Origin of the sequence: Microcella alkalica (assembly GCF_014595885.1) — a bacterium.
GTDB lineage: Bacteria > Actinomycetota > Actinomycetes > Actinomycetales > Microbacteriaceae > Microcella > Microcella alkaliphila_B.
In genome coordinates this window covers 1-52896 of sequence record NZ_JABUKC010000004.1, presented here as the reverse complement: position 1 = coordinate 52896, position 52896 = coordinate 1, and the positions used below count along the sequence as shown (strand labels likewise).

Genomic DNA, 52896 nt, shown 5'->3' with positions numbered 1-52896 from the left:
GGGGGAGGGCAGCGGCGCCGCCGTCACGCGCCCGTCGTTCACCGCGGCCACCAGTCATGCTCGACGCTCACGAGCGGCGAGCCGTCGAGCGGCACGACGAGCACGGCGAGGGCGAGCAGGTTGATGGCGACGGTGCTCCAGAACATCAGCCGGAACTCCTGCTTCACCGTCTTGTGGTGCAGCGCGCGCTGCCCGACGATCGCGCCCGGCCAGCCGCCGGCGAGCGCGATGAGGTGCAGGGTCGACTCGGGGGTGCGCCAGCCGCCGGCCGCCGCGCTGCGCTTGTCGCTGAAGTAGAGCAGCAGCGAGGCCAGGCTCATGCCGCCGTAGAGCACGACGACCCAGGCCGGCATGCTCCACACCAGCAGCCCGAGCGCGAGCACGGTGACGAGGGTGCCGAGCGCGAGCACGTCGAGCGCGGTGCGGGCGTGGCCGAGCGGAGTGCGGCGCTGGTCGCGGGGCAGACCGTCGCTGCGCGGCATGACCGCGGCGCGGGCGACGCCGTCGATGCTCGCCTCGGTCGCCTGCTGCCGGCCGCTGCTGTCGGTCGTGACCGAGAAGCGCACGCGGTCGCCCGCGATCGGCCGGCGCTCGATCGGGCCGAACGCCGAGACGTGCACGAAGAGCTTGTCGCCGCTGCCATCGGGGCGGATGAACCCGAAGCCGCGATCGTCGTTCCAGCGCGCGAGCGTGCCCGTGCGTCGGTGCTGGGGCTGCGCGCTCACGCGCCCACTGTGCCACGATTGCGCGAGCGCCCGCTCGGCGAGCCCGCGGGGGGACAGAACGCTCGTGCCGCCCGCACACGATCACGATCCGCGCAAGCCTCTCGCACTGGTGACGATTCCTCTGTACATTGAGCCTGCGGTCATGTCTGAGTGATCGTCAATCACAGCCTGGGGGCGCCACATGGGCGGCACGATGCACGGCACGGCACGACCGAACACTCGAGGCGATCGGCGCGCCCTCTCGCAACGCACCCCGCATCCGGCCGCGCTCGTCGCCGTCGCGGCGACCGCTCTGGGCCTCCTCCTGGGCGGATGCACGACTGACGCCACGGCGCCCGCCCCCGTCTTCGCGACCGAGCCCGAGGGCACCTCCGACGCGGCGGTCACCGCCGCCTGCTGGCGCGTGGCCAACGCGCTCACGCTCGCCACCAATGCCCAGCGTGGGGCCGAGTCCGGGCGCTGGGCCGACGGCGAGGTTGAGGGCGCCTACCGGGCCGCGGCGCGCATCCTCGACTACATCCCCGTGCCGTCGGGATCGCCGGTCGCCCTGCCGCTCATCGCCCTGCAAGACCTCGTCGAGGCGCCGCCGGCCGACGCCGTCGGCCTCGACCCGGCCGACCCGGTCTGGGTCGCCACGATCGACCGCGTCATGACCACGTGCGCCGCCGAGGGCATCGAGGTCACCGTCGACGAGTGGGTGGCCTCGTGAGCACCGCGGTGCTGCTGCCCCGCAGCGGTCGACCGCCCGCCCTCGACGACGAGGGCCCGATCTGGCAGCTCGATCAGCGCGCTGTGCCCACCGCGTGGGTTGCTGTGTGGGATGCCCTACGCGCCGTGCCGGGCGTCATCGCCGGCCCCTCCTCGCTCGACGAGCCGGGCGCGCGCGCCGTGCTCGTGCCCTCCGTCTCCCACCCCGTGCCCGGCACCTCGTTCGGGCCCGACGGCGGCGCCGCCCTCGAACCGGCGCACCTGCACAGCCCGAACGACACGAGCGTGCACGTCGTGCTGCCGCCCGAGCGCGGCGCGCTCGTCATCGCGCAGGGCTGGGCGGTGCCCTGCCCGAACGCGGTGCACGGCACCGAGCTGATCCTGTTCGCTCCCCGCGACGCGGCCGAGCTTGACGTCGTCGTCGACCTGGCCCGCGAGAGCGTGCGGTGGGCGCTGTGGCGCAACGGCGTCACGACCTACCGCCGCGTCGCGCCCGCCGGGTTCGGCGCCGAGCTGGGTCAGCGCGCGAGCGCCTGATCCTCCGCGTCGTAGTCGAACCACGACGCGGCGCCGTAGCGGTTCGACAGGGCCGGGAATCGCTCGCGCCAGTCAGCGTCGCCGACGGCCTCGAGCATCCAGTCGATCGCCGCCCCGATCGTCGCGCGATGCGTGCCGACGGGCTCGTAGCCGAGCTCGCGCCTCGCCGCCGCCATCGACAGCACGACCGGGCGCGACACCGCCCACGGGTGGCCGCCGACGCCGTCGACGGGCGGCCCTTCCAGCAGCACGAACTCGCCCGCGTGCCCCAGGTGGGCGAAGACCGCCTGACCGATCTCGAGCGCGGTCGGCGCGGGGTCGTCGACGGCGTTGAGCACGCGGCGGCCAGGATGCTCGCCCGCGAGCCGCACGAGCTCGGCCACGTTGACGCTCGCGCTCGTGCCGAAGCGGCTCTGCCCGAGGTGGGCCAGGGGCACGCGCTCGCGGCCGTCGAGCGCGCGCTTGACGAAGAACCACTCGCGCAGCGCGGGGGAGTGCGGGCCGTGGATCGCCCCCGGCCGCAGGATCGTCACCGGCAGCCCCTCGACCGCGAGCAGCGCCCGCTCGAGCGCGGCCTTCTGCGGCGAGTAGCCCGGGTCGTCGACGGCGTCGACCGTGGGGTGCGACTCGTCGATCGGCACCGGCAGCACGGGGAAGGTCTCGTCGCTGTCGGCGATGTCGAGCCACGTGCCGTTCTCACCGCGATAGACGGATGCCGTGCTGATGACCACGACGGAGCCCACCTCGCCGACGAGCCGGCCGTGCACCGCGGCGTCGGCCGGCGCGAAGGCGAGGCAGTCGAGCACGAGGTCGGCGCCGCGGCAGAGCCGCTCGACGGCGTCGGCGTCGGAGCGGTCGAGCGACACCGACCGCGCCTCGGCGAGCTCGGCGGGCACGCCGCGCTCGCCCCGATGGGCGAGGTCCACCTGCCAGCCGTGCTCGAGCAGGGTGCGGGCGCTCGCCGCGCCGAGCTGACCGGTTCCGCCGAGGATCACCGCGCGTCGCGTCATGGGCGGAAGCCTACGGGCCGCGCCTCGGCGGCCCCGAGGGAGTGTCAACCCCCTTCTGACCCTTCCCGCCGGTGCCTAGCGTGGCTCGCGCATCACCAGAACCCGACCGGCGCGACCGCGCCACCCGGGTCAGTAGGGAGGTCATCATGACGAGCACCATCCATGCCGACGTCGTCGTCGACGTTCCCGTCGGCGTCGCGTACGACCAGTGGACGCAGTTCGAGTCCTTCCCGGACTTCCTCAGCGGCGTCGACGAGGTGCGCCAGCTCGACGACACCAAGCTGCACTGGGTCGTCAGCGTGGGCGGCGTGACGCGCGAGTTCGACGCGGAGATCACCGAGCAGCGCCCCGACGAGGTCATCGCCTGGCGCAGCGTCGACGGCGAGCTGCACTCCGGCCGCGTCGTGTTCGCGCCGGAGGGCGCCGAGTCGACGCGCGTCGACGTCGAGATGGCGTGGGAGCCGGAGGGCTTCGTCGAGAAGGTCGGCGCCGCCCTCAACATCGACCAGGCGCAGGTCAGCAGCGACCTGAAGGACTTCAAGCGCCTCATCGAGGAGCGCGGCACGCCCGAGGGCGCCTGGCGCGGCGAGGTGCACGGCGGCCAGGTCACCGATCGCGATCTGCCGGGCAGCACCGGCCCGAGCATGCTCTAGGCGTGCGCGAGCGCCGAGCATGACGAAGGGCCCCGTGAGCGATCACGGGGCCCTTCGGCCGTCAGCACCGGATGCCCGGTGCGACGATGCGCTCGTCAGTCGTCGAGCGGGCGATCCTTCCGCTTCACGCTCGAGTGCCGAGCGTGGTGCATGCCGGCGAGCCGCGAATCCTCCGTGAGGTCGAGGCCGTGGGTGCTCGCCGCGGCGATCGCCATCTGCTCGAGCCACTCGCGGTCGATCTCGGGGTGACGGCTGCCGCTGTAGCGGAAGTACATGGGGATCGACGGATCGATCCAGATCGCGCTGCGGCCATCGCCCACGGCGGGCGAATCGCGCCAGCTGAAGAAGAAGTTCTCGCCCCTGCGCAGCTTGGCGGACATGACGATCTGAACGTGCGCGAGCACGCGGTCGTCGAACTGGATCTCCATCGCGGGAGATCCGTAGATCAAAGCACCCATCGGGGGCCCCCTTACTGAATGCGCGGCCTGGTCGTGCGCAAGAAGTGAAAACCCGCAGCCGCTCGTTCGCAAGGGTAACGATCGGACGGCCCCTATAGGGGAGTAGAACCGCGTTCTGACACTCTTCGAGCAATATCGGAACGTTCCGTCAACCCTGTGCACGTGATCCCCGGCCGACCTGGCACAATGGAAGCACCATGAAGATCTTCGCCGTCATCGCTTCCCTGGCGCTGTTCCTCGCGTCGTTCCCGCTCTTCGCGTACGCGTTCTGGGTGCCGGAGGAGTGGGCGGCCCTGACCTTCTTCACCGGCATCATGTCGGTGACGCTCTCGCTCGCGATCCCGTTCAACCTGCTCGGGCGGCGCGACTAGATTCCACGAGCACCCCCGAAGGCCCCGTCGACGTCGACGGGGCCTTCGTCGTGGCGGGGGCGTGCGTCGCGCGAGCGACGCCATCCGCCTCAGACGGTCTCGAGGATGCGGGCCGTGAACGCCTCCACGCGCTGCGTGAGACCGGCGCTGCGTCGCGCGATGAGCTCGTCGCGCATGAGGCGCATCTCACTCATGCCGGGGAAGATGCGGATCATGATCGAGCAGGCCAGGTCAGCGCAGATGTAGGTGCCGATCGAGTTGCCCTCGCGGCCCGCGCGGCCCCCGCGACGGGCGCTGAACATGAGCACCTGCGTCGCCGGCTGCGGCGTGTGGCACAGCGAGCACATCGCGCCGATGCCGGGCTTGAGCGAGTTCGAGGCGGCGCGCAGCACGATGCCGACCGGCCGGTAATCGACCCAGTGCACGAGGTAGCCGCGCAGCGAGCCCTGCGGGTCGCGCCAGCCGAGGAACTCGCGATCCTCCCAGACGACCTCGTGCAGACCCGGCAGCTCCATGCGGTCGATCTCGGCCGGGTCGGCGTTGACGATCGAGGCGGTGATCTGATCGGCGGTGAGCGGCTTCATCCTCGCCAGGGTACGTCAGCGGCCTGTAGCCTGCTGGGCGGAAGGAACCCTCATGACTCGCACCGCGCTGCCGCGGGCGCTGCACCCCTTCGCCACCGGGCAGTACCGGCTGCTCGCCGGCGCGCTCTCGCTGTCGCTGTTCGGCACCGGCGTCTGGCTCGTCGCGGTCGTCTTCCAGGTCTTCGCCCTCGACGGCACGCCCGTCGACCTGTCGTTCGTCGCCACCGGCGGCGGCCTCGGCCTCGTGCTCGCCGTGCTCGTCGGCGGGGTCGTCGCCGACCGCGTGCCGCAGCGGCGCATCCTCGCCACGATCGAGACGGTCAAGGCGCTCGCGATGGCGGCGATCGCCGTGCTCTCGCTGACGGGCACCATCCAGCTGTGGCACCTCGCCGTGCTGTCGCTGCTGCTCGGCGCCGCCGACGGCTTCTTCTACCCCGCCTACAGCGCGTGGCTGCCCGCCCTGCTGCCGGCCGACGACCTCCTCGCCGCCAACGGCATCGAGGGCGTGCTGCGGCCCGCCGTCATGCAGGCGGCGGGGCCGGCGGCTGCGGCGGGCGCGATCTCCCTGCTCTCGCCGGGCCTCGCCTTCGCGATCGTCGCGGCCGCGCAGGCGCTCGCGACGGTGCTGCTCGTGGCCATGCGGCAGACGGCGGTGCGTCGCGAGGTCGACGAGGATGCCCCGGCGCAGCATCCGCTGCGGGCGCTCTGGGGTGACCTGCGCGAGGGCGTGCGCTACATGCTCGTCACGCGCTGGCTGCTCGTGACGCTGCTGTACTCGTGCCTGCTCGTGCTCGTCATCATGGGGCCGATCGAGGTGCTGCTGCCGTTCGCCGTGCGCGACCAGGCGGGCGGCGGCGAAGGGGCCTTCGCGCTCGCGCTCGCCGCGTTCGGCGTCGGCGGGGCGGTCGGCTCGATCGTGGTCGCCTCGCTGCCGCTGCCGCGCCGCTACCTGACGATCATGCTCGCCGCGTGGGGCTTCGGGTGCGGGCCGCTCGCCCTCATCGGCGTCACCGACCAGCTGTGGCTCATGGTCGCGGCGCTGTTCGTGTGCGGAGTGCTGTTCTCGGGCGCGGGCGTCGTCTGGGGCACGCTGCTGCAGCGTCGTGTGCCGCCCGCGATGCTCGGGCGCGTGTCGAGCCTCGACTTCTTCGTCTCGCTCGCGCTCATGCCGGTGTCGATGGCGATCGCGGGGCCGGTCGGCGAGCTCATCGGCATCCCGGTGGCCTTCATCGCCGCCGGGGTGATCCCGGTCGTGCTCGCGGCGATCACGCTGCTGACCGCGCGGCTCGGGGCCGACGAGCTGGCGCACCCGCTCGACCCGCAGCCCTCGGCCGACGACGACCTGCCGGCCGAGGTCACCGGGGTGGGCGTCAGCCTCGGGCTGCAGCCTCCGGTCGACGAGGCGCTGCCGGGAACGACGACGGGGCGGCCCGGCGAACCGGACCGCCCCGCGGAGGAGTGAGCGACTAAGCCTGCAGCGCGAACTGCGCGTCGATCGTGATCGTCACCTGGTCGCCGAGCAGGAAGCCCCCGGCCTCGAGCGGGGCGTTCCAGCTGACGCCGAAGTCGTGGCGGTTGATGACGGTCGAACCGCTCGCGGCCGCCTTGAGGTTGCCCCACGGGTCCTTCGCGATGCCGCCGAACTCGCCCGTGATGGTGACGGGCTTGGTGACGCCGCGCAGCGTGAGCTCGCCGTCGAGGAGGACGTTGTCGCCCTCGAGGCGGATGCCCGTCGAGCGGAACGTCATCGTCGGGAACTGCTCGGGCGCGAAGAAGTCGTTGGTGCGCAGGTGCGCGTCGCGGTCGGCGTTGCCGGTGTTGATCGAGGCCACGTCGACGCTCACCTCGACGCTCGACTCGAGCGGGTTCTCCGCGGCGTTCACCGTGGCGGTGAACGACTCGAAGGTGCCCTTGACCTTGCTGATGGCCAGGTGGCGCACCGAGAAGCCGATCTCGGTGTGCGCGGGGTCGATGGTCCAGGTGCCGGCCTGGTAGCCGGGAACGGTCTCTGCGGTGATCGTCATGAGTCTCTCCTCGTTCTGCATGTCTTCTGCATGGCGCGGCGGCGCCAGATCGATGCAACCGCATGGAGTTGTCGGGCTATTCCCGATCGCCGCGAATTCTCGCCCGGCATGTTCGCGTGCTCGAATAGGCGGGTGCAGGATGCCCACCCCGAGCCCCTCGTCGCCGCCCTCCGTGCCGACCTCACCGCCGCCGACTACACGGTCGACGCCGTGCGCAGGCTCTGGGGCGACGAGGCCGACGCCGCCCTGCGGCGCCACGACCGGGTGCCGGCGCGCCGGGCCCTGCGCTCGGCGGGGGAGTCGCCGCTCGCGACCCTCGCGCGCCTCTTCCTGCTCGCCGACGCGGTGCCGGCCGACTCGCTCGCGGCGGCGCTGCCCGCGCTCGGGGTCGAGGGGGCGCGCGAGCTCGGGCTCGTGGCGGTCGAGGGTGCCGCCGGCGCGGGCGGTGCAGGCGGCGCGGCTCGCGCCCTGCTCGACCTGCGGCCGTACTCCACGATCGACACCACGGGCGCGGTCTCGTGGTGGATCGTGAGCGACCTCGGCGAGCTCGCCACCGGGGGGCCGCTCGACGCCGGCCATGTGCTCGGCGTCGGCGGAGCATCCGTCACGCTGTCGTCGCTCATCCCGACGAGCGAGGTGGGGCGCGTGCTCGACCTCGGCACGGGCTGCGGCATCCAGTCGCTGCACGCAGCCAGGCACGCCCGCGGCATCGTCGCGACCGACCTCTCGGCGCGCGCCGCCGAGCTCGCCTCGCTCACCCTGCGCCTCAACGGCATCGAGCTCGGCCCCGGCGGCGTCGAGCTGCGCCTTGGCGACCTGTATGCGCCCGTGGCGGGCGAGCGCTTCGACCGCATCGTGTCGAACCCTCCCTTCGTCATCACGCCGCGGCGCGAGGGCGTGCCCGTCTTCGAGTACCGCGACGGCGGGCGCGTCGGCGACGGCATCGTCGAAGAGGTCGTGCGCGGCGCCGCCGACCACCTCGTGCCGGGCGGCACCGCCCACCTCCTCGGCAACTGGGAGTACCGCGACGGCTTCGGCGGCGACGGCCTCGCGCGCGTGCGGCGCTGGGTCGAGGAGGCCGGGCTCGAGGCGTGGGTCGTCGAGCGCGAGCGGCAGAGCCCCGCCGAGTACGCCGAGACGTGGATCCGCGACGGCGGCACCCCCGTCGGGTCGACGTCGTTCGAGGCGCTCGCCGACGAGTGGCTCGACGACTTCGCGGCGCGCGGCGTGACCGGCGTCGGCTTCGGCTACGTCGTGCTGCGCAGGCCGCTCGACCCCGCAGCGCCCCCGCTGCGCCGCTTCGAGCGCCTGCTCGACCCGCTCGGCTCGGCCCCGACCGGCATCGGCGACCACCTCATGGCCGGCTTCGCCGCGCACGACGCGATCGCCGCGCTCGACGACGCCGCGCTCGCCGAGCTGCGCCTGCAGGTCGCCCCCGACGTCACCGAAGAGCGCCACCAGTGGCCGGGCGCCGACGGCCCCACCGTCATGCGGCTGCGCCAGGGCGGCGGCTTCGCTCGAACGATCGACGCGGATGCCGCGCTCGTCGGCCTCGTCGGCGCGAGCGACGGCGAGCTCACCGTGGGGCAGCTCGTGGGCGCGCTCGCGCAGCTGCTCGACGTCGACGAGGCCGCGCTCGCCGCCGACGTGCTGCCGCGCGTGCGCGAGCTCGTCGTGACGGGGTTCCTCAGCCTCGCGTGAACGGGTCGCTCAGCGCGGGCTGACCGCGCCGGTCGCGCCGGAGCGCGCCCGCCGGCCCCACGGCGCCACCGTCACGACGATCGCGAGGGCGCTCAGCAGCACGCCGCCGTGCAGCACGAACCACGACGCCGCGCTCGCGCCGCCGCCGGTGACCGGCCCGAGCACCGCCGCCAGGTCGTCGCCGAGCGTGCCGCCGAGCGTCGCGTACGCGGGCAGGGCGGCGACGACGAGCGCGCTGCCGACGATCGCCGTGAGCGCGACGAAGCGCCGCGGCGCGAGCAGTCGATCGAGGGCGGGGCGCGGCGCCAGGCCCAGGGCGGCGATCGCGAGCACCGCGAGCAGCGCGACGATCGCCCACACCACGACGGCGACCACGAAGCCCGCCTGCCCCGCGCCCGACCAGGCGGCGTAGACCTCGGCGAGGGTGAGGCGGCCCTGAGCCATGGCGAGCGGGTGGCCTGCGACGAGCATCCACCCGATGACGGCGACCCAGGCGAGCAGGGCCGCAGCCAGCGCAACTCCGAGGGTGCGGCGCGGCAGGCCGGTGCGGGCGGCGGGGGCCGGGTGGCTGTCGCTCCACCCGGCGGGGTAGATGATGCGGGGGCCGCTGGGCATCGCGGGAGCATCCCAGTCGCCGCTCGCCACCCGCTCGACGCCGCGCACGCCGCGACGGATCGCGAGCGCGTTCAGCACCCCGCCGGCCAGCACGAGCAGCACGGCGAGCACGGGCGTGAGCGCGCCCCACGCGCGCGCGAGCGCGACTACCGGTTCGGGCGTCGCCGGCTGCAGGGCCGCGCCGCCGCCGAGCGACAGCAGCCAGCCGAGGAAGGCGAGCGGGGCGAGCAGCAGGCACGTCATGCCCCAGCGGAAGTAGGCGGTCGCGCGCATGCGGATCCTCCCGGGTCGGTGGTGCCGAACACCCTAGCGACGGATGCCCTGCGCGGGCCGCGCGGAGGGCGCGGGTTCGCGCACGGCGAGCGCGCGGGCGCCGCGTGGGGCGCAGCAGGCGTGCGCCACACGCACGCCCGCTGCACGCACTACTGCTCACGGCACGCACTGCGTTCGGCGGCGCAGTGTGTGCCGTGATCAGTAGTGCTTGGCGAGCGACGTGCGGCGGGCGGACCGCCGCGAGCGCCGCCGCGCCCCGGCGTGGATGACCGGCCCTGCCGAGCGCGCCGGGTAGCGTCGCCGGGTGACCGCCGCTCCGCCCCCTCCCGCGCCTCCGCCGCCCGCCGACCCGCGCCGCCCCGCCCACCGCGCGACCCCCGCCGACCGCTACGGCGCCGACGTGCTCGCCGGCGACTGGCGTGCGCGCGGTCGCGTCGTCGTGCCGGAGGTTCCGGCCGAGCGCGACCTGGTGGTCGAGCTGCCCGACTCCGGCTTCGTCGGTGCCGTCGTGGGCGTCGAGGTCGGCAACGTGCACCTCGAAGATCGTCAGGGGAGGGTGCGGGCCTTCCCGCTGGGGGCGGGGTTCCTCGTCGACGGAGCCCCGGTCATCCTCACCCCGCCCGTCGCGAAGCCGGCGCCCGCCGGCCGCCAGCGCACCGCGAGCGGCTCGTTCGCGGTCGAGCAGCAGCGGGCCCGCGTCGCGCGCGGCAGCCGCATCTGGGTGGAGGGGCGCCACGACGCCGAGCTCGTCGAGCAGGTGTGGGGCGACGACCTGCGCGTCGAAGGCGTGGTCGTCGAGTACCTCGAGGGCGTCGACCACCTCGCCGAGCGGCTGCGCGAGTTTGCGCCCGGCCCCGGCCGCCGGGTCGGCGTGCTCGTCGACCACCTCGTGACCGGATCGAAGGAGGAGCGACTCGCCCACGAGGCGCTGCGAGGGGTGGATGCCCGGCACGTGCTCGTCGTCGGGCATCCGTACATCGACGTGTGGGCCGCGGTGAAGCCGCAGCGGCTCGGCATCGACGCCTGGCCGAGCGTGCCGCGGGGCGTGGACTGGAAGACTGGCGTGCTGCGAGCCCTCGGCTGGCCGCACGCGACGCAGGCCGATACGGCGGCCGCGTGGCGACGCATCCGGGGCGCGGTGCGCAACTACGCCGACCTCGACCCTGCGCTGCTGGGGCGGGTCGAGCAGCTCATCGACTTCGTCACCGCGGAGGAGTGAGCGTCGGCAGACGCCGGCCGAGCATCCCCCCGCCCCGCCCACCGCACCCGGGAACGACGAGAGCCGCCCACATCGTCGGGGGCGGCTCTCGTGAGGTTCGCGTGACGGGTCACGCGAAGCGCTGCAGTCGGTGAACGACTAGAGCGGGCGGATGTTCTCGGCCTGGAGGCCCTTCGGGCCCTGGGCGACGTCGAACTCGACCTTCTGGTTCTCGTCGAGCGAGCGGTAGCCGCTCGTCTGGATCGCCGAGAAGTGCGCGAACACGTCGGCGCTGCCGTCGTCGGGGGTGATGAAGCCGAAGCCCTTCTCGGCGTTGAACCACTTCACGGTGCCTGTCGTCATTGCTGACTCCCTTGTTTCTCTTTCACGGAGTTTCGACTGTCGAAACCACCAGTCGAACCAACTCGTGAACCGAATCCATGGGGATCAGCGACCTGCAGGTGTGGTGCAAGACGCCCGGCGCAGCGAGGCGTATCAACTTCGGGGCTCACGCTAGCGCAGTTGAGCGCGGGCGGCACCATCGTCACCGAGTTGTTACCGATGCGGCGCTCAGGCTTCAGCAAGTCGCAGCACCTACGGTCGCGTCGAGCCCCGCCTCGGGGCCCCCAATCTGACTCCGGAGCGACCCATGAGCTTCTTCGACCGCCTCTTCGGCGCCCGCACCCCCGAGCCCGAGCAATCGCCGCCGCCGCGGCCCGTGCGCAGCGACGACGAGCGCGCCGTTGAGCGCTACCGCTACCTCCTCGAGACGGCACCGCCGGAGACGATCGAGAAGGTGCACGCCGAGGCCTTCGCGAAGCTCACCCCCGAGCAGCGCCGACTCGTGTTCGAGCGGCTGACGGCCGAGGCTCCCGCGGGGGAGGCGCCGCGCGACGACCAGCCGACGACGCTCGCGCAGGCTGCGACCCGCAGCGAGCTGCGCCAGCCCGGCACCATGGAGCGCTCGTTCGCCGGCCCCTCGTTCGGCAGCATGCTCGGCGCCTCGCTGCTCGGCACGGTGGCCGGGTACGTCGTCGCCTCCGCCCTCGTCAGCGCCTTCCTGCCTCCGATCGACGCCGGCGGCGCCGAGGCGGGCGACGCCGGTGCCGGTGATGACGGGGGCGCCGGTGACGCCGGGGCGACGGATGCGGGCGCCGCCGACCCGGGCGCGGACGCGGCGGGCGGCGACGGCGGCTTCTTCGACGCCGGCGGCTTCGATGGCGGCGGCTTCGACGGCGGCGGCTTCGGCGACTTCGGGTTCTGACATGGCACGACCTCGCCGCATCGAGCCGGGCCCCGGGCAGGAGTCGGTGTGGGACTACCCCCGCCCTCCCCGGGTCGAGCCCGTGCACGCCCGCGTCACGATCGAGCTCGGCGGGCGCGTCGTCGCCGACACGACGCGCGCGATGCGCGTGCTCGAGACCAGCCACCCGCCGGCGTACTACCTGCCGCCGGAGGACTTCGTCGACGGCGCCCTGCGCCCGATCGAGGGCTCCACCTTCTGCGAGTTCAAGGGGCGCGCGGCCTACGCCGACGTCGTGAGCGGTGACCGCGTCGCGCAGCGCGCGGCCTGGTACTACCCGCAGCCGAGCCGAGGCTTCGAGCAGATCGCCGGCTACGTCTCGGTGTATCCGGGCCGGATGGACCGCTGCACCGTTGACGGCGAGGTGGTGCAGGCGCAGGAGGGCGACTTCTACGGCGGCTGGATCACCTCGACCATCGTGGGGCCGTTCAAGGGCGGCGCGGGCACCTGGGGCTGGTGAGCCGCCGCGCCCGGCGCGCTGAGCGGTGTTGAGCCGCGCCGGTGTTTCGGGCGGCCGAACTGCGGCGGGAGCATCCGCGCTGGCACACTGACCGCGTGACCGACCCGACCGCGCCCGAGCAGCCGAGCCGCGCCGACATCCGGCGCTGGCGGCGCTACCTGGCCGACGAACGGGCCGAGGCGGCCGTCTACCGCGATCTCGCCCGTCGCCGCGCGGGGGAGGAGCGCGCGATCCTGCTCGCGCTCGCCGACGCCGAGGGCCGCCATGAGGCGCACTGGATGTCGTTGCTGGGTGACGAGGCCGCCCGCGTTCCCGCCGTGTCGGTGCGCACGCGCATCCTGGGCTTCTTCGCCCGGCGCTTCGGCAGCGTGTTCGTGCTCGCCCTCGCGCAGCGCGCCGAGTCGCGCTCGCCCTACGAGGCGGATGCGCACGCGACGGCGGCGATGGCGGCCGACGAGCGCATCCACCAGGAGGTCGTGCGGGGGCTGGCCGCGCGCGGGCGGCAGCGGCTCTCGGGCACGTTCCGCGCCGCCGTCTTCGGCGCCAACGACGGCCTCGTGTCGAACCTCGCCCTCGTGCTCGGCATCGGCGCCACCGGCGTGCCCGCCTCGACCGTGCTCTTCACCGGCATCGCGGGCCTGCTCGCCGGCGCGCTGTCGATGGGGGCGGGGGAGTACGTGTCGGTGCGGTCGCAGCGCGAGCTGCTCGACGCCTCGACCCCCGACCCCGACGCGCATACCGCGGTGCCGCACCTCGACGTCGACGCCAACGAGCTCGCCCTCGTCTACCGGGCGCGCGGCATGAGCGAGGAGGAGGCGCTCGCGCACGCGCGCGAGGTCGTCGCCTCGTACGACCCGACCGTCGCGGCCGCGCGCGCGGCCGAGACTCGAGCCCGTGTCGCGCTCGACGACGAGCACGAGGCGGTCGGCTCGGCGTGGGGGGCGGCGGCGTCGAGCTTCTGCTTCTTCGCCAGCGGCGCCGTGGTCCCGGTCGTGCCGTACCTCCTGGGCCTGTCTGGGCTCACCGCCGTCATCACGGCCGCCGTGCTCGTCGGGCTCGCGCTGCTCGTCACCGGCACGATCGTCGGCGTGCTCTCGGGCGCCTCCCCGTGGCGGCGGGCGGTGCGGCAGCTCGCGATCGGATACGGCGCGGCCGCCGCGACCTACGCCCTCGGGCTTACCTTCGGCACGACGCTCGCCTGAGCTCGGCGGGGCATCCGCCATCGATCGTGACGTTCGTTCGAGCGAACCTCGACGGAGCGCCGCTCACCATTGCCAGGCTTTTGCCAGGTTCGGCCCCGCACCCTGGAAGAGCGGCTCCGACAGCCGCAGGGGAGAGCATCCCCGGTGTGATGAGTCCGCCGGGTGCGGTGCCGTGACCTCCTGACGCCCGCCCTCCAGCGTGGGTGCGAATGCGCAACGACGTGCACTGCCCGTTATCGACCAGCTGATCCGTCGCGTCGGCTGACTACGAGAAAAGCCCCACGCTCCATGCCCACTCCGCCCTGGTTCTTCCGCGCGCGCTCCGGCGCCCCGACCCCCACCCGCACCACCGAGACCGCGGTGCCCGAGTCGCCCGCCGAGTTCGTGCTCGACCCGGTGCTCACCGTGCCGCCGCCCCGCCGCGGCCGGCGCGCGCTCGCCCACCGCCAGCCTGACCCGCACCACCGGCGCGAGCAGCTGATCGCCGGCGGCATCGCGATCGTCGCCGCGAGCGTGCTCGCCGGCAACGGCGTGGCCGCGTTGGGCAGCACGCTCGACGACGAGGCCCGCGCGGCCGCGCTGCCGCGGCCCCAAACCTTCGCGGTCAGCGAGCAGGTCGAGGCGCCCCTCGCCGGGCGCGACGAGTTCTCGATCACCTGGACCCCTCCCGTCGTCTACCCGCTCGGCCCCGGTGCCCCGCAGACCGACGGCTTCGGCTACCGCACCGCCCCCTGCGCCGGATGCTCGACCGACCACCACGGCGTCGACTGGACCCCCGGCGCCGGCACGCCCGTCGCGAGCATCGCCGACGGCGTCGTCGTCGCCGCCGGCTACGACGGCACGTTCGGCATGAAGGTCGAGGTCGAGCACGTCATTGACGGCCAGGCGGTGCGCACGCTCTACGCCCACCTGCAGTCGGGCTCGGTGCCGGTCGGCGTGGGGCAGGCCGTCGAGGTCGGCCAGGTCATCGGCGCGGTCGGCTCGACCGGGCAGAGCACCGGAGCGCACCTGCACTTCGAGGTGCACCTCGGCGGCTCGCCCGTCGACCCCGTCGCATGGCTTGCGGCGAACGTGCGCACCGAGCCCCGCTGAGGTCGGGCCCGGCGCGCCCCATCCGAGACGCTCTCGGCTCCGAACCCCTCGTGCCTAGACTGACGCCACGCCGCCCCCGGCCGCGTCAGCCCTGAACCGAGGAGCCCCACGTGTCGATCGCCGCCTTCGCCCGCCGTCTCGAGCTCGAGACCAGGCCGATCCACCCCGAGACGCGCGCCGCGCTCGACAAGCGCTGGGCCGAGCTGCCGGAGCACGCCAAGACGCCCGAGCAGCTGCTGGGCCGCTGCGCGGTCGGCTGCGAGGGCACGCACGGCGTCTTCCCGAAGTGCAACCTGACCTGCTCGCCCTGCTACCACTCCGCCGACGCCAACAAGGTGCGCATCGACGGCGACCACACCGTGACCGAGGTGACGAAGCAGATGGGGCTGCTGCGGCAGATCCGCGGGCCGCGCGCCCACGCCCAGCTCATCGGCGGCGAGGTGAGTCTTCTGCCTCCCAAGGCGCACCGCGACACCCTCAAGGCGATGCGCGCGGTCGGCCGCGAGCCGATGTCGATGACGCACGGCGACTTCGACTACGACTACCTGCTGGATGTCGTGCTCGACGACGACGGCAAGCCCGCCTTCACGAAGGTGTCATTCGCCGCGCACTTCGACTCGCTCATGCGCGGGCGTCGGGGGGCCGTGCGCCCGCGCAGCGAGGCCGAGCTGAACCCGTTCCGCGAGAAGTTCGCGCAGATGTTCATCGACCTGAAGGCGCAGACGGGCGTGCAGTCGTACCTGGCGCACAACATGACGGTCACGCCGACGAACCTCGACGAGGTCGAGCAGGTCACGCGCGACGTGCTGCGCATGCCGTACGACATGATGTCGTTCCAGCCCGCCGCGTTCATCGGCGACGACCGCCGCTGGAAGGAGAACTTCCAGGAGGTCACGATCGACGCCGTCTGGGAGCGCATCGAGGCCGGAGCCGGCCAGAAGCTGCCGCACAAGGCGGTGCAGTTCGGTGACCCGCGCTGCAACCGCCACACGGTGGGCGTCATGGTCGATGGCCGGTTCGCCTCCGTGCTCGACGCCGACGAGCCGAAGGACATCGCGGCGCGCGACCGCTTCCTCCAGCACTACGGCGGCATGATCTTCGGCGACATCCCCCGATGGGCGCTCACCGTCAAGGTGATCCGCGCCATCCTCAGCCACCCGCAGGACATCGTGCCGCTCGTCGGCCTGCTGCGCCGCATCGTGCGGCGCGGCGGCGGGCTCCGCGCGGTGCTGCGCGCGGCGCGGAAGGGGAAGGTGAGCTTCAAGACCTTCGTCGTGCACAACTTCATGGACGCCGAGCAGGTCAAGCCCGCCTGGGAGATGATGCGCAAGGGCATCGTCGCCGACGACCCGAAGCTCAAGGAGACCCAGGAGCGACTCGGCGCCTGCATGTACGCGATGGCGCACCCCGAGACGGGCGAGCTCGTGCCGGCGTGCGCCCAGCACTCGGTGCTCGACCCGATCGAGAACATCGGCCTGCGAAAGCTGCTGCCGCTCGAGCCCAAGGGCGAGCGCAGCCGCGGCATCACCAACGGCCGCGCCGACGAGCTCGTCGCGGGCAACGCGTCGCGCTGGTAGGCCCGCCGCTGCGCCCTTGCGCGGCTGCGCCGCTGCGCCCTTGCGCGGCTGCGCCGCTGCGCCACCGCGCCGCTGTGCCGCTGCGCCACCGCGCCGCTGTGCCGCTGCGCCACCGCGCCGCTGCGTCCCTGCGCCACCGCGCCGCAGCGCTGCTGCGCCGCCGCGCGATTGGGCGACTGCGCCACCGCATCTCCCTGTCGCCGCCGCCAGCCGGCGGCGAACCGGCCCCTCGCTCAGCGGCTGCGCGGCGCCGCGAGCGCCTGCGCGGTTCCTTGACGTCGGCAGACTCTGCAAAGTTCGGAAGAACGAGAATCGCATTCGCGATCTTCCGCCGTTCGCAGAGTCTGCGGAGTCGAGGTGACCTGGCGGGTCCGAGGCGCGTGACAGGGCCCGGCCGGTTGTCAGCGCGACGGCAGTGCTCGCGCAGCCCGGCCACCAGAATCGGCGCAGTGCGCAGCGAGGCTGGCCACCAGGAATGGAATGGCCGTGCACGTCGAGCGCAGGGGCGGCGCTACCCCGCTACGACCGTGCACGGCGGGGGTGGGGGCTACCCCGCTACGACCGTGCACGCCGAGCGCGGCACGAGCACCGTCGCCCTGTCGCCGACCGCGAGCGGGCGACTCGCCGGCACCTCGGCGAGCAGCCGCGTCGAGCCGAGCGAGTCAGGCCGGGCATCCGGTGCGTCGTCTGTGATGACGGCGAGCTCGAGCTCGGCGCGCGGCCCTCGCGCCCGCCGGTCGGCGACGACGACGGCGAGCGCCACGAACCCCTCGGGGGCGGATGCCCCTGCCGCGGCCACCTGCAGCGCCTCCTGCCGCACGACGAGCACGCCCGACCCCTCGGCCCACGTCTCGCCCTCGGGGGCGGGCACCCCGCCCGCCGCCGAGCGGTGCACGCCGCCGATGACCGTGCCGGGCAGCTCGTTCCGCCCGCCCATGAGCCTCGACACCTCGAGCGAGTCCGGTCGCGTGTAGAGCCGCTCGACCGTGTCGTGCTGCAGCAGGCGCCCGCGCTGCAGCAGAGCGACGCGGTCGGCGACGACCGCCGCCTCGTCGCGGTCGTGCGTGACCATGACGACGGTCGGCGCGAGCTGCGCGCGGATCGCCGCGAGCAGCACGTGCATGTCGCCGCGCAGCTGCGGGTCAAGGGCGCTGAACGGCTCGTCGAGCAGCAGCACGCGGGGCCGGGCGGCGAGCGCGCGGGCGAGGGCGACGCGCTGCTCCTGCCCGCCGGAGAGCGCGGTGACCGGCCGAGACCCGAAGCCCGCCAGCTGCACGAGCTCGAGGAACTGGGTCGCATCCGCCCTCGCCTCGCGCTTCGGCTGGCCGGCGACCGTCGCGGCGAAGGCGACATTGTCGAGCACGCTCAGATGCGGGAAGAGCAGGGGGCGCTGGAAGACCATCGCCATGCCGCGGCGCTCCGGCGCGAGGCCCGCGACGTCAGTGCCGTCGACGAGGATGCGCCCCGCGCTCGGCACGTCGAGGCCCGCGATCGAGCGCAGCACGGTCGACTTGCCCGAGCCGGAGGGCCCCAGGATCGCCAGGCACTCGCCTGGGGCGACCGCGAACGAGACGCCGTCGACCGCGGGTCGAGCCGGATCGTCGAAGACCTTCACGAGCGAGTCGAGGGTGAGGGAGGCGCTCACGGCGATCCTTTCGGAGAGCGACTGGGCGTCGGGCCGGTGAACCGAGCCGTCGGGTAGCGGCGGCCGAAGCGGCCGAGCGCGAGCAGCAGCACGAGCGGCGGCACGATCGCGCCGAGCGACAGCACCGCGACGATCGCCTCGTTGCCGACGCCCGCCGCGTACGAGCCGACGAGCAGCGGCAGGGTCACGAGCGAGCCGCCGCCGACGAGCACCGTCACGACGTAGTCGCTCCAGCCGACGAGGAAGGCGAGGAACGCCGCGCGCGCCAGACCCGGCGCGACGAGCGGCAGGTGCACGCGCACGAGCACCGCGAGGCGCGAGGCGCCGAGCGTGCGCGCCTCCTCCTCGTACGCCAGGTCGTGCGCGGCGTAGGCGACGCGCATCGTGTACACGGTGTAGGGCAGCGCCGCCGCGACGAGCAGCAGCAGCACCGCGAGGGTCGCCGGCACCCGCGCGCGCAGCAGCAGCACCGTGAGCCCCATGACGGCCACGAACGCCGGCAACGCCAGCGGGGCCAGCAGCAGTGCGCTCACCAGGCGCGGCGCCGGCACGATGCCGCGGGTCAGAGCCCGAGCCGCGAGCGCGCCGAGCGGCGTCGCGATCGCGGCCACCGCGAGGCCGAGCAGCAGTGATCGACCGAAGGCGGGCGCGGCTCCCTGCTCGAGCGCCGTCACGAGGCCGTCGACGCCCCACGCCGTGGGCAGGGGTGCCGGGAACGACCAGCGGTTCGCCACCGCCCACAGCAGCAGGGGCACGAGCGGCAGCGCGAACCACAGCGCGAGCACCGTCGCGACCGCGACCCGCAGCGCCCGGCCGCCCGGCCGGGGCCGCATGAGCCCGCGCGAGGTCGTCGTGCGATCATCGGGCGTGATGCGCTGCCCGTACGGGATCATCATCGCCACGGCGCGCTCACCTCCACAGCGGCGTGCGCCGCAGCAGGGCCATGCCGACCGCGACGGCCAGCAGCGAGACGACGGTCGTGATGACGGCGACCGCGGCCGCCTCCGGCCGCGACGTCAGGGTGATCGAGTTGAAGAGCCGGAACGCGAGCACGGGCAGCGGCTCCGGGTAGGGGCGGCCGAGCAACCAGGCGACCTCGTATGACCCGAACGTGTAGACGAAGACGATGATCGCGCTGACGATGACGGCGGGCGTCGCGAGCGGGATGACGATGTGCCGCAGCCGGCGAGCGCGCGAGGCGCCGAGCAGCGCGGCCGTCTCGTCGTAGCGGGCGACGCGCGTGGCGAGCACCCCGGCGACGACGAGGGCGATGAACGCCGACTCCTTCCATGTGTACTCGAGCACGACGGCGACCCACCAGGGCCCGCCGACGAGGTCGGGCCACGCCCCCGGCTCGACGCCGAACCAGCGCGGCAGCAGCCCGGAGTCGGCGACGAGCAGGCCGACGGCGGCCGCCCCGACGAGGTGCGGCACCGGGATCGTCACGGCGCTCAGCCCCGCGACGAGGCGCCCCGTGATGCGGCCCTGCGTGATGATGACGGCGGCGGCGAGCCCGATGACGCTCGACAGCAGGGTCGAGGCCGTGGCGATGCCGAGCGACAGCGCGAGGCCCGTGAGCAGCTCGTCGCCGTTCGCGACGTAGGCGTCGAGCGTGAAGCGGGCCTCGCCGACCAGCGGCAGCAGCCCGACGCTCTGCACCACGGACATCCCGATGCCGCCGACGACCACGACACCCGCGACGGCGAGCGCGGGCGCGACCATCGCGAGCCCCACCCATCGTTCGCGGGATGCCCGCTGCCGGGCGCGCGCGTCGGCGCCCGGCAGCGGGGTGGTCAGCATGCGTCGCGGCCCGACTACTGCGTCAGCACGAGCCGACGCCACTCCTCGTCGATCGGCGTGACCCACGCCGACGCGAGCTCGGGGTTGGCGTTCTCGCTCAGCACGTCGTAGCTCGGCACGACCGGCGACTCGGGCAGGGCCTCGAACTGGGCGCGCTGCTCGTCGCTGAGCTGGTCGAGGTCGAGCACCGTGAACTGGCCCCACACGTCCGGCTGCGCCTTGGCGACCTGCTGCTCGACCGAGAGGGCGAGGTTCGCGACGACCATGGCGCCGGCCTTGCTGCCGGAGGTCGAGGCGAGGCCGAGGAAGCTCGCGTTGCCGACGGTGCCCTCCTCGAGCGTGAGCACCTTCGTGCCGGCGGGATAGGTGCCGTCCTCGACGAGGGCCGTCAGGGTCGCGGGGCCGTACGTCATGGTGAAGTCGACCTCGCCGTTGGCGTAAAGCTCGTTGAGCTCGTTCGAGTTCTGCGGGTACGTCGTGCCCTCGCGCCACAGGTACGGCTCGAGCTCCTGCAGCGTCTCGAACAGGGCGGGGGTGAGTTCGGCGAAGTCCTCCTCGCTGTAGGCGAGCGGCACGCCGTCGGGGCCGCCGTGGACGCTGTAGAGCACCTCGCGCACGAACACCGAGCCGGTGAAGTCCGGCGGCGCGGGGTAGGTGAAGCGCCCGGGGTTCGCCTTCGCCCACTCCAGCAGCTCATCGAGGGTCGTCGGCACATCGGTGACGGTGTCGCTGTTGTAGACGAAGGTGAACTGCGCCTTGTGCCACGGGGCTTCGCATCCGTCGACGGGCGTGCCGAAGTCGTTGAGCAGCAGCGGGTCGTCGGGGTCGGTGAGCGCCATGTTCGGCAGCAGGTCCGTCCAGCCGCACTCCCACGCGCCGGCCTCCTTGCCGGTGCCGAAGTTGTTGCCGTTGACCCACACGAGGTCGACCTCGCCGTCGGTCTCGCCGGCCTGCACCTCGCTGAGGATGCGGTTGAGCGCATCGGGGGTGTCGGCGATCGGCACCTGCTCGAGCGTCACGCCGAGCTCGGCGGCCGCGGGCACGAGCACGTCGTTGACGTAGGCGTTGCCCTGCTCGTCGCCGCCGTACATCCACAGCTTCACGGTCTGGCCGTCGGCGGCCTCGAGCACCTCCTCCCACGAGGCGTACTGCTGGGCGTCGGCGCTCGAGGCGGGCTCGGCCGAGCAGGCGGCGAGGGGCGCGACGAGGCCGAGCGCGAGGGCTGCGGCGACGGCGCCGCGGCGCGGGGCTGTGCTGTGCAAGGTGGCTCCAGATGGTCGGGATCCCGCGGGAGCGGGATCATCGGTGCAGGTGAGGTGCAGGTGCTGTGCAGGTGCGGTGGTGGCGTGCGCGGTTGTGGCTGCGCGGTGCTGCTGGGTGCGGCGGTCGGTGCGGTGGTGCGCCGCTCGATCGGTCGCGGTGCGGCGGCCATCGTCAGGGCCGCTCCTAGAATGACCCACGATGCCTCCGCGCGCCGGTCTCCACGCCGCGGGTCGAGCCCCGCTCGCCCCCCGAGGGGTCGTGGTGCGCGCGATCGCTCTCATGGTGTTCGTCGCCGTCGCCGTCGCGGTTGGGATGCTCGTGCCGCTGCCCTCGATCGACGAGGTGCGGGCGGCCGTCGCCGACCTCGGGCCGTGGGGCGGCCCGGCTCTCGCGCTCGGCTACGCCGCCGTGACGCTGACGCCCGCGCCGAAGAACGTGCTCTCGGTTGCGGCGGGGCTCGCGTTCGGCTTCGCCGCGGCGCTGCTGTGGGTGTACCTCGGTGCTCTGCTGGGCGCAGCGGCCGCGTTCGTGCTGGGCCGCGCACTGGGGCGCGACGCGGTCGAGCGCTTCACGGGTGCACGCGTCGCCCGGGTCGACGACCTCCTCGCTCGGCGCGGCCTGCTCGCCGTCATCGGCGTGCGCCTGGTGCCCGTGCTGCCGTTCACGGCGATCAACTACGTCGCGGGCCTCACCGCGGTGCGTCGACGCGACTACGCGCTCGGCACGGCGCTCGGCATCGTGCCCGGCACCGCCGCCTACGTCGCGCTCGGCGCCTTCGGGCTCGAGCTGGACTGGCAGGCGTGGGCCGCGCTCGGCGCGCTCGGAGCCCTCACGCTCGCGGGCGCCGTCGTCGCCTGGCGCGGGCGACGCGCGGCGCGCATCCGCGCCCGGGCGGCGGAGGCGGCACCCGCCCGCCGCGACATCCAGGCGACGGATTCCCGGACCGCCGCCGAGGAGGGCCCCTGATGCTCGACCGCCCCGTGCGCGCGATGCTCGACCGCCCGGTCGGCGCCCTCGCCGCCGCCCTCGACCGCCCCGGCATCACGCCCGACGGGCTCACCGTCGCGGGCCTCGTGCTCGGCCTCGGCTCGGCCGTCGCCGCCGCGCTGCAGCTGTGGGCGCTTGCGCTCGCGCTGTGGCTCGTCTCGCGCGTCGTCGACGGCCTCGACGGGGCCCTCGCGCGTCGCCGCCGTGCCGACGGCCGGCAGTCGAGCGACAGCGAGGCGGGCGGGTTCCTCGACATCACGGCCGACTTCGTGGTCTACGGCGCGACGGTGCTCGGCGTCGCGCTCGGCGTGACCGCGGCCTACGACGCGCCGTGGCAGCCGTTCGCGGCGGTGCTGCTGGTGTACTACGTCAACGGGGCAGCGTTCCTGGCGTTCTCGTCGATCGCCGAGCGCACCGGGCGCCGCATCGACGACGGGCGGTCGCTGTCGTTCCTGGGGCGCATCGCCGAGGGCACCGAGACGATCGTCGTGCACAGCCTGTGGCTCATCGCGCCGTTCTGGGCGTGGCAGCTCGCCGTCGTGTGGGCCGTGTTCGTGGGCGTGAGCGCCGTGCAGCGCATGGTCGCCGGGTACCGGGCGCTGCGCTAGCGGCTGCGCCAGGCCGTCAGCCGCGCGAGCAGGCCGATGGCGCGGGCGAGCGCGCCGGTTCGCAGTCGACCGCGCACGTCGGCGACCGCCGCGTTCCACAGCGCGTCGCTGAAGGTCGGGTAGGCGTGCGTCGCGCTCGCCAGCTGGCTCGTGCGCAGCCCGAGCCGCACCGCGAGCGAGGCTTCGCCGAGCGACTCGCCGGCGCGCGGGCCGACGATCGTGACGCCGCGCACGCGGCCGCGGCCGTCGACGACGAGCCGCGTGAAGCCGTCCTCCTCGCCCTCGGCGATCGCGCGGTCGGTGTGGCTGTGCCGCACCTCGTGCACGGTGCAGCCGTGCTCGGCGGCCTGCGAGGGCAGCAGCCCGATCGCGCCGACCTCGGGGTGGGTGAAGGTGACGCGGGGCACGGCGTCGCGGTCGAGGCGGCGGCGCAGCCCCAGCACGGCGTTCGTCGCGGCGACGCTGCCGCCCATGCCGGCGAGGTGGGTGAACTGGGGGAGTCCGCTCACGTCGCCCGCGGCGAAGATGCGCCGGTTGCTCGTGCGCAGAGCACCGTCGACGACGACGTGGCCGCGCTCGTCGGTGCGCACGCCCGCGGCGTCGAGCCCGAGGCCGGCCGTGCGGGGGCGGCGTCCGAGCGCGATGAGCACGCGATCGAAGGGCACCCGATCGCCCGACGACAGGTGCAGGATGCCCGCGCGCCGGTCATCCGCCCCCTCGACCCGCTCGACCGTCGTCGCGAGCCGCACGTCGACGCCGTCGGCGGCGAGGGCGGCGGCGATGAGCGCGCTCGCGTCCGGATCCTCCTTCGGCAGCAGCCGCTTGTTGCGCTGGACGAGCGTCACTTTCGCGCCCAGTCGCGCGAACGCCTGCCCGAGCTCGCAGCCGATCGCGCCGCCGCCGAGCACGACGAGCCGCTCGGGCAGGGCGTCGAGCTCCCACACCGAGTCGCTCGTGAGCGCGTCGACGCCGTCGAGCCCCGGCAGCTCGGGCACGTCGGGCGCCGAGCCGGTCGCGATGACTGCGTGCGCGAACCGGATCGGTCGCCCGTCGATTTCGGCCGTGCGCGGCCCCGTGAAGCGGGCCCGCCCGATGACGACGAGCGCGCCGGCGGCCTCGGTGGCCTCGACCGAGTCGACCGGCTCGATCTCGTGCATCGCGGCGTGCACGTGACGCATCGCCGCGGCGAAGTCGACGCGCACGTCGGTCGCGGTGACGCCGAAGCGCTGCGCCGCGCGCGCGTCGTGCGCGGCGGCGGCGACGGCGATGAGCGACTTCGAGGGCACGCAGCCCGTCCAGAGGCAGTCGCCACCCATGCGGTGCGCTTCGACCAGCAGCGCCGTCGCGCCGAAGCCCGCCGCGGTCTTCGCGGCGACGAGCCCCGCGGTGCCGCCCCCGATCACGAGCAGGTCGACGTCGGCGGGCGCATCGGCGAGGGCGGTCATGCGCTGAGGCTACTGGGGGCGGCGGCGGATAGGCTCCGGGCGTGGCGCGTGAACGGTACTCCTCGGGCGCGCGTCTGTACGACGCGCTGTCGGCCGACTGGCCCGTCTACCGCGTCGGGCGCACGACGGCGATCGAGCTGCTCGCCCCGCGCCCGGGCGAGCGCGTGCTCGACCTCGGCTGCGGCACCGGTCTCAACCACGCGCCGCTCGACGCCGCGATCGGCCGCGACGGTCGGGTGCTCGGCGTGGACCGCAGCCCGCAGATGCTCGCCGTGGCGCGCCGCCGCGCTGAGCGGCGGGGTCTCGCGAGCGTGCGCCTGCTCGAGGCCGACGCGACGGCGCTCGACCCGGAAGCGGTGCGCACCGCCCTCGGCGGCCCCGCCGACGTCGTGCTCGCCACCTACACGCTCTCGATCATGAGCGACCCCGCCGAGGCGTGGCGACGAGCGCTCGCGGCGGCGAGGCCCAGCGCGCGCGTGGCGATCGTCGACATGCAGGAGCCGCACGGCCCCGCCCGCCTGCTCGCGCCCCTCGCGCGCGCCTTCGCCGGCTTCGGCGGCGCCGACCTCACCGTGCGACCGTGGAGGATGATCGAGCAGGAGGCCGCAGAGCTGCGCGGCCGCTCCCTGCGCGGCGGCCATATCCAGGTGCGCGTCGGCCGCCTCGCCCCGCCCGAACCGGAGGTTCCGTGACCGACATCGCCCCGAGCATCCGCCCCCTGACCGCTGAGGATGCGCCCGCGCTCGCCTCGCTCAACGACGCCGCGCACCCCGCCGTGCCGATCACGAGCGCCGACGAGCTGCGCGCTCTGCTCGGCCACGCGGCGCTCGCCCTGGGCCTGGAGCGCGACGGCGAGCTCGTCGGCTTCGTCATCGCCATGGCACCCGGCTCGGCGTACGACAGCGAGAACTACCGCTTCTTCGAGGCGCGCGGCACCGGGCACCTCTACGTCGACCGCATCGTCGTCGCCGAGAACGAGCGCGGCCGCGGGCTCGGGCCCGTGCTGTACGAGGCGGTGTTCGCCGAGGCGCGTCGGCGAGGGCTGCCCGAGGTCACGTGCGAGGTCAACCTCGACCCGCCGAACCCGGGCAGTCTCGCCTTCCACGCCCGGCTCGGCTTCGCGCAGGTCGGCACGCAGGCCACGAAGGGCGGCACCGTCACCGTCGCGCTGCTCGCGGCTCCCGTCGCCTGAGCGGATGCCCGGCCGCGGCCGCGACGAGCCCTCGCCGAGCCGCCCCGCCTCGTCGCGCTACGGCCGCCGCAGCCACTCGGTGGCGAGCACAGCCGCCTGCGTGCGCCGCTGCAGCCCGAGCTTGGCGAGGATGCCGCTGACGTAGTTCTTCACCGTCTTCTCGGCGAGGTAGAGCCGGCCGGCGATCTCGCGGTTCGACAGCCCCTCGGCGATAAGCGCGATGATCTCGCGCTCGCGCGGGGTGAGGGCGGTCAGCGGCGAGGTTGCGCTCGTGTCGGCGCTCGCCGCGGTCATGCGGGCGCGCACCCGGGCGACGACGTCGGGGTCGAGCAGCGATTCGCCGCGGGCGACGCGGCGCAGACCCTCGACGAGGCTCGTCGCGCGCACCTCCTTCAGCAGGTAGCCGTCGGCGCCGGCGAGCACGGCGCCGAGCACGGCCTGGTCGTCGTCGTACGAGGTGAGGATGACGCAGCCGATCGTCGGGTCGGCCGACTTCACGTCGCGGCAGACGTCGATGCCGCTGCCGTCGGGCAGTCGGCCGTCGAGCACGGCGACGGTGGTGCCGGCGGCGACGATCGCCTCGGCCGCGCCCGTCGCCTCGCCGGCCTCGCCCACGACGACGATGCCGTCCTGCTCGGCCAGCAGGTCGGCGAGGCCCCGACGCACGATCTCGTGGTCGTCGAGGAGGAAGACCCGCAGATCGTCGCTCATGACGCCTTCCAGGGTACGACCCAGCGCAGCTGCGTGCCGCGCGGCGAGGCGGGGCCGACGGCGAAGGTGCCGCCGAGCTCGACGGCGCGGGCCCGCAGGTTCTCGAGGCCGCTGCGTCGACCTCCGGCGGGCATCCCGATGCCGTCGTCGGTGACCGTGATGACGACCTGGGCGCCGCGCACGGCGACGCTCACCGCGACGGCGCGGGCGCGCGCGTGGCGCACCGCGTTCGAGAGCGCCTCGCGGATGACCGCCGCGACCTCGTCGCCGAGCGAGGTGTCGACGAGCGTGTCGACGGGGCCGCTGAACTCCAGTCGCGAGTCCAGGGATTCGCCCTCGAGGGTCTGGCGCACGAGGGTATTGATGCGCGCGCGCAGGCTGTACGTCTCGGCGCTCGGGGGAGCGGAGAGCCGGTAGATCGCCTGCCGGATCTGCCGGATGGTCGCGTCGATCGCATCGACCTGCGCGGCGATCTTGGCGCCCGTGGGCGACATCGGGTCGCCGACAGCGCTCTGCAGCGTGAGGCCGATCGCGAACAGGCTCTGGATGACGTGGTCGTGCAGGTCGCGGGCGATGCGCTCGCGCTCGTCGGCGAGCGCAAGGCGCTGCTCGTCGATGCGCGAGAGGGCGAGCTCGCGGGCGATCGTGACCGAGCGCGCGAACCGCTCCGCGGTCTCGCGCTCGCCCTCCTCGAACGGATGCCCGCCGGGCCCCCGCACGATCGCGAGCGTGCCGATGCGCCGCTCCTCCGATCCCAGCAGCGGCACCTCCAGGCGCGGGCCGTCTCCGCCGGTGTCGCCCGCCGTGGCCGCGAGCGCCGCGTCGTCGTCGCCGACGACGAGGTGCACGCCCTGCGCCTCGGAGACGGCGAGCACGGTCTCGGCGAGCTCGGCGACGTCGTCGGGGCTCATGCGCCCGGCGAGCAGGCGCTGGATGACGCGCTCGGAGGCCTCGAGCCAGCGTCGCTCGGTCTGCGCGCGCTCGTAGAGGCGCGAGTTGGCGATCGCGGTGCCCGCCATCGCGGCGAGGGTGGTGATGATGGCCTCGTCGAGGTCGTCGAACGGTTCGCCGCCGGAGCGCTCCGTGAGGTAGAGGTTGCCGAAGACGGCGCCGCCGACCCGCACGGGCACGCCGAGGAAGGCGCCCATGGGCGGGTGGTGCGCCGGCATGCCGGCCGAGCGCGGGTCGGCATCGAGCCGGGCGAGGCGGATCGGCGCCGCGTCGACGATGACGGCACCGAGGATGCCGTGACCCGTGGGCAGGTCGCCGATGCGCGCCGCCTCCTCGGCCGAGAGGCCGGAGTGCAGGAAGCGCTCCAGGTGGCCGTCGGGGGCGATCACCCCGAGGGCGCCGAATCGCGCGCCGACGAGCTCGCGCGCGACCTCGACGATGCGCTGCAGCGCACTCGTGAGGTCGAGCTCGCGCGTGACGGTCTGCGCCGCCGACAGCAGCAGGGCGAGTCGCGCACGCCCCGCCGCCGGGTCGTCGGCGCCGTCGAGGATGCGCCCGACGAGCGCCGTGAGGTCGGCGTGCGCCTCGGTCTGCACGCGCTACTGCTTCGGGTCGCCGACGGGCTCGCCCGTCTCCTTCACGAGCACGGGGCGCAGGTGCACGGGCTCGACGGGCGCAGCGTTGCGGCGCTTCGCGGCGCGGCGGCGGGCGGCGAGGTTGAGCATCTCGACGCCGATCGCGAAGGCGATGGGGCCGTAGATGAGCGCCTTGTCGATCTTGACCTCGAAGCCCTCGGCGATGAGCATCGCGCCGATGAGCACGAGGAAGGCGAGCGCGAGCATCTTCACCGTGGGGTGGCGGTTGACGAAGTCGCTCACGGCCTTGGCACTGAAGAGCATGATGACGACGGCGATGACGACGGCCGCGACCATGACCCACAGTTCGTCGACCATGCCGACGGCGGTGATGACCGAGTCGATCGAGAACACGAGGTCGACGAGCAGGATCTGCGCGATGACGGCGCCGAAGGTGACGGCCTTGCCGCCGGAGGAGGCGTGCCCCTCCTCACCCTCGAGGCGCTCGTGGATCTCGGTGACGGCCTTGTAGACCAGGAAGAGCCCGCCGAGGATCAGGATCATGTCCTTGCCGGAGAAGCCCATGCCGAACAGCTCGAAGACGTCGGCGGTGAGGGTGATCACCCACGAGGCGGCGAACAGCAGCCCGATGCGCAGGAACATCGCGAGCGAGAGCCCGACGATGCGCGCCCGGTTCTGCTGCTCGGGCGGCAGCTTGCCCGCGAGGATCGAGATGAACACGACGTTGTCGATGCCGAGCACGATCTCGAGCACGAGCAGCGTGGCGAAGGCGACGAGCAGTTCCGGGGTGAGGGCGAGCTCCATGCGAGCGATCCTACTGATGCCCCCTGCTGGCGACCCGGCGGCGCCGGTCAGGCCGCGTCGTCGCTCCAGCCCAGGCGCTGCCTGACGGTCGCGGCCGCCTCCACGGGCCACTCGCTCCAGCGGGCGATGCCGCTCGCCTCGGCGACGTAGAGCAGGCCCCGCGCGGCAGTCTCCGGGTCGCGCTCGAGGGCGCGCTCGATGAGCGCGGCGAGCTCCGGATGCACCTGCTCGAGCCTGCGGTAGACGTCGAGGTCGTCCAGCCGCGGGTCGTTCGCGCCGGGCACGACGCGCCGATGCAGGGCGAGCAGGTGGGCGAGCGCGTGGGTGCGGATGAACTGCCCCGCGGTGAGCGTCTCGCCGCGGCGCGCGCGGCCGACGCCGATGAGCACGAGGGTGAGGAAGAGCTGCGCGTGCTGCAGCGGGCTCAGCTCGGTGCCGGGCTTCGGGCGCGCGGCGACCTCGCGCATGGTCGTGTAGATGCCGCCGCGGTCGAGCGGCACCTCGAAGGCGTTGGCGTGGGCGAGCCGCAGCTCATCGGGCCCGAACACGGCGAACTCCAGCACGTGCCCGTCGCGGTAGACGCCCTTGACGCCGTGCGCGGTGTCGCGCACCACGATGACGAGCTCGTCGGCGTCGGGCAGCCAGCTGACGTCGGCACGCATCGCCTCGGCGGCGTGCAGGCTGTCGCAGACCACGAGGAAGTCGTGGTCGCTCCACTCGTCGACGCGCGAGCGGTCGGCGGTCGAGCCGGCGAGCACGAGGCCGGTGACCTCGGGGCGCGCCTCGAGGGAGGCGATGAGACGGTCGAGGTAGGCGGAGAAGGCGCGGCGGATGCCGGAGGCGTCGAGCATGCGCACCACCCTAGGCGGCGGCGGGCGTACACTGAGCGGCGTACACGGGAGTCCGGTGAGCCGGGCTGAGAGGAAGCTGCTCCAAGCTTCGACCGTCGAACCTGATCCGGGTCATGCCGGCGCAGGGAGGACATCTCGCACCCGTGCCGAACCGTTCGGCGCCGCACCGTGGCGCCCTTCTCGAAAGGCACGATCCGCATGGTCTCGACCGAAGCATCCACCACCGCCCCCACCGGCCGCCCGGCCCGACCGTCGCTGCGCTGGCGCGTCGTCGACATCGTCGTCGCGAGCGTGCTCGGCGTCGCCGGCGGCCTCGTCATGACGGTGTGGAACCTCGTCTACTCGCCGCTCACGGCGCCCATCGAGGCGGCGCTGCCCGGCCTGCAGGCGCTGCTGTACGGCGTCTGGCTGTTCCCCGCGGTGCTCGTCGCGCTCGTCGTGCGCAAGCCGGGCGCGGCGCTCTACGGCGAGCTGCTCGCCGCGGCGACGTCGGCGCTGCTCGGCGGCTTCTGGGGCTGGACGGCCGTGCAGTGGGGTCTCGTGCAGGGTCTCGGCGCCGAGCTCGTCTTCGCGCTGCTGCTCTACCGGGCGTGGGGTCTCGTTCCCGCGCTGCTCGCCGGCCTCGGCGCGGGCGTCGGCATGGCCGTCATGGATCTGACCTTCTACTACGCCGGCGCGCGCCCCGAGTTCGCCGTCATCTACGCCGCGAGCGCTATGGTCTCGGGCGCGCTGCTCGCCGGTGGCGGCTCGTGGCTCCTCGTGCGCGGCCTCGCGCGCACGGGCGCGCTGAGCCGGTTCGCGGCGGGTCGCGAGCACGCGGCGCGTGCCGATTCCTGACGCCCGACGGGGCGAGGCGGCGGATGCTGCGCTCGCCCCGCACGGCGCCGCCTCGCTCGCCGCGCGCGACTGGAGCTTCACGCCCGCGGGCCGCGCCGAGCCCGTGCTCGCCGGCCTCGACCTGACGGTCGAGCCCGGCGAGCGCGTGCTGCTGCTCGGCGCCTCCGGCAGCGGCAAGTCGACGCTGCTGCAGGCCTTCGCTGGTGTGCTCGGCGGCGATGACGAGGGGGTGCGCTCGGGCGCGCTCGAGGTGGACGGCGTCGAGCCGGGTGCGGCGCGTGGTCGCGTCGGGCTGCTGCTGCAGGATCCGGATGCGCAGCTCGTGCTCGCGCGCGCCGGCGACGATGTCGCCTTCGGCCCCGAGAACCTCGGCGTGCCGGCCGACGAGATCGCGCGGCGCGTGCCGCAGGCGCTCGCCGCCGTCGGTCTCGACCTGCCGCTCGACGCCGACACGACGCGGCTGTCGGGCGGGCAGAAGCAGCGGCTCGCGCTGGCCGGGGTGCTCGCCCTGCGGCCGGGCGCGCTGCTGCTCGACGAGCCGACCGCCCAGCTCGACCCGGCGGGGGTGCGCGAGGTCGCCGCGGCCGTCGCCGCCCTGGTCGCCGACCGCTCGATGACGCTGCTCGTCGTCGAGCACCGCGTCGACGTGTGGGCGCCGCTCGTCGACCGCGTCGTCGTGCTCGAGCACGGGCGGGTCGTGGCCGACGGGCCCGTCGCCGACGTGCTGCGCGAGCAGGGGGAGCGGCTCGCGGCGCGCGGGGTGTGGGTTCCCGGGCGCTCGCCCGAGCATCCCGCCCCCGCCTCTCGCGAGCCGGGGCAGGTGCTGCTCGCCGCGCGCGGGCTCGCCGTGCGGCCGGCCGGCGGCGCCGTCGTGCAGCGCGGGCTCGACCTCGACGTGCGCGCCGGCGAGGTCGTCGCGCTCACGGGCGTCAACGGCGCCGGCAAGACGACGCTCGCCCTCACGCTCGCGGGCCTGCTCGACGCCGCCGAAGGTCAGGTGACGGCGACGGATGCCCTGCTCGCCGTGCCGCCGCCCGTCGACTCTCCCGCCCCCGCCTCGTGGAGCTCGCGCGCCCTCGTCGCCCGCCTCGGCGTCGTCTTCCAGAACCCCGAGCACCAGTTCGTCGCGCCGACCGTGCGCGCCGAGCTCGAGGTCGGCCCGCGCGCGCTCGGCCGCGACGACGCCGAGGCCCGCACGATCGCCGAGCCGCTCCTCGACCGGCTGCGGCTGCGGCACCTCACCGGGTCGAGCCCGTTCACGCTCAGCGGCGGCGAGCAGCGGCGGCTCTCCGTCGCGACGGCCCTCGCGACGGCGCCGCCCGTGCTCGTGCTCGACGAGCCGAGCTTCGGGCAGGATGCGCGCACCTGGGCCGAGCTCGCCGCCCTGCTCGCCGCGCACCGCGACGCCGGGGGAGCCGTCGTGATGGCCACGCACGACCGCGAGCTCATTGCGGCGCTCGGCGCGCGCGAGGTGGTGCTGCCCGCGCCCGCTCCCGCGCCTCGAGCCGTGGAGACCCCGCGCAACGCCCGCCGCCCGCTCGTCGAGCGCCTCAACCCCGTCGCTGCGATCGCCGCGAGCCTGCTGCCGGCGCTGCTGCTCATCGTGACCCTCGACGTCGTCTCGGCCGGGGTCGCGCTCGCGCTGCAGCTCGCCCTGCTGCCGCTGCTCGGCGTGCCGTGGCGCCTGCTGCTGCTGCGCCTCTCACCCGTGCTCGTCGGCGCCCCGCTCACCGCGCTCACCCTGCTGCTCTACGGCGAGGAGCGCGGCCGGGTCTACGCCGAGTTCCTGCTCGTGCGCATCAGCGACGGCTCCATCGAGGTCGCGCTCGCGACGCTGCTGCGCGTGCTCGCGATCGGCATCCCGGCGATCGCGCTGTTCGCCCGCCCCGACGCGACGCGGCTCGGCGACGCGCTCGGGCAGAACCTGCGGCTGCCGGCCCGCTTCGTGCTCGGCGCCGTCGCGGCCCTGCGGCTCGTGACGCTGCTGCGCGACGACGCGCGCACGCTCGAGCGCGCGCGTCGGGCCCGCGGCACGGGCGACCGGGGGCGCATCCGCCGCCTCGCGGGGCTGCTGCTGGCCCTGCTGGTGCTGTCGATCCGCCGCGGGTCGGCCCTCGCGATCGCGATGGAGGCGCGCGGCTTCGGAGCCCCCGTGCGGCGCACCTGGGTGCGACCCTCGCCGTGGCGCGGCGTCGACACGGCCGCCGTGCTCGTCGGCCTCGGCATCTCCGTCGCCGCGCTCGGCGCCGCCCTGCTCACGGGGAGCTTCCGTGCCGTCATCGGCTGAGCCCGCCCGCCCGCGCGTCACCCTCGTCGACGGCCGCAGCGGCTCGGGCAAGACGACGTGGGCCACGGAGCTCGCCGCCCGCACCGGCGCGCGCATCCTGAGCCTCGACGAGATCTATCCGGGGTGGGATGGCCTCGAGGCCGCCGAGGCGCACGTCATCGCACACCTGCTGACGCCGCTCGCCGAGGGCCGCGACGGCCGCTACCGCACGTGGGACTGGGCGCTCGGTCGCCCCGGCGAGTGGCGCACGGTGGATGCCCGCCTCCCGCTCGTCGTCGAAGGCTGCGGTGCGCTGAGCCCCGCCTCGCGATCGCTCGCCCACCACGGCGTCTGGATCGAGCTCGACGCCGCCGCCCGACGCGCGCGCGCGATCGCGCGCGACGGCGAGAGCTTCGCGCGCGAGTGGGAGCGCTGGGCTCGCCAGGAGGAGTGGCACGCGCGCCTCCACGACCCGCGCGGCTGCGCCGACGAGGTCGTCGCCGGCTGACCTGCGTGCTCGGTGCGGCTAGTCGAGCCAGCGGTCGAGCACCGTGAGCGGGTCGGCGAAGCGCCAGGCGATGCCGGGCTCGCCGATCGCGCCGGCCGTCTCGACGCGCACCGACTGGGTGCCGCTCGCCGTCTCGATCTCGAGCCGGCCGATGCTCGTGCCGCTCAGCACCGAGCGCCGCTCGGCGACCTCGATGCGCGCCTCGACCTCCGTCGCGTCGAGCGACAGGATCGTCGCCGACTCGAGCGCGATGAGGTCGACGGCGCGACCCCAGTCGCTGCGCAGCTCGCCGACGACGTCGCCGACCTCGACCACGGGCACCGGCTGCAGGCCCTCCTGCAGCGAGGGCACGAGCGCCGCCACGGCCGCGTTCGCCGCGTCGTACCCGGGCTGCCCGACGACGACGGCGCCGGCGAGCACGTCGCCGACGGGCACGAAGAGCAGCTGGCAGACACCGGCCGCATCCGTATAGCTGTTTGCGGCGCCCAGCGCGCCGAGGTCGGCGGCCACGGCGGCGTTGTCGTCGAAGCGCTGCCCGACGGCCGACTGCGGGCGCTCCCGCAGCAGGCCGGCGAGGGTGGGCTGCGCGGCGATGCGCTGGGCGAGCACGCCGAGGTCGCGCGCCGTGGCGACGTTCGCGCGGTTGAGACCCGTTGCATCGACGATCGTCGTGTCGGGCATCCCGTTCGCGGTCAGCCAGGTGGCCGCCTGCTCGACGTAGGCCTCCACGCTGCCGAAGGCCGCCTCGGCGAGCAGCTCGGCGGAGTTGTTGCCCGAGCCGATGACGGTCGCCGCGAGCAGGTCGCGGGTCGTCCAGGTCTGGCCGTTCGACACTGGCACGATGCGCACGCCGCTGGCCTCGAGGCCGCGCTGGCGCTGCACGTCGGCGGCGTCGATCGTCACGGTCGGGCCCCCGCGACCCGGCTCGAGCTGGGTCTGCTCGATCGCGACGAGCGCGAGCACGAGCTTGGTGATGCCCGCGATCGGCACGGGCTCCTCGCCACCTGCCGTGACGGGGTCGCCGGTGGGCAGCGCGACGGCGCTCGCGCCCGACTCCGGCAGCACGATCGAGGTCGCGCCCTGCTCGAGCGCGCTCGTGTCGATGTCGACCACCTCCGCCGTGAGCGGGGGGATGGGGCTCAGCAGCGCCCCGGCCGCCCAGACGGTGACGAGCACGACCGCGACGGCGAACAGGCTCGAGATGGTGCGCCAGACGCGTCGTGCCGGTTCCATGCCGACAGGGTAGGCCGGGCGGTCCACCCGGCGTCGGGGGGCGCGCCGACCCGGTCGCGCTCGACGCGATCAGCCCCAGCCGAGGCGGTGCAGCTCGTCGTCGTCGATCCCGAAGAAGTGCGCGATCTCGTGCACGAGCGTGATGTGGATCTGCTCGCGCAGCTCATCGAGGTCGTCCTCCGCGATCGCGAGCAGCGGCTCGCGGTACAGCACGATGCGGTCGGGCAGCTCACCGAAGCCGTACTGTCCGCGGTCGGTGAGGGCGACGCCGTGGTACTCGCCGAGCAGGTCGAGCGAGCCGTCCTCCGGGCGATCCTCGACGACGAAGACCACGTTGTCGAGACCCTCGACCATGTCGTCCGGCAGTGCGTCGAGCTCGTCGACGACGAGCGCCTCGAAGGCCTCCTCGTCGAGGTCGAGGGCCCGTCGCTCCTCGCTCACGAGGCTTCCGCGGCGCGGTCGAGGGCGCGCACGAGGTCGTCCTGCATCCAGGCGAGCCAGTCGTAGAGCTCGGCCATGCCGGAGCGGCGCTCGAGGTCGTCGTCGGTCTCTTTCCCGGTCTCGTCGCTCGGCTCGTCGCCGCCGGGCGACGTGAGCGCGTCGGCGAGGTCCATGCGCTCGGCGAGCACGAGGCGCAGATCGCCGATCGCGCGCATCCAGTCGATCGCGCCGGCCTCGTCGAGGCGGATGCGCGTCGTCTGCGAGGCGACCGCCGCGTCGGCGAGGTCGGCCGACAAGCGCGCAGCGAAGCCGGCCTTGCGCTCGGCGAGCCCGCGACGGCTCAGGCGGCGCCACTCGTCGGCGGCCTCGGGGTCATCGCGGTACGCGTCGGGCAGCAGGCGGCCGAGCGCGGGGTCGGCCTCGACGAGCTCGGCGTCGTCGGCGACCTCGCCCAGCAGCCCGGCGAGCTGGTCGGCGAGCGAGGCGAGCACGCGCGCCTCCTCCGGCTCCAGCAGCGCCTCGAACGCGCCGTCGACCGGCACGAAGCCCCTCATCGCGGCACCCGCTCGAGCGTCGCCCACAGGCCGTACTCGTGCATGGCCTCGACGTGGCGCTCCATGGCCTCGCGGTTGCCCTCGGCGACGACCGCCCGGCCCTCGTGGTGCACCTGCAGCATGCGCTGCTCGGCGGTCGGGGCATCCATGCCGAAGTGGCGACGGAAGACCCACGCGACGTAGCTCATGAGATTGACCGGGTCGTTCCAGACGACGGTCTGCCACGGCACCTCGCTCGCGTGCAGCTCGCGGCGCGCGACGTCGACGCCCTCGTCGACGAGGGGCACGGCGGGCAGGGCGGGCATGCGGCCATTCTCCCGCACGGCGCTGCGCGGGCCGTGCGCGCGGCCAGACTCAGGCCGACTTCTTTGCCGCCGACGAGCGCTTCGCGGCGGGCTTCTTCGCCGCAGTCTTCGTCGCGGCAGTCTTCGTCGCGGCAGTCTTCTTCGCGGCGGCCGGCTTCGTCGCGGTCTGCCTCTTCGCAGCCGGCTTCGTCGTGGTCTGCTTCTTCGCCCCGCCCTTCTTCGACCGGTTCGTCTCGATGCTGCGCTGCAGGGCGTCCATGAGGCTCAGCACCTCGCCGCCGCCCTCCTCGTCGCCAGACGACTCGCCGAAGGTCTCCTCGGTCGACATCGCGTCGCCCTTCGCGAGCTTCGCCTCGACGAGCTTGCGCAGCTCCTCCTGGTACTCGTCGGTGAAGCGCTCGGGGGCGAAGTCGGAGGCGAACGACTCCACGAGCGAGCGGCTCATGTCGAGCTCCTTCGCGCCGATGCGCACCGAGGCGTCGAGCGACGGGAACCGCGCCTCGCGCACCTCGTCGTCCCACAGCAGCGTCTGCAGCATGAGCACGTCGCCGCGCACGCGCAGGGCCGCGAGCCGCGTCTTCTGCCGCAGCGAGAACAGCACGATCGCGGTGCGCTCCTGCTCCTCCAGCGTGCGGCGCAGCAGCACGTACGCCTTGGGGGAGGAGCCGTCGGGCTCGAGGAAGTAGCTGCGGTCGAACATGATCGGGTCGAGCTGGTCGCTCGGCACGAACTCGACGACGTCGATCTCTTTGCTGCGCTCGCTCGGCAGCGTCGCGAGGTCGTCGTCGGTGAGCACGACGGTGCGCTCGCCGTCGTCGTAGGCCTTGTCGATGTCGCCGAAGTCGACGATCTTCCCGCACACCTCGCAGCGCCGCTGATATCGGATGCGCCCGCCATCGGCGTCGTGCACCTGGTGCAGCGGCAGGTCGTGGTCTTCAGTGGCGCTGTAGACCTTGACGTTAACATTGACGAGCCCGAACGTGATCGCGCCCTTCCAGATCGATCGCATGCCGCCAGCGTGCGCGCGCACCGAGCACACGCCAACCCCCTTGCGCAAAGGGGTGGCAGGCGGCGGATGCCCGGCGCGAGCATGGCCGCATGGCAGGTTCCGACACCCGCGTCACCATCGAGGGCCGCACGCTGAAGCTCACGAGCCTCGACCGCGTGCTGTACCCGGAGACCGGCACGACGAAGGCCGACGTGCTCGCCTACTACGCCGAGGTCGCGCCCGTGATGCTGCCCCACGTGCGCGATCGGCCCGCGACGCGCAAGCGCTGGGTCGACGGGGTGGGCACGGCCGAGCATCCGGGCGCGGTGTTCTTCCAGAAGAACCTCGACGCCTCGACACCCGAGTGGGTCGCACGGGTCGAGGTGCAGCACTCCGATCATGTGAACACGTACCCGCTCGTCAACGACGCGGCGACGCTCGCGTGGCTCGCGCAGATCAGCTCGCTCGAGATCCACGTGCCGCAGTGGCGCGTGGGGCGCACGGGCGCGCCGAAGCGCCCCGACCGGCTCGTGCTCGACCTCGACCCCGGCCCGGGCGTCGGGCTGCCGGAGTGCGCGGAGGTCGCGCGGCTCGCGCGGAGCATCCTGCAGGGGGCGGGCCTCGACCCGCTGCCGGTGACGAGCGGCAGCAAGGGCATCCACCTGTACAGCGCGCTCGACGGCAGCCTCACCTCGGAGCAGGCCTCGCAGCTCGCCCACGAGCTCGCGCGGGCGCTCGAGGCCGACCACCCCGAGCTCGTCGTGAGCGACATGAAGAAGGCGAAGCGCACCGGGCGCGTGCTCGTCGACTGGAGCCAGAACAGCGGCGCGAAGACCACCGTCGCGCCGTACTCGCTGCGCGGGCGCTCGCGGCCGATGGTCGCCGCGCCCCGCACCTGGCGCGAGCTCGCCTCGCCGAGCCTGCGCCACCTCGACCACCGCGAGGTGCTGCGGCGGGCGCGCGAGAAGGGCGACCTGCTCGCCCCGCTCGAGGTCGCGTACACCGACGACGATGACGAGGATGACCGACTCGCGACCTACCGCTCGATGCGGGATGCGCGGCGCACGCCCGAGCCCGTGCCGAGCGCCGTGCCGCCCCCGACCGATGGCCGCCGCTTCGTCATCCAGGAGCACCACGCCCGGCGCCTGCACTGGGATGTGCGGCTCGAGCGCGACGGGGTGCTCGTCAGCTGGGCCGTGCCGAAGGGGCCGCCCGACGACCCGGCGGTGAACCGGCTCGCGGTGCCCACAGAGGACCACCCGATCGAGTACCTCGACTTCGAGGGCACCATCCCGGCCGGCGAGTACGGCGCGGGCGAGATGACGATCTGGGATGCCGGCACCTACGACCTCGAGAAGTGGCGCGACGGCGAGGAGGTCATCGCGACCCTGCACGGGCGGCGCGGCTCGCACCGGTACGCGCTCATCCGCACGGGCGACCGGGCTCCGGCGGGTGTCGCCGGGCCGGGCCGCGCGCAGTGGATCATGCACCTCATGGACGAGGCTCCCGCCGAGCGGTCGGGCCCGGCGTCCGGGGAGCGGCTCGCCCCGCGCGCCGGTCGGCGCGTGCTGCACGGCAGCGGCCAGGCGGCCGCCGCGGCTCGCGCTGGCTCGTCGGCGGTCGCGCCGATGCTCGCGACCGCCGGCACGCCCGCCGACATCGTCGAGCCGGAGGCGTGGGCGTTCGAGATGAAGTGGGACGGCATCCGGGCCCTCGCCCACCTGGACGGCGGCGGGCTCGCCCTGCGCAGCCGCAACGGCGTCGACCTGACCTCCGCCTACCCCGAGCTCGCAGCGCTGCCCGACCTCGTCGAGCGCTCGGTGCGCGCCGCCGGCCCCACGGTGCTCGACGGCGAGATCGTCGCGCTCGACGCCCGCGGCCGCCCTGACTTCGGCCTGCTGCAGCGCCGCATGGGGCTGACGAAGCCGCGCGAGATCGCCGCGATGGTCTCCGCCGTGCCCGTGCAGGTCATGCTCTTCGACGTGGTCGTCGCCGGCGGTGAGGATGCCGCGGGGCTCGACTACGACGCCCGCCGCGAGCTGCTCACCGCCCTCGTGACTGCCTCGGGCTCGGTGCAGGTGCCGCCCGCGTTCGACGGCGCGCTCGACGCCGCGCTCACGACCAGCCGCGAGCTCGGGCTCGAGGGGGTCATGGCCAAGCGGCGAGACAGCGTGTACCGGCCGGGCCGCCGCTCGAGCGCCTGGATCAAGCTCAAGCACGTGCGCAGCCAGTCGGTCGTGGTCGGCGGCTGGCGGCCCGGCGCGGGGCGGCGCGGCGGCGGCATCGGCTCGCTGCTCGTCGGCGTGCCGCAGGGCCGAGGCCTCGCGTATGCGGGTCGCGTCGGCTCGGGTTTCGGCGAGCGCGAGCTCGACGCCCTGCGCGAGCGCCTGCGGGCGCTGGAGACCACCCGGTGCCCGTTCACGGACATCCCCGCGTCGGATGCTCGCGACGCGATCTGGCTGCGCCCCGAGCTCGTCGGCGAGGTGTCGTTCACCGAGTGGACGGGGCCCGGGCGGCTGCGGCACCCCGTGTGGCGCGGGTGGCGCGCCGACGTCGACCCGGGCTCGATCGTGCGCGAGTGAGGCGCGGAACGACGAGACCCCGGCCCGCTGCGCGGAACCGGGGTCTCATGCTGGGGTGAGTAACGGGACTTGAACCCGCGACCCCCTGGACCACAACCAGGTGCTCTACCAACTGAGCTATACCCACCAGGCGTCGGCGCCAGAGGCGCGACCGCTCAATGGTAGTACAGCGCCGGGGCTCCGCGCGCCACGGCCGAGGGCCGGCGTTCGCGGCGCGGCGGGCTGCGTCGAGGCTCAGCTCAGGCGGGGCGCCCAGCGCTCGACGATGGTCGCGGCGATGGCCTGGGCATCCTCGCTGGACGGGCCGGGCTCGGCGACGAAGCCGACGCGGCGGTAGTACTCGAGCTCGCGGATCGACTCCAGGATGTCGGCGAGCGCCCGGTGCCCGCCGTTCTTCGCCGGGGCGTTGAAGTACACGCGCGGGAACCAGCGCCGCACGAGCTCCTTGATGCTCGAGACGTCGACCGAGCGGTAGTGCAGGTGCGCGTCGACGCGCGGCATGTCGCGAGCCAGGAACGAGCGGTCGGTGCCGATCGTGTTGCCCGCGAGCGGCGCCTGGCCGGCGTTCGGCACGTGCTCGGTGATGTAGTCGAGCACCGCCTGCTCGGCCTCCTCCAGGCTCACGCCGTGCTCGAGCTCGGTGAGCAGGCCCGAGCTCGCGTGCATCTCGCGCACGAAGTCGCCCATGCTCGCCAGCGCGCTCTCCGACGGCCTGATGACGACGGCGAAGCCCGGATGCACGGGCTCGAGCTCGTAGTCGGTGATGACCACGGCGACCTCGACGAGCTCGTCCTTCGTGAGGTCGAGACCGGTCATCTCGCAGTCGATCCAGACGAGACGGTCGGTCGCAGCACTCACCCGGGGAGTCTAACCGTCAGCACCGACGGCCTACGCTGGGCGGGTGCTGCTCGAGCTCTACACCTCCGCCTTCTGCGACCCGTGCCACCGGGCCCGCGAGGTCGTCGCCGAGGCGCAGCGGCTCGTGCCCGCGCTCGCCGTCGAGGAGCGCGACGTCGCCGCCCACGCCGCTCGTGCCGAGGAGCTCGGCATCATGAGCACGCCGACGACGATCATCCGCCGCGCCGACGGCTCGGAGGTCGTGCGCGCCGCGGGCGTGCCGACGCTGCCGCGCCTGCTGACGGCGCTCGCCGCGGCCGCCGACTGAGCGCGCCCCTCGGCTACCCTGGAGCGGCCAGCCCTCGTAGCTCAGCGGATAGAGCAGGAGCCTTCTAATCTCTTGGTCGCAGGTTCGATTCCTGCCGAGGGCGCGTTGGAGTGGGTCTCGCGGTGCTTCTCATCTCTTGGTCGCAGGTTCGATTCCTGCCGAGGGCGCCACCATAGGACGCGGTCTTCGTTCGCTACCGAACGGCCACCGTTCCTCCGTAGACTCCGTGTGACTCTCCGGCGCGGCCCACCAGGCTCGCGCCGGATCCACCCGTCCACACGAAGGAGTGCGGTTGTGAGCGCGAAGCGTCCCGTCGATCTGAACGAGCTGCTGCCGCAGGTGATGACCGGCATCGGCGACCTGAAGGCGACCTACGGAACCTGGGATCAGCATCCGTCGACCCACGCCGACCCCGACCAGGTGCACGCGGTGCTCGCCGAGCTCATCGAGCGGCTCGACGACAACTTCCCGTACTTCCACCCGCAGTACGCGGGCCAGATGCTCAAGCCGCCGCACCCCGTCGCGACCGCCGCGTACCTCGCGACGATGCAGCTGAACCCCAACAACCATTCGATCGACGCGAGCCGGGCGACCACCGCCATGGAGCACGAGGTGCTCGACCAGCTCGCCGCCATGTTCGACTACCCGGCCGAGTACATGGGCCACCTCACCTGGAGCGGCACGACCGCGAACCTCGAGGCGCTCTGGATCAGCCGCGAGATCGCACCGGGCAAGGCGATCGCCCATTCAGCGGATGCCCACTACACGCACTCCCGCATGGGCGAGGTGCTCGGCATCGACACCGTGAGCATCCCGACCGACGCCATCGGGCGCATGGAGCTCGACGCCCTCGAGCGCGAGCTCGCCACCGGGCGCATCGGCGTCGTCGTCGCGACCCTCGGCACGACGGGCCTCGGCGCGGTCGACCCGCTGGCCGACATCATCCCGCTCGCGCGGCGGTACGGCGCGCGCATCCACGTCGACACCGCCTACGGCGGGTTCTTCTCGATCATCGCCGACGAGCTCGAGCCGGGGACGGCCCGGCACTTCCGCGCGATCAAGGACGCCGACTCGGTCGTCGTCGACCCGCACAAGCACGGCCTGCAGCCCTACGGCTGCGGTGCGGTGCTGTTCAACGACCAGTCGATCCTGCGGTACTACCACCACGAGTCGCCGTACACCTACTTCGCGAGCACCGAGCGGCACTTCGGCGAGATCCAGCTCGAGTGCTCTCGGGCCGGGGCCTCGGCGGCCGCGCTGTGGGCGACGCTGCGCGTATTCCCGCTCACCAAGGAAGGCCTCGGCGGCATCGTGCTGCCTGGCTACCGCGCGGCCCAGACCTGGCACGGGCTCATCAGCGAGTCCGACATCCTGCAGCCCTACCAGCGGCCCGAGCTCGACATCATCACCTACCTGCCGCGCGTGCGCACGATGGCCGAGCTCGACCGCACGAGTCACGCAATCTTCGAGATGGCGGCCGACACGACGCGCCCGCAGCAGACGCACCTGGCGACCTACGTCGTCAAGCCCGAGCAGCTGCGCGCGCGGGGCATCGACCTCGAGGTTGATGCGCCCACCGGCCGCATCATGCGCAGCGTGCTCATGAAGCCCGAGCATGAGCCGCTCATCCCCGAGATGCACCACCACGTGTCGATGTGGTCGCGTCGCGCGTACGCGGCGACGCACGACGGCGAGGCGGTGCCGGCGAGCTGAGCCCCGCGAGCGGCCCGCTGCCGCGCTAGACGTCGTCGCGGTGGTCGATGCGGTCGCGCACGTTCTGCGCGGGCATCGGCGGGGGAGCGTCGTCGGCGCCCGGCGTCGAGGGGCTCTCGGCGTGATGCTGCACCACGAAGGCCTGCGTCGGCTCGGGGTCGCTCTCGCCCGCGTCGATCGAGCGCGCGTCGGCGACGCTCTCGCTCTCGCCGCCCGGGCTCGAGGTCGAGCTCGTGAGCGTCGGGGCGAACGGCGTCGAGACGACGAGCGGCGTGCCGGCGGTCGGGGGCGTCACGGGCGGCTCGTCGCGCGTGAGCGGGCTGACGGGGCTGACCGGGCTGACGGGCGCCGAGGCGGCGGCGGGGCTCACGGCGCCGGTGGTGGCGGCGGGCGTCGTCGCGACGACGGGCGTCACGGCCGCGGTCTCGCGCTCCGGCGTGTGCTCGGCCTCCCAGCGGGCCTGCTCGGCGACGAGCTGCTGCTCGGCCGGGTCGACCTCGTACTTCCAGCGCTCCAGGTCGGCGCCGAAGAGCTTCTTCGCCTGGCGGGGCTTCTCGCTCCACGCGATGAGGCGGTCGCGGTACTCGGCGAGGGTCTGCTGCGCCTGGAACGAGAAGCCGGCGGAGTTGCGCTTCATGTCCTCCAGCTGGTGGGCGGCCCAGTTGGCGGCGAGCGCGGCGCCTGGCACAGGCAGCAGGCGGATGCGCGTCTCGGCCTCGCCGATGAGGTGGTCGACCTGCACGCGCTCGACGGTGCCGATGGCGTTCCAGCCGGCGGCCTTGCGGCCCGCGAGCACGAGCCCCTGCACGGCGGCGGTGAGCGCGTCGCGCTGGTACTGGGCGATGACGCGCTTCGTCGAGCCGCGCCCGATGAGACCGGCGATGATGCCGGCGACGATGATCGCGACGGCCGGGATGATCACGTTCGACAGCACGCGGCGCCCCTCAGGGGAGCCGAACCAGTCGAGGATGTCGTTCGCCCACTGCATGGTCGCAGGCTACCCCCGCGGTCGCGCGGGCCTCGGATTCGCCACACCCGCGCCGAGCATCCGGATCGATCAGGGAACGGCGGTGTCGCGAACCGTCGTGATGGGGCCCGTGGTGAGGGCCAGATCGGCGTCGACGACCTTCCCGGCGCGGGCCGTCTGAGCGAGGATGACCCCCGCGAGCACGACCGCGGCCCCGACGATCTGCACGACGTCGAGGGTCTCGCCGAGCCAGAGCCAGGCGACCGCGAAGGCGAAGATCACCTCGGAGGAGGCCACGATGCCGGCCGCCGTCGCGGGCAGGAACCGCAGCGCGGCGAGGCTCAGCAGGAACGGGGCGAAGGTGCCGAGCACGACGTTCCAGAGGAGCGGCAGCAGCATCGGTACGACGAGCTCGCCACCGACGCCGCCGATGTCGACCGGCTGCGTGAACACGCTCGCGTCGAGTTCCCACCAGCCGCTGACGAACGACCAGAAGACGGTCGCGATCGTCATCGTCCAGAACGACACCGCGAGGGCGGAGGTCTTCGCCACCTGGCGCTCGCCGATGAGGAAGTACGCCGCGAGGCACACCGCCGCGCCGATCGCCAGCACGACGCCGAGCGCGTCGAGCTCGCTCGACCAGACGCGCGCGACGACGGCGAGCCCGACGAGCACGAGCGCGATCGCGACCCAGAGCCGCGTCTTGACCTGCTCCTTGAAGAAGAAGAACGCGACCAGGGCGACCATGAGCACAGCCGTGTACTCCAGCAGCAGCGCGATGCCAACGGGCAGGCGCTGTACCGCGGCGGCGTAGGTCGCCTGCAGCACGGCGACGCCGACGATGCCGAGCACGATCATGACCGGCCACTGACGGCGCGGCAGCCGGAACGCCGCCCGGTCGACGACGACCAGCACGAGCCCCGCGACGATCGCGGTGCCCAGCAGGCGGAACTGCGTCACCTGCGCGGGGCTCAGCCCCGCCTCCATCATGATCTTCGTGACGCTGCCGTTCGCGCCGAACAGCACCGCCGCCGCGACGGCGAGCAGGTAGCCCATGTCAGCTCCGCGAGCCCGTGCCGTGCACCGCGTGCGGCTCGATGGCGGCGAGCTCGTCGGCGGTCAGCGCGGCGCCGTGCAGGGCATCCAGGCTGTCGTCGAGCTGGCGGACGCTGCTCGCGCCGATGAGGGCGCTCGTCACCTGCGGGTGGCGCAGCACCCAGAGCAGGGCGAGCTGCGCGAGCGATTGGCCGCGGCCCTCGGCGATCGCGTTGAGGGCGCGGGCGCGCTCGAGGTAGGTCTCGTCGATGTTGTCGCCGCTGATCCAGCGACCCTCGGCGGCGCGCGAGCCGGCCGGAACGCCGTCGAGGTACCGGTTCGTGAGCAGCCCCTGCGCGAGCGGCGAGAAGACGATGCTGCCGATGCCGGTCTCGGTGAGGGCATCCAGCAGGCCGTGCTCCATGCGGCGATCGAACATGTTGTACCGCGGCTGGTGGATGAGCAGCGGCACACCGAGCTCGCCGAGGATCCGGTGCGCCTCGCGCGTCTGACCGGCGTCGTAGTTGGAGATGCCCGCGTAGAGCGCCTTGCCGCTCTGCACGGCCGTCGCGAGCGCGCCCATCGTCTCCTCGAGCGGGGTCTCGGGGTCGGGGCGGTGACTGTAGAAGATGTCGACGTAGTCGAGGCCCATGCGCGTCAGGCTCTGGTCGAGCGAGCTCAGCAGGTACTTGCGCGAGCCCCACTCGCCGTAGGGGCCCGGCCACATGTAGTAGCCCGCCTTCGTCGAGATGATGAGCTCGTCGCGGTACGGCCCGAAGTCCTCGTGCAGGATGCGCCCGAAGTTCGTCTCGGCGCTGCCGTCGGGCGGCCCGTAGTTGTTCGCGAGGTCGAAGTGCGTCACGCCCCGGTCGAAGGCGCGGCGCAGGATCGCCCGCTGCGTCTCGATCGGCCGGTCGTCGCCGAAGTTGTTCCAGAGCCCGAGCGAGATGCGGGGCAGCTTGAGGCCGCTGCGGCCGACCCTCGCGTACTCGAGCTGCTCGTAGCGGTCATCGGCGGCGACGTGGGGCATGCCGTCACTCTAGTGCGCGGCGAGGCCGCGCTCGTATCGATTCGATCGGCGCGGATGCTCGGCTCGCGCTCCGCGCGCCCGCCTACGATGGCGGCATGCGAACCTTCCATCTCGCCGGCGGATGCTTCTGGTGCCTCGACGCGGTCTACCGCGTGCTCGACGGCGTGCACGACGTCGTCTCCGGCTACACCGGCGGCACCGTGGCGCACCCCTCGTACGAGCTCGTCTGCACCGGCACGACCGGTCACGCCGAGGCGGTGAAGGTCGTCTTCGACCCGGCCGTGATCCCCGCCGACGTGATCCTCGACGTGTTCTTCACCCTGCACGACCCGCGTCAGCTGAACCGCCAGGGCAACGACGTCGGCACGCAGTACCGCTCGGCGATGTTCTACGCCGACGAGGAGGAGAAGGCCCTCTTCGAGGCGGCGCGAGACCGCGCCGACGGCTACTGGGAGGGCGGCATCGTCACCGAGATCACGCCGCTGGGGGAGTGGTTCGACGCTGAGGAGTACCACCAGGACTTCTTCGCCAAGAACCCCGGGCAGGGCTACTGCCTCGCCGTGGCCCTGCCGAAGGTCAACAAGATCAGGGCGTCGTACGCGCCCTACGTCAAGGCTTCCTGAGGGCATCCGTCGGCCCCTCGACAGGCTCGCCGCGGCGGCGTAGCGTCGGCCACGCACGGCGCAGTGCGCGCCGCGGGAGGAGGGCTCGACGATGAGCATGAGCACCGGAACGCAGCAGACCTGGGTCGCGGCCGGCCCCGCAGGCACGGTCGGCTGGATCCATCGCGAGGGCGAGCGGTTCACCGTTCGCCTGCGCGCCGACGATGACGCTCGCGGGCCCTTCGGCTCGCTCGACGCGGCCAAGGGGGCGCTGCACGCGGCGCTCGGGCCGGGCGCCGACCGACCGGAGTTCCGCGAGCACTGAGGCTCGGCGCGCCGCCCGCTCGGGCCGACGTCGTCAGGCCGGGCGGGCGTACTCCGAGCCGTCGCGGCGGCGCTCGAGCAGCCCCGCGTCGACCAGGTAGCGCCGGAGGGCCGCCGGGTCGCTGAACACGGCGCCGAGCCGCTCGGTGACGGTCGCCTCATCGGCGACCTCGCCCAAGGCGAGCGCGCGCTCGGCGGCCCAGGCGAGCAGCTCGGCCCGATCGCTCGCGCTCGACGGCCAGCGCTCGATGCGGCCGTCGCGCACGAAGCGCGCGATACCGGTGGGCCGCTCGATCGGTGCGCTGCGCAGCAGCTGCCGGAACACCTCCGGCCGCGCCACGAGGTCGTCGCCGCGCTGCTCGGCGAGGCCCGCGTCGACGAGGGTGCGCATGACGCGCGCCTGCTTCGCCGCCGACAGCGCCTCGAGCGCCGCCCCTGCGTCGTGCCCGGCGAGCAGGGCACCCGCGACGGGGCGGGCGTCGTCGTTGGCGAGCGCCGCGATGATGGGGCGCCAGGCGGCGTCGTGCGTCACGGTTCCTCCTCGTCGGCCGAGCATGCCACGGCCCCCGGCCCGCACGCGAGTCGGGGGCCGTGCCGCTCGGTCAGACTCGACCGGATGCCGCGATCGCGTCGTCGACGCCGCCCGCGACGGGCGCGCCGGGGGCGGCTGCGGGCATCCGCACGCCCCTGATCGTCAGCCACAGCCCGAGCGACAGCTCCCACGCGGCGATCGGCAGGGCGGTGAGGGCGCCGACGGGCGACACCTGCTCCCAGGCGCCGAGGACGACCCCGAACGAGCTCGCGAGCAGCAGCGGTGCGCCGACGAGGCCGATGAGGGGGATGATGCGCGGCACGAGGCGGCCGCGCAGCATGACCCTGCCCAGCAGCGCGGCGTTGATCGACGCCATGAACGCGGGGCCGAGCAGGAACGCCGCGTCGTGCAGCTCGATGAGCACGGGCGCGCCCGCCGCGGTCGGGCCGAGCTCGATGAGCGCGATGAGCGCGAGCGCACCGCTGAGGATCATCGCCGCCTCGATCGTGCGCGAGGCCACGAAGCCGACGGCGAGCGGCTCGCTGATGCGCCGGGCGAGCGGCAGCAGGGCGATCGCCGTGCCGACGCACGTGAAGGCGAGCGCGATCTCGAGCGCGGTGCCGAGCGCGGCGAGCCCGGGTTCGTCACTGCCCTCGAGCAGCGGCGTCTTGAGGGCCAGGGCGGGGAACGACGTGGCGAACGTCGCGAGGTAGAGGATGCCCGCCCAGAGGGCGAGCCGGCGGTCGGTGGTCATGCGCGGTCTCCGGATGCTCGGCGGGTGTACGGCGTACACCTCGGGATCGCCTCACTCTAGGTGTACGCTGTACACCCGTCAAGGGAGGGCGCATGACCGAGCAGAGCCGACCCCCGGCCGGGTCGAGAGCGGCCGCCTCGCCGCTCAGTCGCTCGCGCGTCGTGCGGGCGGCGATCGCGCTGGCCGACGCCGAGGGGCTCGAGGCCGTCAGCATGCGCCGACTCGCCGCCGAGCTCTGCGTGGTGCCCATGGCGCTCTACAAGCACGTCGCGAGCAAGGGAGACCTCGTCACCGCGATGATCGACGCGATCGTCTCCGACTACCCGACGCCCGCCGAGGGCTCGGAGTGGACCGCGGCGATCCGCGCGCGCGTGCTCGGCGCCCGCGCGGCCCTGCTGGAGCATCCCTGGCTGCGCACCGCCATCGAGGGGGCGACCGAGCGCACGCCTGCGGTGCTCGGTCACATGAACGCTCTCGTCGGCGATCTCGTCGCCGGCGGCTGCTCGTACGACCTCGCCCACCACGCCATGCACGCGCTGGGGCACCGCATCTGGGGGTTCAGCCCCGAGGCCTTCGCCTCGAGCGGAGCGGCCGCCACGTCGCCGGCGCCCGACCCGCAGCTGCTCGCCCAGATCGCGCGGGCGTTCCCGCACATCGCCGGCGTCGCCGCCGAGCAGCAGCGGCGCCACCCCGCCGGGTGCGACGAGCGGTTCGAGTTCGAGTTCACGCTGGATCTGCTGCTGGAGTCGTTCGCCCGCCTGCGCGACAGCGGCTGGCAGTCGAGCTGACCGCTCCTCCCCACCCGCGAGGGCGAGCGCGAGCGTCCACCGGTCGTGCTCCCGCCATCCGGTGCGGTCGCCGGCGGCGCATCCTCGTCGCGGGCGCCGGCGCTCTCCGGCACGAACCGCCGGCGCCCACCCGACACCGGCTACTGAAGGAGCACGCCATGACCGACACCATCACCCTCACGGGGCTCGTCGCGACGACCCCGCGGCACATCGTCACGAGCGAGGGCGCAACAGTTTCTAGGGAACTAGGTCGAAGTCCGCAACATGAAAAACGGGCGGGCAAGTCCGTAGACCGCCCGCCCGCGCGCTTGTAAGTTCTTCTCATGGCCTCCACAGACCGCGAGTTCGATGACGAGAAGATCCTCCAAGCACTTCAAAACAAGTTCGGGCTGATCGTGCCCGAGAACGCCGAATCTGTAGACATTGAGGTCGAGTACGACGCGCCTGTCGTGAACCACACCGTGGGCGCATACTTCAACATCTCGCTTCGCATCAGAACGAACAGCGAGACCGCCGACGAAATCCTTCGCGCGCAGCTCTAGGCACTAGAGCACGAGTCCCTTGCGGATGAGTCCAACGTCCTGAGCGGCCTGGATCGCCTTCACGATCTCGCGGCCCATCTCGCCCTGCGTGCGTGTGCTGACGCCGGATACGGTCACGTTTACCGTCAGGCCATCTCCGCCCAGCCCGTACCGTGCAAGGGCGGACTGACTCAACGGAATCACCGCCTCCGCAGAACCGGCCTCACCGATCACCGCGTTCGTCCCGCCAGGGGTAGGCAACACAATGCCTCCCTCAGCCATGTACCGAGGACGCGTGCCCCCGCTGCCGCTGAACGCCCCGCTACTGCGGTTCTGCTGAAAGTTCCGAGCAATCCGGTCAAGTCCCGACTGATCCATCGTGAACCGCCCAATGGTGCCAATACGCGGCAACCCGACAGCCGACAGCAACCCATTGACCGCCCGAATGACAGTGTTGATGCCCGCGATCATGTTGTTGATCATGTTCTGAATGAACCCGTTCACGCCTCGAGCAATCCCAACCAACGCACCGCCGACCTGCGCGGCCGCGTCGATCACGCCGAGGCGGAACTTCTCGAAGTTGCGGAACACGTGAACGATCCACGCCGAGGCCGCAATGAGCGCCGCAACCACGATGCCTACAGGGTTCGCAGCCATAGCGCCGTTCAGCAGCCACTGCGCGGCCGTCGCTGCGCCGATGGCACCCGTCACGAGCGCGAGCTCGTCCTTCCACTTCACAACCCAGTCAACAAAGTCACTCAAGTTCGGGATCGCCTCATCAACGATCCAGTCGGTTAGCCCCTCAACCGCTTTCGCGCCGTCGCCCTCTAACCACTCCGCGAAATCCATCAGCTTCGGCATCAGCGCTTCGCCGATCTTCTCTTGAATCTCACCGAACCGGTTCCGCAACTGCTCGAGGGTGCCGGCCGCAGTCTTCGCGTCTTCCTCCGCGAAACCTCCAACCTGCTTCCGCAGACCCGCCATGATCTGATCGAAGTTCCCGGCAACCGACCCCGTATCCACAAAGTCGATACCCACGTCCTTCAACGCGCGCCCCTGACCGAGCAGCGCCTTACCCAACTGCTCTGACGCGGACGTGAGATCCTGCCCGGTACGGGCGGCGAAGTCCAACAGCAGCGGGGTGAGATCTTCAAGCTGCTGCCCGGTCAACTCGTACTGCAAGAGCACCGACTGTGCTGACGCGATCGCGTCATCGTCAAACCGGGTCTTCTTCATCAGCGCTTCGTTCAGCCGACCCAACGCCTTGATGTTCGTATCAGCCGCCTTCGGAAACTTCTCAAGCGCAAACCGAAGCCGATTCTGCGACTCCTGCGCCTCAGCAAACGCCTTCACCGACTCCACACCAAAAGCAACCGCAGCCGCACCCGCAACCGCCAACCCCGCAGCCATCGCCTTGCCAACACTCGCCATCCGCTTACCCAGCGAATCGGCTTCCTTGCCAACGCCGCGCATCGTCTTCGAAGCGCTCTTGTCCTTACCGAAAATCTCAAATGACAAGCTCTTCTTGATCGCCATAACGCGACCTCCAATCAAAAGCCGAAACAAGCGGCCAGGTTTAAACTCGACCCCCCATGGGGTTCACCGCGCAGTCTTCATCTCGTACCCCCCCGAGGGGAGGGGGGGGTTCGCGCGCGCGATGGGGTAGGGGTCTCATCGCTCAGAAATTGAAAGATGGCGCGGTCTTCTCGGTTTGCCCCGGCCAGAAAGTCGGGATAGTGCGTGTGCCCCCGTCAGCGGCTCTGTGAGCGCGTCAGGGGGCACACGGTGGCTGGACGCTAACGCGGTGTCTGAGATGGTCTCTGGGGGCCGCTCAGCGTCACTCCCGAGGGTCGGTGGTTGTCTACCTGCCGACTGTCGGGGCCGTCGCCTCAGCTGCTACTAGGTAGCGCTGTGGGCGAAGTACTTCAGCGCGCCGGTGGTGTCCCCGAGAGCACCGTCCATGCGTGCCACGCAGCGGAACGCGATCTGGTCGGTGTCGAACTTGAACTCCTCCGACCGCTCGAAACGGATGCCGTTGATGCGGCGCACGTAGTACTTCGAGAAGTCACCGAACAGGACGCTCTTGGCGTTTGCGCCCATTGCGGGCATGTTCGGGTCGATGTAGACCGGACGGCCAAGGATGGTGCCGGCCGCGCCGGAACCCGTGGGGATGTCGGCCGAGAACACGTAGCGGCCGTCAGCGTCGCGAAGCTTGCGGATCGCGGCGAGCGTCGCCGAGCGCATGAGCCACGCGGCGGACTCCGAACGGGCGTACGGGGCCGCGACGGAGGCGTAGAGATCCTGCAACAGGTCTCCACCCTGACCGGCAGTGGTGTGCGTGCCGAAGCTTGACGCCGTACCGGTCGGGCCGGTGTTGCCGAGCGTCGCGCCCGTGAGAGCGCCAGTCGGCTGGCCGGTGCCAGTGCCGGTGATCGCGTGAGCGCCGAACGCGCGGCCAAGCGCCTCACCCGACTCGCGGGCAAGCCAACCCTCGAGGTCGAAGTTCGCGTCCTCCGCGAGCTCACGCGTGATGTAGACCATGAAGGCGTACTTGTACGCGTTGAGGGTGAACGTGTCGAGCGTCGGCTCGGACGTGCCGATCTGCGCACCCTCGGTGACGATCGCGGCCGTCGAGAACGCGGTGCTCTTCGGGATCCGCAGCGGCTCACCCGACTGCGACTGAATGACGGTCGCGCCGGCCGAGAGGATCGCGGACTCGTCAACCATGTGCGTCAGCACGCGGTCGAAGAACGAAACGCCACGCATTCCGGCCGAGCCGGTCGAGGTCGAGAGGGCGCGACGCTCGATGCCGGGTCGGAAGTAGCTGCGCACCTCCTCCTCAGCGGTCTTGAACTCCAGCGGCGCGTTGCTGCGGGTCAGGATGGTGTTGCGGATCTCGTCGGCAACCTCCGACTGGCGGCGGCTCGCGGGCTGGCCGAGCAGACCACGCATCGTCTCCTCGGTCTGGCGTGCGCTGCGCTCGTCGTCCTCGAGTCGGCGGATCTGCGCGCCGATGCTCTCGAGGTCGGCGGTGAGCGCTTCGTACTGCCGCTCTTCCTCCCCGTAGAGGCCGCGCTTCTCGTTCTTGGCACGGTCGAGCAGTCGCTTCGCCTGCTCCCATGTGCTGTTGCGGGACTCCCGCAGCATGTCAATCCTGCTCATGTCACTCCTAGTTCTGGTGTCGCGCTCGGTAATGTGCGAGCGCCGTTCGGCTGATGCGATAGCGGCCGTCAACCAGTTCGGCTTCGATTCGTCCTTCGGCGCATGCTTTCCGTGCGCCTCTGGTCGTGAATCCCAAATGGTCAGCCAATTCGCTTGTTGTTAGCCATTCCGATTGTGTGGGCCGTTCCTCTTTCGGTGCCGCCCGTGTTCCTTCGATCTGTTCACGCCATTTCTTCGCGCCGAGGCGAATGGCGATCAAAACGTTGTCGGCATGCGGAAACTTGCCACGATTATTTGCTGTCCACGTTTCGAAGTTTCCTGCTTGGTAGAGGAACGCGCATGCCCATGAAGGAACAATTACCGTGTCGCCGTGCAGGTAATGCTCGGGTGGCCTATTTGCTATCGTCATAGATCCGCGAAGTGATCCGAGCGAATTCGAGATGTTCCCGCAGCTTGAGCGCTTCGGCTTGTGCGTCGGGATGCCGTTCGAGTGCAACGGCGAGAATCGCGCCAATGTCCATCGATTCGCCCAACAGGTTCCCGAGCACTTCGAGAAGCTGCTCCCGGTCGAGGCCGTCAGTGTGCTCGGTGATGATGCGGCGAACTTCGAGAGGCTGACCGATCTGTGTCTGGAGCAGGTCGGTCATGATCTTGTTGCCGAGGTTGAGGGCTTCGTCCCTGGTCATCGGTTGCCCTTCTTGGTCGTGAACGTGTAGCCGTCGAGACGGTCGGAAGCGTTGCGGTAGAGACCGCAGCCGGGGGCGCGCCAGTTGAGGCCCGATGCGACGCCTCGGTGCAGGTGGCGACGGCGGCAGTAAGGGCAGGTGATCCATGCGTCGTTGCCTTGACGGGTGACATGGGTTGCTTCGGGGATCATGCGTGGTCGCTTTCGTCGGTGAGGTGGAGGGCCGCGTATTCGCGGTTGAGGGATTCGCAGGCATAGCAGCGGGGAAGGAAGACCTGCGCCGCATGCCGGGGGCATCGTGCGCCGTAGTCGTTGTGGCTGCCGAGCATCACCGGCCACCCCCATCCTGCGGGGGTGTGATTTGTGTGATGTTGTGACTTTCGAAGCCTGAAAGTCTCAAAGTCACACTTGTCACAGGCCCGTAGAGGCCCCGTGCGAGCCCCCTGTGCGTCAGGATGGGGTGAGACACCAGCACTGCTGACCTTCGCACTGCACGGGGCGAGAACGGACCAATACTGAGATGACGATGACGGTTGCTGACGTCGGCACCGATGATGGGG

59 protein-coding genes, 2 tRNA genes, 1 pseudogene and 1 riboswitch (1 of these 63 only partly in view) are annotated in these 52896 nt (G+C 72.8%); of the genes and pseudogenes, 28 read left to right on the top strand and 34 right to left on the bottom strand.

The window, feature by feature from the left end; all coding sequences use genetic code 11:
• Together ID804_RS10685 and ID804_RS12500 are read right to left on the bottom strand one after the other, a co-directional pair.
• Positions 1-51, bottom strand: the 5' portion of a protein-coding gene (locus ID804_RS10685; RefSeq protein ID WP_317451271.1) for a homocysteine S-methyltransferase family protein. The gene continues 924 nt to the left of window position 1, outside the view; only the first 51 of its 975 coding nucleotides appear in the window; it begins with the start codon at positions 49-51; the stop codon falls past the left edge of the window.
• Positions 39-725: a DUF1294 domain-containing protein gene (locus ID804_RS12500; protein WP_169079947.1), complete on the bottom strand. Its 687-nt coding sequence runs from the start codon at positions 723-725 to the stop codon at positions 39-41. Before ID804_RS12500 ends, ID804_RS10685 begins: the two co-directional genes overlap by 13 nt.
• A gap of 181 nt (positions 726-906) precedes the next feature.
• On the opposite strand from ID804_RS12500, the gene ID804_RS10675 reads away from it, so the two are divergent.
• Both ID804_RS10675 and ID804_RS12455 read left to right on the top strand, forming a co-directional pair.
• The gene (locus ID804_RS10675; protein WP_169079945.1) at positions 907-1434 is read left to right on the top strand and encodes a hypothetical protein; all 528 of its coding nucleotides are present in this window, start codon (positions 907-909) and stop codon (positions 1432-1434) included.
• Positions 1431-1970 (top strand): luciferase domain-containing protein, encoded by a 540-nt coding sequence (locus tag ID804_RS12455; protein ID WP_169079943.1) that lies wholly within the window; start codon positions 1431-1433, stop codon positions 1968-1970. The genes ID804_RS10675 and ID804_RS12455 overlap by 4 nt, the downstream gene beginning before the upstream one ends.
• On the opposite strand, the gene ID804_RS10665 is transcribed toward ID804_RS12455, so the two are convergent.
• Positions 1952-2980, bottom strand: coding sequence for an NAD-dependent epimerase/dehydratase family protein (locus ID804_RS10665; protein ID WP_169079941.1), 1029 nt, complete (start codon positions 2978-2980; stop codon positions 1952-1954). The two genes, ID804_RS12455 and ID804_RS10665, sit on opposite strands and share 19 nt — an antisense overlap.
• Positions 2981-3126: 146 nt before the next feature.
• Here ID804_RS10665 and ID804_RS10660 point away from each other — a divergent pair, with 146 nt between their 5' ends.
• The gene (locus ID804_RS10660; RefSeq protein WP_169079939.1) at positions 3127-3633 is read left to right on the top strand and encodes an SRPBCC family protein; all 507 of its coding nucleotides are present in this window, start codon (positions 3127-3129) and stop codon (positions 3631-3633) included.
• A gap of 95 nt (positions 3634-3728) precedes the next feature.
• On the opposite strand, the gene ID804_RS10655 is transcribed toward ID804_RS10660, so the two are convergent.
• Positions 3729-4091, bottom strand: a complete 363-nt coding sequence (locus ID804_RS10655; protein ID WP_169079937.1) for a DUF7882 family protein — start codon at positions 4089-4091, stop codon at positions 3729-3731.
• 197 nt (positions 4092-4288) lie between these two features.
• Here ID804_RS10655 and ID804_RS10650 point away from each other — a divergent pair, with 197 nt between their 5' ends.
• Entirely contained in the window at positions 4289-4462 is a 174-nt protein-coding gene (locus ID804_RS10650; protein ID WP_169079935.1) for a hypothetical protein, read from the top strand.
• Positions 4463-4551: 89 nt separating this feature from the next.
• Here the strand turns inward: ID804_RS10650 and ID804_RS10645 are convergent, their stop codons facing one another.
• Positions 4552-5046, bottom strand: a complete 495-nt coding sequence (locus ID804_RS10645; protein ID WP_169079933.1) for an FBP domain-containing protein — start codon at positions 5044-5046, stop codon at positions 4552-4554.
• A gap of 52 nt (positions 5047-5098) precedes the next feature.
• Between ID804_RS10645 and ID804_RS10640 the strand changes: the two are divergent.
• Positions 5099-6361: pseudogene (locus tag ID804_RS10640) on the top strand (MFS transporter); the annotation flags it as partial.
• 151 nt (positions 6362-6512) lie between these two features.
• Here ID804_RS10640 and ID804_RS10635 read toward each other — a convergent pair.
• Positions 6513-7070, bottom strand: a complete 558-nt coding sequence (locus tag ID804_RS10635) for a YceI family protein (RefSeq protein ID WP_169079929.1) — start codon at positions 7068-7070, stop codon at positions 6513-6515.
• 132 nt (positions 7071-7202) lie between these two features.
• On the opposite strand from ID804_RS10635, the gene ID804_RS10630 reads away from it, so the two are divergent.
• Positions 7203-8771 carry a DUF7059 domain-containing protein gene (locus ID804_RS10630; protein WP_317451270.1) on the top strand — a complete coding sequence of 523 codons (1569 nt, stop codon included), beginning with the start codon at positions 7203-7205 and terminating at the stop codon, positions 8769-8771.
• A gap of 9 nt (positions 8772-8780) precedes the next feature.
• Here ID804_RS10630 and ID804_RS10625 read toward each other — a convergent pair whose 3' ends face one another.
• Positions 8781-9659 carry a hypothetical protein gene (locus ID804_RS10625; RefSeq protein ID WP_169079925.1) on the bottom strand — a complete coding sequence of 293 codons (879 nt, stop codon included), beginning with the start codon at positions 9657-9659 and terminating at the stop codon, positions 8781-8783.
• Between the two features lie 400 nt (positions 9660-10059).
• Between ID804_RS10625 and ID804_RS10620 the strand changes: the two genes are divergently transcribed.
• Positions 10060-10878, top strand: coding sequence for a DUF3097 family protein (locus ID804_RS10620; protein WP_396790649.1), 819 nt, complete (start codon positions 10060-10062; stop codon positions 10876-10878).
• Positions 10879-11016: 138 nt separating this feature from the next.
• Here ID804_RS10620 and ID804_RS10615 read toward each other — a convergent pair whose 3' ends face one another.
• Positions 11017-11220 carry a cold-shock protein gene (locus tag ID804_RS10615; RefSeq protein ID WP_169079921.1) on the bottom strand — a complete coding sequence of 68 codons (204 nt, stop codon included), beginning with the start codon at positions 11218-11220 and terminating at the stop codon, positions 11017-11019.
• Between the two features lie 286 nt (positions 11221-11506).
• On the opposite strand from ID804_RS10615, the gene ID804_RS10610 reads away from it, so the two are divergent.
• The 5 genes from ID804_RS10610 (at position 11507) to ID804_RS10590 (ending at position 16491) form a co-directional block, all read left to right on the top strand.
• Positions 11507-12121, top strand: coding sequence for a hypothetical protein (locus ID804_RS10610; protein WP_169079919.1), 615 nt, complete (start codon positions 11507-11509; stop codon positions 12119-12121).
• Position 12122: 1 nt separating this feature from the next.
• The gene (locus tag ID804_RS10605) at positions 12123-12620 is read left to right on the top strand and encodes a DUF427 domain-containing protein (RefSeq protein ID WP_169079917.1); all 498 of its coding nucleotides are present in this window, start codon (positions 12123-12125) and stop codon (positions 12618-12620) included.
• Positions 12621-12715: 95 nt separating this feature from the next.
• Positions 12716-13822: a VIT1/CCC1 transporter family protein gene (locus tag ID804_RS10600; RefSeq protein ID WP_169079915.1), complete on the top strand. Its 1107-nt coding sequence runs from the start codon at positions 12716-12718 to the stop codon at positions 13820-13822.
• A gap of 288 nt (positions 13823-14110) precedes the next feature.
• Positions 14111-14914, top strand: coding sequence for a M23 family metallopeptidase (locus ID804_RS10595; RefSeq protein WP_169079913.1), 804 nt, complete (start codon positions 14111-14113; stop codon positions 14912-14914).
• A gap of 110 nt (positions 14915-15024) precedes the next feature.
• Entirely contained in the window at positions 15025-16491 is a 1467-nt protein-coding gene (locus ID804_RS10590) for a radical SAM domain-containing protein (protein ID WP_188219200.1), read from the top strand.
• A gap of 547 nt (positions 16492-17038) precedes the next feature.
• Here the strand turns inward: ID804_RS10590 and ID804_RS10585 are convergent.
• The 4 genes from ID804_RS10585 to ID804_RS10570 are packed head-to-tail and all read right to left on the bottom strand — an operon-like array spanning position 17039 to position 21198.
• Positions 17039-18136: an ABC transporter ATP-binding protein gene (locus ID804_RS10585; RefSeq protein ID WP_169079911.1), complete on the bottom strand. Its 1098-nt coding sequence runs from the start codon at positions 18134-18136 to the stop codon at positions 17039-17041.
• Entirely contained in the window at positions 18133-19032 is a 900-nt protein-coding gene (locus tag ID804_RS10580; RefSeq protein ID WP_211161233.1) for an ABC transporter permease, read from the bottom strand. The genes ID804_RS10585 and ID804_RS10580 overlap by 4 nt, the downstream gene beginning before the upstream one ends.
• 13 nt (positions 19033-19045) lie before the next feature.
• On the bottom strand, positions 19046-19936 hold the full coding sequence (locus ID804_RS10575; RefSeq protein ID WP_169079909.1) for an ABC transporter permease: 891 nt from the start codon (positions 19934-19936) through the stop codon (positions 19046-19048).
• A 14-nt stretch (positions 19937-19950) separates the two neighbouring features.
• Entirely contained in the window at positions 19951-21198 is a 1248-nt protein-coding gene (locus ID804_RS10570; RefSeq protein WP_211161222.1) for an ABC transporter substrate-binding protein, read from the bottom strand.
• Positions 21199-21460: 262 nt separating this feature from the next.
• Here ID804_RS10570 and ID804_RS10565 point away from each other — a divergent pair, with 262 nt between their 5' ends.
• Together ID804_RS10565 and ID804_RS10560 are read left to right on the top strand one after the other, a co-directional pair.
• Positions 21461-22165, top strand: a complete 705-nt coding sequence (locus ID804_RS10565) for a TVP38/TMEM64 family protein (protein ID WP_317451269.1) — start codon at positions 21461-21463, stop codon at positions 22163-22165.
• Complete coding sequence (locus ID804_RS10560) at positions 22165-22794, top strand: CDP-alcohol phosphatidyltransferase family protein (protein WP_169079905.1); 630 nt, start codon at positions 22165-22167, stop codon at positions 22792-22794. Before ID804_RS10565 ends, ID804_RS10560 begins: the two co-directional genes overlap by 1 nt.
• Here ID804_RS10560 and ID804_RS10555 read toward each other — a convergent pair.
• A complete protein-coding gene (locus ID804_RS10555; RefSeq protein WP_169079903.1) occupies positions 22791-24239 on the bottom strand; it encodes a dihydrolipoyl dehydrogenase family protein in 1449 nt (482 codons plus the stop codon). The genes ID804_RS10560 and ID804_RS10555 overlap by 4 nt on opposite strands.
• Before the next feature lie 41 nt (positions 24240-24280).
• Here ID804_RS10555 and ID804_RS10550 point away from each other — a divergent pair, with 41 nt between their 5' ends.
• Positions 24281-24931: a class I SAM-dependent methyltransferase gene (locus ID804_RS10550; protein ID WP_169079901.1), complete on the top strand. Its 651-nt coding sequence runs from the start codon at positions 24281-24283 to the stop codon at positions 24929-24931.
• A complete protein-coding gene (locus ID804_RS10545; protein WP_317451268.1) occupies positions 24928-25431 on the top strand; it encodes a GNAT family N-acetyltransferase in 504 nt (167 codons plus the stop codon). Before ID804_RS10550 ends, ID804_RS10545 begins: the two co-directional genes overlap by 4 nt.
• A 57-nt stretch (positions 25432-25488) precedes the next feature.
• Here the strand turns inward: ID804_RS10545 and ID804_RS10540 are convergent, their stop codons facing one another.
• The 4 genes from ID804_RS10540 to ID804_RS10525 are packed head-to-tail and all read right to left on the bottom strand — an operon-like array spanning position 25489 to position 29344.
• Positions 25489-26142 carry a response regulator gene (locus tag ID804_RS10540; RefSeq protein ID WP_169079899.1) on the bottom strand — a complete coding sequence of 218 codons (654 nt, stop codon included), beginning with the start codon at positions 26140-26142 and terminating at the stop codon, positions 25489-25491.
• Positions 26139-27689 (bottom strand): GAF domain-containing sensor histidine kinase, encoded by a 1551-nt coding sequence (locus tag ID804_RS10535; protein ID WP_169079897.1) that lies wholly within the window; start codon positions 27687-27689, stop codon positions 26139-26141. Before ID804_RS10535 ends, ID804_RS10540 begins: the two co-directional genes overlap by 4 nt.
• Before the next feature lie 3 nt (positions 27690-27692).
• Complete coding sequence (locus ID804_RS10530; protein WP_169079895.1) at positions 27693-28493, bottom strand: TerC family protein; 801 nt, start codon at positions 28491-28493, stop codon at positions 27693-27695.
• 47 nt (positions 28494-28540) lie between these two features.
• Positions 28541-29344: a hypothetical protein gene (locus tag ID804_RS10525; protein ID WP_169079893.1), complete on the bottom strand. Its 804-nt coding sequence runs from the start codon at positions 29342-29344 to the stop codon at positions 28541-28543.
• A 34-nt stretch (positions 29345-29378) separates the two neighbouring features.
• Positions 29379-29489, top strand: a riboswitch (TPP riboswitch).
• Positions 29490-29542: 53 nt separating this feature from the next.
• On the opposite strand from ID804_RS10525, the gene ID804_RS10520 reads away from it, so the two are divergent.
• Genes ID804_RS10520 through ID804_RS10510 form a run of 3 tightly spaced genes read left to right on the top strand, consistent with a single transcriptional unit; the run spans position 29543 to position 32955 of the window.
• Positions 29543-30181: an ECF transporter S component gene (locus ID804_RS10520; protein WP_169079891.1), complete on the top strand. Its 639-nt coding sequence runs from the start codon at positions 29543-29545 to the stop codon at positions 30179-30181.
• A complete protein-coding gene (locus tag ID804_RS12450; protein WP_169079889.1) occupies positions 30168-32468 on the top strand; it encodes an ATP-binding cassette domain-containing protein in 2301 nt (766 codons plus the stop codon). Before ID804_RS10520 ends, ID804_RS12450 begins: the two co-directional genes overlap by 14 nt.
• Positions 32452-32955, top strand: coding sequence for a nucleoside/nucleotide kinase family protein (locus tag ID804_RS10510; protein ID WP_169079887.1), 504 nt, complete (start codon positions 32452-32454; stop codon positions 32953-32955). Before ID804_RS12450 ends, ID804_RS10510 begins: the two co-directional genes overlap by 17 nt.
• An 18-nt stretch (positions 32956-32973) precedes the next feature.
• On the opposite strand, the gene ID804_RS10505 is transcribed toward ID804_RS10510, so the two are convergent.
• The 5 genes from ID804_RS10505 to ku form a co-directional block, all read right to left on the bottom strand.
• Positions 32974-34188 (bottom strand): serine hydrolase, encoded by a 1215-nt coding sequence (locus ID804_RS10505; RefSeq protein ID WP_169079885.1) that lies wholly within the window; start codon positions 34186-34188, stop codon positions 32974-32976.
• A 69-nt stretch (positions 34189-34257) separates the two neighbouring features.
• Positions 34258-34542 (bottom strand): metallopeptidase family protein, encoded by a 285-nt coding sequence (locus tag ID804_RS10500; protein WP_169080252.1) that lies wholly within the window; start codon positions 34540-34542, stop codon positions 34258-34260.
• Positions 34543-34625: 83 nt separating this feature from the next.
• Complete coding sequence (locus ID804_RS10495; RefSeq protein WP_169079883.1) at positions 34626-35183, bottom strand: DUF2017 family protein; 558 nt, start codon at positions 35181-35183, stop codon at positions 34626-34628.
• Positions 35180-35488 (bottom strand): ATP-dependent Clp protease adapter ClpS, encoded by a 309-nt coding sequence (gene clpS, locus ID804_RS10490; RefSeq protein ID WP_169079881.1) that lies wholly within the window; start codon positions 35486-35488, stop codon positions 35180-35182. Before clpS ends, ID804_RS10495 begins: the two co-directional genes overlap by 4 nt.
• 49 nt (positions 35489-35537) lie before the next feature.
• The gene (gene ku, locus ID804_RS10485; RefSeq protein ID WP_169079879.1) at positions 35538-36497 is read right to left on the bottom strand and encodes a non-homologous end joining protein Ku; all 960 of its coding nucleotides are present in this window, start codon (positions 36495-36497) and stop codon (positions 35538-35540) included.
• 89 nt (positions 36498-36586) lie between these two features.
• Here ku and ID804_RS10480 point away from each other — a divergent pair, with 89 nt between their 5' ends.
• The gene (locus ID804_RS10480; protein ID WP_169079877.1) at positions 36587-39058 is read left to right on the top strand and encodes an ATP-dependent DNA ligase; all 2472 of its coding nucleotides are present in this window, start codon (positions 36587-36589) and stop codon (positions 39056-39058) included.
• A 51-nt stretch (positions 39059-39109) separates the two neighbouring features.
• On the opposite strand, the gene ID804_RS10475 is transcribed toward ID804_RS10480, so the two are convergent.
• Positions 39110-39185: transfer RNA gene (locus tag ID804_RS10475), tRNA-His, on the bottom strand.
• Between the two features lie 107 nt (positions 39186-39292).
• Positions 39293-39916: an oligoribonuclease gene (orn, locus tag ID804_RS10470; protein ID WP_169079875.1), complete on the bottom strand. Its 624-nt coding sequence runs from the start codon at positions 39914-39916 to the stop codon at positions 39293-39295.
• A 43-nt stretch (positions 39917-39959) separates the two neighbouring features.
• Here orn and ID804_RS10465 point away from each other — a divergent pair, with 43 nt between their 5' ends.
• The 3 genes from ID804_RS10465 (at position 39960) to ID804_RS10455 (ending at position 41936) form a co-directional block, all read left to right on the top strand.
• Entirely contained in the window at positions 39960-40223 is a 264-nt protein-coding gene (locus ID804_RS10465; protein WP_169079873.1) for a glutaredoxin family protein, read from the top strand.
• A gap of 30 nt (positions 40224-40253) precedes the next feature.
• Positions 40254-40326 (top strand) — tRNA-Arg (locus tag ID804_RS10460).
• A 191-nt stretch (positions 40327-40517) separates the two neighbouring features.
• Positions 40518-41936, top strand: a complete 1419-nt coding sequence (locus ID804_RS10455) for a pyridoxal phosphate-dependent decarboxylase family protein (protein WP_317451266.1) — start codon at positions 40518-40520, stop codon at positions 41934-41936.
• A 25-nt stretch (positions 41937-41961) separates the two neighbouring features.
• Here the strand turns inward: ID804_RS10455 and ID804_RS10450 are convergent, their stop codons facing one another.
• The 3 genes from ID804_RS10450 to ID804_RS10440 form a co-directional block, all read right to left on the bottom strand.
• A complete protein-coding gene (locus ID804_RS10450; protein ID WP_169079871.1) occupies positions 41962-42924 on the bottom strand; it encodes a hypothetical protein in 963 nt (320 codons plus the stop codon).
• Between the two features lie 69 nt (positions 42925-42993).
• Positions 42994-43959 (bottom strand): EamA family transporter, encoded by a 966-nt coding sequence (locus ID804_RS10445; RefSeq protein ID WP_169079869.1) that lies wholly within the window; start codon positions 43957-43959, stop codon positions 42994-42996.
• Position 43960: 1 nt separating this feature from the next.
• Positions 43961-44968, bottom strand: coding sequence for an aldo/keto reductase (locus ID804_RS10440; RefSeq protein ID WP_169079867.1), 1008 nt, complete (start codon positions 44966-44968; stop codon positions 43961-43963).
• Positions 44969-45063: 95 nt separating this feature from the next.
• On the opposite strand from ID804_RS10440, the gene msrA reads away from it, so the two are divergent.
• Entirely contained in the window at positions 45064-45591 is a 528-nt protein-coding gene (gene msrA, locus ID804_RS10435; RefSeq protein ID WP_169079865.1) for a peptide-methionine (S)-S-oxide reductase MsrA, read from the top strand.
• A gap of 97 nt (positions 45592-45688) precedes the next feature.
• Positions 45689-45895 carry a methyltransferase gene (locus tag ID804_RS10430; protein WP_223159132.1) on the top strand — a complete coding sequence of 69 codons (207 nt, stop codon included), beginning with the start codon at positions 45689-45691 and terminating at the stop codon, positions 45893-45895.
• A 33-nt stretch (positions 45896-45928) separates the two neighbouring features.
• Here the strand turns inward: ID804_RS10430 and ID804_RS10425 are convergent, their stop codons facing one another.
• Complete coding sequence (locus ID804_RS10425; protein ID WP_317451265.1) at positions 45929-46426, bottom strand: DUF2087 domain-containing protein; 498 nt, start codon at positions 46424-46426, stop codon at positions 45929-45931.
• Positions 46427-46496: 70 nt separating this feature from the next.
• On the bottom strand, positions 46497-47180 hold the full coding sequence (locus tag ID804_RS10420; protein WP_169079859.1) for a DUF4386 domain-containing protein: 684 nt from the start codon (positions 47178-47180) through the stop codon (positions 46497-46499).
• 92 nt (positions 47181-47272) lie between these two features.
• Here ID804_RS10420 and ID804_RS10415 point away from each other — a divergent pair, with 92 nt between their 5' ends.
• From ID804_RS10415 to ID804_RS10405, 3 genes are all read left to right on the top strand, one after another.
• On the top strand, positions 47273-47968 hold the full coding sequence (locus ID804_RS10415; RefSeq protein ID WP_169079857.1) for a TetR/AcrR family transcriptional regulator: 696 nt from the start codon (positions 47273-47275) through the stop codon (positions 47966-47968).
• Between the two features lie 158 nt (positions 47969-48126).
• A complete protein-coding gene (locus ID804_RS10410) occupies positions 48127-48282 on the top strand; it encodes a hypothetical protein (protein WP_169079855.1) in 156 nt (51 codons plus the stop codon).
• 9 nt (positions 48283-48291) lie between these two features.
• Positions 48292-48510 carry a hypothetical protein gene (locus ID804_RS10405; protein WP_169079853.1) on the top strand — a complete coding sequence of 73 codons (219 nt, stop codon included), beginning with the start codon at positions 48292-48294 and terminating at the stop codon, positions 48508-48510.
• Between the two features lie 3 nt (positions 48511-48513).
• Here ID804_RS10405 and ID804_RS10400 read toward each other — a convergent pair whose 3' ends face one another.
• The 5 genes from ID804_RS10400 to ID804_RS10380 all read right to left on the bottom strand — a co-directional run bounded on the left by ID804_RS10400 (position 48514) and on the right by ID804_RS10380 (position 52528).
• Positions 48514-50025 carry a phage tail tape measure protein gene (locus tag ID804_RS10400; RefSeq protein ID WP_169079851.1) on the bottom strand — a complete coding sequence of 504 codons (1512 nt, stop codon included), beginning with the start codon at positions 50023-50025 and terminating at the stop codon, positions 48514-48516.
• A gap of 363 nt (positions 50026-50388) precedes the next feature.
• Positions 50389-51651: a phage major capsid protein gene (locus ID804_RS10395; protein ID WP_188219199.1), complete on the bottom strand. Its 1263-nt coding sequence runs from the start codon at positions 51649-51651 to the stop codon at positions 50389-50391.
• 7 nt (positions 51652-51658) lie between these two features.
• Positions 51659-52060, bottom strand: a complete 402-nt coding sequence (locus ID804_RS10390; RefSeq protein ID WP_169079847.1) for a helix-turn-helix domain-containing protein — start codon at positions 52058-52060, stop codon at positions 51659-51661.
• Positions 52044-52337, bottom strand: coding sequence for a hypothetical protein (locus tag ID804_RS10385; protein ID WP_169079845.1), 294 nt, complete (start codon positions 52335-52337; stop codon positions 52044-52046). The genes ID804_RS10390 and ID804_RS10385 overlap by 17 nt, the downstream gene beginning before the upstream one ends.
• On the bottom strand, positions 52334-52528 hold the full coding sequence (locus tag ID804_RS10380; protein ID WP_169079843.1) for a hypothetical protein: 195 nt from the start codon (positions 52526-52528) through the stop codon (positions 52334-52336). The genes ID804_RS10385 and ID804_RS10380 overlap by 4 nt, the downstream gene beginning before the upstream one ends.
• Between the last annotated feature and the right edge of the window lie 368 nt (positions 52529-52896).

What these genes read in the sequence shown, in the direction of transcription:
- ID804_RS10385 (WP_169079845.1), bottom strand. Translation starts at nt 52,337, where the DNA reads ATGACCAGGGACGAAGCCCTCAACCTCGGCAACAAGATCATGACCGAC.
- ID804_RS10655 (WP_169079937.1), bottom strand. Translation starts at nt 4,091, where the DNA reads ATGGGTGCTTTGATCTACGGATCTCCCGCGATGGAGATCCAGTTCGAC.
- ID804_RS10555 (WP_169079903.1), bottom strand. Translation starts at nt 24,239, where the DNA reads ATGACCGCCCTCGCCGATGCGCCCGCCGACGTCGACCTGCTCGTGATC.
- ID804_RS10500 (WP_169080252.1), bottom strand. Translation starts at nt 34,542, where the DNA reads ATGGTCGAGGGTCTCGACAACGTGGTCTTCGTCGTCGAGGATCGCCCG.
- ID804_RS10615 (WP_169079921.1), bottom strand. Translation starts at nt 11,220, where the DNA reads ATGACGACAGGCACCGTGAAGTGGTTCAACGCCGAGAAGGGCTTCGGC.
- ID804_RS10420 (WP_169079859.1), bottom strand. Translation starts at nt 47,180, where the DNA reads ATGACCACCGACCGCCGGCTCGCCCTCTGGGCGGGCATCCTCTACCTC.
- ID804_RS10560 (WP_169079905.1), top strand. Translation starts at nt 22,165, where the DNA reads ATGCTCGACCGCCCCGTGCGCGCGATGCTCGACCGCCCGGTCGGCGCC.
- ID804_RS10675 (WP_169079945.1), top strand. Translation starts at nt 907, where the DNA reads ATGGGCGGCACGATGCACGGCACGGCACGACCGAACACTCGAGGCGAT.
- ID804_RS10530 (WP_169079895.1), bottom strand. Translation starts at nt 28,493, where the DNA reads ATGGAGCTCGCCCTCACCCCGGAACTGCTCGTCGCCTTCGCCACGCTG.
- ID804_RS10635 (WP_169079929.1), bottom strand. Translation starts at nt 7,070, where the DNA reads ATGACGATCACCGCAGAGACCGTTCCCGGCTACCAGGCCGGCACCTGG.
- ID804_RS10650 (WP_169079935.1), top strand. Translation starts at nt 4,289, where the DNA reads ATGAAGATCTTCGCCGTCATCGCTTCCCTGGCGCTGTTCCTCGCGTCG.
- msrA (WP_169079865.1), top strand. Translation starts at nt 45,064, where the DNA reads ATGCGAACCTTCCATCTCGCCGGCGGATGCTTCTGGTGCCTCGACGCG.
- ID804_RS10605 (WP_169079917.1), top strand. Translation starts at nt 12,123, where the DNA reads ATGGCACGACCTCGCCGCATCGAGCCGGGCCCCGGGCAGGAGTCGGTG.
- ID804_RS10505 (WP_169079885.1), bottom strand. Translation starts at nt 34,188, where the DNA reads ATGGAACCGGCACGACGCGTCTGGCGCACCATCTCGAGCCTGTTCGCC.
- ID804_RS10595 (WP_169079913.1), top strand. Translation starts at nt 14,111, where the DNA reads ATGCCCACTCCGCCCTGGTTCTTCCGCGCGCGCTCCGGCGCCCCGACC.
- ID804_RS10450 (WP_169079871.1), bottom strand. Translation starts at nt 42,924, where the DNA reads ATGCAGTGGGCGAACGACATCCTCGACTGGTTCGGCTCCCCTGAGGGG.
- ID804_RS10430 (WP_223159132.1), top strand. Translation starts at nt 45,689, where the DNA reads ATGAGCACCGGAACGCAGCAGACCTGGGTCGCGGCCGGCCCCGCAGGC.
- ID804_RS10540 (WP_169079899.1), bottom strand. Translation starts at nt 26,142, where the DNA reads ATGAGCGACGATCTGCGGGTCTTCCTCCTCGACGACCACGAGATCGTG.
- ID804_RS10480 (WP_169079877.1), top strand. Translation starts at nt 36,587, where the DNA reads ATGGCAGGTTCCGACACCCGCGTCACCATCGAGGGCCGCACGCTGAAG.
- ID804_RS10390 (WP_169079847.1), bottom strand. Translation starts at nt 52,060, where the DNA reads ATGACGATAGCAAATAGGCCACCCGAGCATTACCTGCACGGCGACACG.
- ID804_RS10575 (WP_169079909.1), bottom strand. Translation starts at nt 19,936, where the DNA reads ATGCTGACCACCCCGCTGCCGGGCGCCGACGCGCGCGCCCGGCAGCGG.
- ID804_RS10410 (WP_169079855.1), top strand. Translation starts at nt 48,127, where the DNA reads ATGACCGACACCATCACCCTCACGGGGCTCGTCGCGACGACCCCGCGG.
- ID804_RS10405 (WP_169079853.1), top strand. Translation starts at nt 48,292, where the DNA reads ATGGCCTCCACAGACCGCGAGTTCGATGACGAGAAGATCCTCCAAGCA.
- ID804_RS10520 (WP_169079891.1), top strand. Translation starts at nt 29,543, where the DNA reads ATGGTCTCGACCGAAGCATCCACCACCGCCCCCACCGGCCGCCCGGCC.
- ID804_RS10645 (WP_169079933.1), bottom strand. Translation starts at nt 5,046, where the DNA reads ATGAAGCCGCTCACCGCCGATCAGATCACCGCCTCGATCGTCAACGCC.
- ID804_RS10660 (WP_169079939.1), top strand. Translation starts at nt 3,127, where the DNA reads ATGACGAGCACCATCCATGCCGACGTCGTCGTCGACGTTCCCGTCGGC.
- ID804_RS10525 (WP_169079893.1), bottom strand. Translation starts at nt 29,344, where the DNA reads ATGCTCGACGCCTCCGGCATCCGCCGCGCCTTCTCCGCCTACCTCGAC.
- ku (WP_169079879.1), bottom strand. Translation starts at nt 36,497, where the DNA reads ATGCGATCGATCTGGAAGGGCGCGATCACGTTCGGGCTCGTCAATGTT.
- ID804_RS10440 (WP_169079867.1), bottom strand. Translation starts at nt 44,968, where the DNA reads ATGCCCCACGTCGCCGCCGATGACCGCTACGAGCAGCTCGAGTACGCG.
- ID804_RS10580 (WP_211161233.1), bottom strand. Translation starts at nt 19,032, where the DNA reads ATGATGATCCCGTACGGGCAGCGCATCACGCCCGATGATCGCACGACG.
- ID804_RS10395 (WP_188219199.1), bottom strand. Translation starts at nt 51,651, where the DNA reads ATGAGCAGGATTGACATGCTGCGGGAGTCCCGCAACAGCACATGGGAG.
- clpS (WP_169079881.1), bottom strand. Translation starts at nt 35,488, where the DNA reads ATGCCCGCCCTGCCCGCCGTGCCCCTCGTCGACGAGGGCGTCGACGTC.
- ID804_RS10445 (WP_169079869.1), bottom strand. Translation starts at nt 43,959, where the DNA reads ATGGGCTACCTGCTCGCCGTCGCGGCGGCGGTGCTGTTCGGCGCGAAC.
- ID804_RS10380 (WP_169079843.1), bottom strand. Translation starts at nt 52,528, where the DNA reads ATGATCCCCGAAGCAACCCATGTCACCCGTCAAGGCAACGACGCATGG.
- ID804_RS10610 (WP_169079919.1), top strand. Translation starts at nt 11,507, where the DNA reads ATGAGCTTCTTCGACCGCCTCTTCGGCGCCCGCACCCCCGAGCCCGAG.
- ID804_RS10415 (WP_169079857.1), top strand. Translation starts at nt 47,273, where the DNA reads ATGACCGAGCAGAGCCGACCCCCGGCCGGGTCGAGAGCGGCCGCCTCG.
- ID804_RS10400 (WP_169079851.1), bottom strand. Translation starts at nt 50,025, where the DNA reads ATGGCGATCAAGAAGAGCTTGTCATTTGAGATTTTCGGTAAGGACAAG.
- ID804_RS10665 (WP_169079941.1), bottom strand. Translation starts at nt 2,980, where the DNA reads ATGACGCGACGCGCGGTGATCCTCGGCGGAACCGGTCAGCTCGGCGCG.
- ID804_RS10625 (WP_169079925.1), bottom strand. Translation starts at nt 9,659, where the DNA reads ATGCGCGCGACCGCCTACTTCCGCTGGGGCATGACGTGCCTGCTGCTC.
- ID804_RS10495 (WP_169079883.1), bottom strand. Translation starts at nt 35,183, where the DNA reads ATGAGGGGCTTCGTGCCGGTCGACGGCGCGTTCGAGGCGCTGCTGGAG.